Genomic DNA, 55,673 nt, shown 5'->3' with positions numbered 1-55,673 from the left:
ACCTGGGCCTGGGCCGCGCCGATGGCCGCTTTCACCGAATTAACCTGCGCCTGGGCGGCGACCACGGCCGCGTTGCCGGTGTTCTGGCGTGCTTGCTGCTGGTCGATCAACTGGCTGCTGGCAAAGCCGCGCTTATACAGCTCCTGGGTGCGTCTGAGTTCCTGGTTGGCCAGCAATTGCTCGCTTTGACGCAACTGCACGTTGGCCTCGGCGGCGGCGAAGTTTTCCTTGGCGCGCAGCACTTCGGCTTCGGCCTGAGCACGCTGGGCTTCGAGGGTGCGGGTGTCCATGCGTGCGAGCAATTGGCCTTTGAGCACCTTGTCGCCTTCATCCACGCGCACGTCGGCCAAGCGCCCGGGGATCTTGGCGGCGATCTGTACTTCGGTGGATTCCAGGCGGCCATTGCCCATGCTCAAGCCTTCGGGCAGGCGGTCCTGAGTCGATCGCCAATAACCGAACCCGCCTGCACCCAGCAACAAGGTGATCAGCGCAACGGCGAAAAGGCGCGACATAGTGTGATTCGTAGACATGACGGCATCCTGCGGCATTAGCATCCTAGCTTGACCGATACCGCCCGAAGGCTCTTGATACCGGTCAAATGAAGCGCAAGCCTAACCCGCTTGGCGTGAAGATGCTTGCATCACAGGTGTGACCGCAGGGTTCTGCCTTTTCAGCGCAGGGCGAGTACCGCTGCCCATTGTTCGGCCGTTACCGGCATCACCGACAATCGACTGCCTTTTTGCACCAGCGGCAATTCGGCGAGGGCGGTTTGTTGTTTCAGGTAGCCAAGGCCCAGCACCTTTGGAAATGTCTCGACGTGGGCCACGTTGAGTGCCGTCCAGGGGTTTTTCTCCGGTGTGGCTTTGGCATCGAAATAGTGGCTTTCGGGCTCCAGCGCGGTCGGGTCCGGATAGGCCGCCTCGACAATTTTGCCGATACCGGCAATGCCCGGCTCAGGGCAGCTGGAGTGGTAGAAGAAAAACTCATCGCCAACGGCCATGGCTCGTAAAAAGTTGCGCGCCTGATAGTTGCGCACGCCGTCCCAGCGCGTTTCACCGAGCTTTTCCAGGCCTTTGATGGAGAGTTCATCGGGCTCGGATTTCATCAGCCAGTAGGCCATTTTTGGGCTCCTGAAAAAGGCATTGGGTAAGTTGTCAGGCAATTCCATGACAAACCGACAGTCGGTTGGCGTCAAGGTTTGCGTGTTGGGTCACGTTACCGCAGAATGCCCGCTTTTAAGCTTGGCGCAGCTGCAACGGACTACTTTGGAACGTTGTTGTCATCGTGTACGAGGTGCCTGAAGGGGGGCAATCGATGCAACGTAAACCGGATTTACTATGGATTTTGGTTATTTTGTTTGGTCTGGGCGTCGTGACCACCGGATATGCCCAGAGCTTGTGGTCGAACAAGACCGATGCACCGGTTGAACTGGCTCAGCAGCAGCCACAACCGTTCAAGCGTTAACTCTTCTTTTTAAGGCGTCGCTGGTTCCAGCGACGTTTCTGCGACATACCATTTCTTATCGGTGACCGTGCTAGCCAATGGCACATCCCAGCTCGCCTGCGCCAAACGTTCGACCTTCTGGCATTCATGGGCCAGGCCCAGCAACGTGGGCTTGCGCCAGTTTTTGCGCCGAGCCAGGTACGCCAGGCTGCGGTCATAAAACCCACCGCCCATGCCCAGGCGTCCGCCCACATCATCGAAACCCACCAGCGGCAACAGCACCAGATCCAGCGCCCAGACGTTGCGCTGGCGGTTGGCATTGACGTGCGGCTCAAGGATGCGAAAGCGGTTGGGCAATAACTTATCCCCAGGCCGCACGCGCTGGAACACCATCTTGGTGCGCGGCCAGGCACTGAGCACCGGCAGATAAGTGGCCTTGCCCCGGCGCTGGGCAGCGCGCAGCAGCAGGCGCGGATCGATTTCACCGTCCGTGGGTAGATATAAAGAGATATGTTTGGCCCGGCGAAACAGCGGGTGCTGTGCCAGTTGCCGATACAGGCCGTGGGCGGCCTTGCGCTGCTCACTCGGTGTAAGGGCGCGGCGGGCTTTGCGCAACATGCGTCGAAGTTGCGGACGGGAAAGCGGCGCAGGTTCGGTCATGGCTGTTCGGCTCATAAAACAATGCCAGTCCTGAGACTGGCATTGAGTTTGGGAATTCAGGCTCCCCGACAGAGCCGCTGTCGACTTAGCCCTTGAACCCGAAAGTTCAAGGTGGAAGATGCAGTAGGCTTTAAGGCTTTCCGTCTAGCGGACATGCACACCAGCCCAACGTGCAACTTCCAGGGTAGTGCGAATCGGCTCAGGGACATCGCCGACTGGCAAACACGCCAGGGAGTGAGGCGAGTATACCTTAAACAGACGCGTCATTCAGCCCTTGGGTGGCTCTGGGTCGGTAGAAAGTACCAGATCCACGCGTTCGAGCAGGTCACGCACCTGCTCACGTGTCGAGCCGCTGGCCTGCACGTCAGGCCGTTCCTGCTTATGCAGCAGGTCATGGGTAATGTTCAGCGCGGCCATCACAGCGATACGGTCGGCGCCGATGACTTTGCCGCTGCTGCGGATTTCACGCATCTTGCCGTCCAGATAGCGGGCAGCACTCACCAGATTGCTGCGTTCCTCCTGGGGGCAGATGATCGAATATTCTTTGTCGAGGATCTGCACGGTAACGCTATTGCTTGAACTCATGAGTCTTGCTCCAGGGCCTTCAGGCGCGAAATCATCGATTCGACCTTACGCCGGGCGATTTCGTTTTTTTCAATGAGGTGAGCGCGTTCCTCGCGCCAGGTCTTTTCCTGAGCTAATAGGAGTCCGTTTTGACTCTTAAGTTGCTCGACCCGATCAATTAGCAGTTCGAGTCTGGCCATCAGCGCTTGCAGGTCGGTGTCTTCCATTGGGTTCCACTGGATTTGTCTGATGAATGGCAACTTCAGGATAAACGATCTGACGCCCTCGATAGTCTTGGTACGTCTGCCGGTGCTAGGATACAGCGCTTCATTCTAGACATTGCGCCGTCTGGCGCCTAGCTCACCATGCCTATTCAAAACTCCCCGTACGACGCTTTTTCCAAACTGCTGAGCTCCAGCGGTCATCCTTGCTCGCCTGCCGAACTGCACGGCGTGTTGTTGGGCCGCAGCTGCACGGGTGTTGGCTTCGATGCCGACAACTGGCTGGCCGATGTGGCCGAGCTGCTGGAAACCGAACCTACCGAGAACGTGCGTAACGCGCTGATCGGCCTGCAAGAGATGGTCAAGGGCGAGCTGACCGGTGATGACGTCACCGTGGTCCTGCTGCTGCCGACCGACGACGCGCCGCTCACCGAGCGCGCCGCCGCACTGGGCCAATGGTGCCAGGGCTTCTTGCACGGCTTCGGCGTAAACGCCGGCGGCCTGGAACTGAGCACCGACGCCAAGGAAGTGTTGCAAGACCTGGCGGCCATCTCCCAGGTGCAAGATGCCCTGGAAGAATCCGAAGACGGCGAAGGCGACTATATGGAAGTGATGGAATACCTGCGTGTCGCGCCGCTGCTGCTGTTCACCGAGACCAAAAAATCCGCTGAGCCAGCCGCACCCAAGCCGTCGCTGCACTAAGCAAGGAAACCCATCTGCCCATGATTCATATCCCGAAAGCGGAATACACCCGTCGCCGCAAGGCGCTCATGGCGCAGATGGAACCCAACAGCATCGCGATCCTGCCGGCCGCCGCCGTGGCCATCCGCAACCGTGATGTCGAGCACGTCTACCGCCAGGACAGCGACTTCCAGTACCTGAGCGGCTTCCCTGAACCTGAAGCGGTGATCGTGCTGATGCCCGGTCGCCAGCATGGCGAGTACGTGCTGTTCTGCCGCGAACGCAACGCCGAACGCGAATTGTGGGACGGCCTGCGCGCCGGCACCGAAGGCGCCATTCGCGACTTTGGCGCTGACGATGCGTTCCCCATCACCGATATCGACGACATCCTGCCCGGCCTGATCGAAGGCCGCGACCGGGTGTATTCGGCCATGGGCAGCAACGCCGAATTCGACCGGCATGTGATGGAGTGGATCAACGTGATCCGTTCCAAAGCGCACTTGGGCGCCCAGCCACCGAACGAATTTGTTGCCCTGGATCATCTGCTTCACGACATGCGCCTGTATAAATCGGCGGCAGAAGTGAAGGTGATGCGCGAGGCCGCGCGTATTTCCTGCGCGGCCCACGTCAAGGCGATGCAGGCCAGCCGCGCCGGGCTGTATGAATACAGCCTCGAAGCCGAGCTGGATTACGAGTTCCGCAAGGGCGGCGCGAAGATGCCGGCCTACGGCTCCATCGTCGCCGCCGGGCGCAACAGCTGCATCCTGCACTACCAGCAGAATGACGCGCTGCTCAAGGACGGCGACCTGGTGCTGATCGACGCCGGTTGCGAGATTGACTGCTACGCCAGCGATATCACGCGCACGTGGCCGGTCAGCGGCAAGTTTTCGCCCGAACAAAAGGCGATCTACGAGATTGTGCTGGCCTCCCAGGAAGCCGCCTTCGCCCAGATTGCGCCGAACAAACATTGGAACCAGGCCCACGAGGCGACCGTGCAGGTCATCACCGCCGGGCTGGTGAGGTTGGGGTTGTTGCAAGGTGACGTCGACGAGATGATCGCCAGTGAAGCCTACCGTGCCTTTTATATGCACCGCGCCGGCCACTGGCTGGGCATGGATGTGCACGATGTGGGCGAATACAAGGTGGGCGGTGAATGGCGTGTGCTGGAAGTCGGCATGGCGTTGACCGTGGAGCCGGGGATTTATATTTCGCCGGACAACCAGAACGTGGCAAAGAAATGGCGTGGCATTGGCGTACGCATCGAGGACGACGTGATAGTGACCAAGCAAGGCTGTGAGATTCTGACCGGCGGCGTCCCCAAAACCGTCGCCGAGATCGAAGCGCTGATGGCGGCTGCCCGATGAGCCGGGTCAACCTGGCGATTATCGGCGGCGGCCTGGTCGGCGCCAGCCTGGCGTTGGCCTTGCAGGCCGGTGCCAAGGCGCGGGGTTGGAAGATCGTGCTGATCGAGCCGTTCGCGCCGGGTGACACTTACCAACCGAGCTACGATGCACGTTCTTCGGCGTTGTCTTACGGTGCCCGTCAGATCTATCAGCGCCTGGGTGTGTGGCAGGACATCTCCCGCCGCGCCGAGCCGATCAAGCAGATTCATGTGTCGGACCGGGGGCGTTTCTCCACTGCGCGCTTGTCCGCCATGGAAGAAGGCGTGCCGGCCCTCGGCTATGTGGTGGAAAACGCCTGGCTCGGCCAGTGCCTGTGGCAAGGCCTGGACAAAGAGGTGGTGAGCTGGCGCTGCCCGGCGGAAGTCACACGTATGGAGCCGCTGCCTGACGGCTATCGCCTGACCCTCAACGATGAAACCGTGCTGGAATGCGACCTGGCGGTATTGGCCGATGGCGGCCGCTCCGGTTTGCGCGAGCAGTTAGGTATTGGCGTGAAAACCCGCCCTTACAACCAGAGCGCGCTGATCGCCAACATCACCCCAAGCGAAGCCCACAACGGCGAGGCCTTCGAGCGTTTTACCGATGAAGGCCCGATGGCCCTGTTGCCGTTGCCGGACAACCGCTGCGCGCTGGTGTGGACGCGCATCGGCATGGACGCCCAGCGTTTGGCCAGCCTCGATGAGCGCAGTTTCTTGAGCGAACTGCAGGGCGTGTTCGGCTACCGCCTGGGCACCCTCAAGCAAGTCGGCGCGCGGCACCTGTACCCGCTGACGCTGGTGGAAGCCGAAGAACAAGTGCGCTCGCACCTGGCGATCCTCGGCAATGCCGCCCACAGCCTGCACCCGATTGCCGGGCAGGGGTTCAACCTGTCCCTGCGCGATGCCAATGCCTTGGCCGAAGCCTTGTTGGCCGGGCCGCAGGTGCCGGGCGACTTGGCGACCTTGCAGCGCTACCGCGAAAGCCAGCATCTGGACCAGAAGCTCACAGTGGGCTTCTCCGATCAAGTCACACGCCTGTTTGGCAGTGCCCAGCCGTTAGTGGCTTTGGGCCGCAACATGGGCCTGCTTGGCCTGGACCTGCTACCGCCGGCCAAACGCTGGTTCGCCCGTCAGGCCATGGGCTTGGGTACGCGCCCCGATGCGTAAGTGGTTGATCCAACGTTTGGGTAAAGCGCGGCTGTTGCGTTGGGTCATGACCCTTTATCCGCCTTATCTCGGGGCGGGGATAAGCGTGCAGCACATGAGCGCTGACTTTCGTCATGTCAAAGTGCGCATGGGCTTGGGCTGGTACAACCGTAATTACGTCGGCACGCAATTTGGCGGCAGCCTGTATTCGATGGTTGACCCGTTCTACATGTTGCTGTTGATGGAGAACCTGGGCCGCGACTACATCGTGTGGGACAAGGCCGCGAGCATCGACTTTGTGTCGCCGGGCAAAGGCCCGGTGTACGCCGAGTTCTCCATCGACGACGCCTTGCTGGACGAGATTCGCCGGCAAACCGAAGGTGGCGAGAAGTACCTGCCCCACCTCAAGGTCGAGATTCATGACGGCTCCGGCACCCTGGTGGCGCGGGTCGACAAAACCCTTTACGTGCGGCGCAAGCCGCCAGCAAAGCAGGCTTAAAGCATGGACATGCGCGCAGATGTGCTGATTGTCGGGGCCGGAATGGTCGGAAGCGCCCTGGCGCTCGCGTTGCAGGGCAGTGGCCTGCAGGTGCTGCTGCTCGACGGCAGCCCGCTGAGCGTCAAGCCATTTGACCGTGAGGCTGCCTTCGAGCCACGGGTGAGCGCCTTGTCGGCCGCGAGCCAGCGCATCCTTGAGCGCCTCGGCGTGTGGGACGGCATTGTGTCGCGGCGCGCCAGCCCTTATGGCGAGATGCAAGTGTGGGACGGCAGCGGCACCGGGCAGATCCACTTCTCGGCGGCCAGTGTGCACGCCGAAGTGCTTGGGCATATCGTCGAGAACCGCGTGGTTCAGGACGCTTTGCTCGACCGCCTGCATGACTGCGACCTGGGCCTGCTGGCCAATGCCCGCCTGGAACAGATGCGCCGCTCCGGCGATGACTGGCTGCTCACTCTTGCTGACGGTCGTAAACTGCGTGCGCCGCTGGTGGTCGCCGCCGATGGCGCCAACTCCGCCGTACGCCGCCTGACCGGCACAGCGACCCGCGAGTGGGACTACCTGCATACCGCCATCGTCACCAGCGTGCGCAGCAGCCAACCCCATCAGCGCACGGCGTGGCAGCGGTTTACCGACACTGGCCCGCTGGCGTTTTTGCCACTGGTGCGCGATGGGCAGGAAGACTGGTGCTCGATCGTCTGGTCGACCACACCGGCTGAGTCCGAGCGCCTGATGGCGCTGGACGACGAAAACTTCTGCCGAGAGCTGGAGCGCGCCTTTGAGGGGCGGCTCGGCACGGTGCTCAGCGCCGATCCACGTGTGTGCGTGCCATTGCGCCAACGACACGCCAAACGCTACGTGGCAGAAGGCCTGGCGTTGATCGGCGACGCGGCCCACGTGATCCACCCGCTGGCGGGGCAGGGCGTGAACCTGGGTTTCCTCGATGCGGCGGTGCTGGCCGAGGTGCTGCTGGCAGCCACCGAACGCGGTGAGCGCCTGGCTGATGTGAAGGTACTGAGCCGCTACGAACGTCGGCGCATGCCGCATAACCTGGCGCTGATGGCGGCCATGGAAGGCTTTGAGCGCCTGTTCCAGGCCGACCAGCTGCCATTGCGCTGGCTGCGCAACGCCGGGCTGAAAATGGTCGATCAGATGCCCGAAGCCAAGGCCGTCTTCGTCCGCCAGGCCCTCGGCCTGACCGGCGACCTCCCGGAACTGGCCAAACCCTGAATTGCAATGCGTCCCCCTGTGGGAGCGGGCTTGCTCGCGAAAGCGGTGTATCAGTTACACATGTATCGACTGACAAGACGCCTTCGCGAGCAAGCCCGCTCCCACAAGGGAAAACGCTGCGCAACATCTGGTAACGCCTCCAGCAAGCGCTACCAAATGTGAGTCCTTATCATTTGCCCTCTTTTTGCAAATGAGAGACCGCACCCATGTTGGCACCCAAGCGCCTCCTGACTGCCCTGGCACTCACCCTTATCGGCAGCACCAACGTGCAGGCAGCCGACGAAGTCGTGGTCTACTCCTCGCGCATCGACGAACTGATCAAGCCGGTGTTCGATGCCTACACCCAAAAGACCGGCGTGCAGGTGAAGTTCATCACCGACAAGGAAGCCCCGCTGATGCAGCGCATCAAGGCCGAAGGCGAGAACGCCACCGCCGACCTGTTGCTCACCGTCGACGCCGGCAACCTTTGGCAGGCTGAGCAAATGGGCATCCTGCAGCCATTCACCTCGGCGGTGATCGACAAGAATATTCCGCTGCAATACCGCTCCTCAAACCACGCCTGGACCGGCTTGAGCCTGCGTGCGCGGACCATCGCCTATTCCACTGCCCGTGTTAAGCCGGGTGACCTGACCACTTACGAAGCCCTGGCCGACAAGCAATGGGAAGGCCGCCTGTGCCTGCGCACGGCGAAAAAGGTCTACAACCAGTCGCTGACCGCCACCCTGATCGAAACCCATGGTGCGGCGAAGACCGAAGAAATCGTCAAAGGCTGGGTCAACAACCTGTCCACCGACGTGTTCTCCGACGATATCGCCGTGCTGGAGGCGATCAACGCCGGGCAATGCGACGTGGGCATCGTCAACACCTACTACTACGGTCGCCTGCACAAGCAGAAGCCGGACCTGGCGGTAAAACTGTTCTGGCCGAACCAGGGCGACCGTGGCGTGCACGTTAACCTGTCGGGCATTGGCCTGACCAAACACGCACCGCACCCGGAAGCGGCCAAGGCCTTGGTGGAGTGGATGACCACGCCTGAAGCGCAACAGATCTTCGCCGACGTGAATCAGGAATTCCCGGCCAACCCGGCGGTGCCGCCATCGGCGGAAGTGGCGACCTGGGGCAAGTTCGTGGCCGATACCTTGCCGGTGGAAGTGGCCGGCAAGCGCCAGGCTGAGGCTATCCGCCTGATGGATCGCGCCGGCTGGAACTAACTACAATTTGCAGGCAAGCGCCGAACCAAATGTGGGAGCGGGCTTGTGTGGGAGCTGGCTTGCCTGCGATAGCATCACCCAGGTGTAACTGACACACCGAGATGATGCTATCGCAGGCAAGCCAGCTCCCACATTGCGTTGTATTCAACTTGAATTTTTTACCACCCTGAGAGCTAGCCCTTGGCCCACCCCGCCCAACGCCGCTGGTACCTGCCGGTCTTCAGCGTCGCCGCCCTGGTGCTGCTGCCGCTGAGCGTGCTGTTGCTGTCCTGGCAGAGTATCGACGCGCAAATCTGGTCGCACCTGTGGGACACCCAGATGCCACGCCTGCTGGGCAATACCCTCACCCTGGTGTTGGGCGTGGGAGTGGGGGTGACGCTGCTGGGCGTAAGCCTGGCCTGGCTGACCAGCCTCTGCGAGTTTCCTGGGCGGCGCTGGCTCGATTGGGCCTTGATGCTGCCTTTTGCCATTCCCGCCTACGTACTGGCCTTTGTGTTTGTCGGCCTGCTGGATTTCGCCGGCCCGGTGCAAAGCCTGCTGCGCGAATGGTTCGGCACCGGCCTGCGGCTGCCGCGCGTGCGCTCCACCAGCGGCGTAATTATTGTGTTGGTGCTGGTGTTCTACCCCTACGTCTACCTGCTGGCACGCACGGCGTTTCTGGCCCAGGGCAAAGGCCTGATGGAAGCGGCGCGAGTGCTGGGGCAATCGCCCTGGCAGGCGTTCTGGCGCGTCGCGCTGCCCATGGCGCGGCCGGCGATTGGAGCCGGCGTGGCCCTGGCCTTGATGGAAACCCTGGCGGATTTCGGCGCGGTTTCGGTGTTCAACTTCGACACCTTCACCACCGCCATCTACAAGACCTGGTACGGCTTTTTCAGCCTTTCCAGCGCCGCCCAACTCGCCAGCCTGTTGCTGCTGGTGGTGATGCTGGTGCTGTACGGCGAGCGGCGTGCCCGCGGTGCCAGCCGCCCGAGCAATGAGCGGCCACGGGGCCAGGCGCTGTATCACCTGCATGGGTTCAAGGCGGCGGCGGCCAGCACGTGGTGCGGTGTGGTGTTCGCCTGCGCCTTTGTCATCCCCCTGCTGCAACTGGTCGCCTGGTTTTGGCAGCGCGGCCGCTTTGACCTGGATGAGCGCTACACCGGCCTGATCGTCCACACCCTTTACCTGGGCGGCATTGCGGCGCTGATCACGGTCAGCGTGGCGCTGATACTGGCCTTTGCCAACCGGCTGGCGCCGACCCGGGCGATTCGCTCCGGTATCAGCCTGGCCAATGTCGGCTATGCGCTGCCGGGTTCGGTGCTGGCAGTGTCGATCATGTTGGCGTTCAGCTACCTGGACCGAGAGCTGGTGGTGCCGCTGTCGGGCTGGCTCGGCGGCGCGGGTAAACCCTTGCTGCTTGGCAGCCTGTCGGCACTGGTGCTGGCGTATCTGGTGCGCTTTCTGGCGGTGGCTTACGGGCCGTTGGAAAACAGCCTGGCGCGAATCCGCCCGTCGTTGCCCGAAGCGGCACGCAGTCTCGGGGTGAGCGGGCCACGACTGTTTTGCAAAGTGTATCTGCCGTTATTGCTGCCGGGCACGTTGAGCGCGGCGTTGCTGGTGTTCGTCGATGTGCTCAAGGAAATGCCCGCAACCTTGCTGATGCGCCCATTTGGCTGGGACACCCTGGCAGTTCGCATCTTTGAAATGACCAGTGAGGGAGAATGGGCGCGAGCCTCGTTGCCGGCGCTGACCCTTGTGCTGGTGGGGCTGCTGCCGGTCATCGGCTTGATCCGACGCTCTGCGCGGCAAATCGGTTAGGTGCCAGTCCTACGGCTTGCGGCTACAATGCGCGGCATTCGGTGCGCTTCGTCTTTCGGAGCGAGTCGCTGGGCGTGGCTGCAGGCCTTGTAATTCAAGGCGTTCAGCGCAAACAGCAGCTCCGCGCACCTTCGCCAAGCCCGGAAGGAGAAACCCATGGGACAGCGTACGCCTCTGTATGACCTGCATCTCGCCCTCGGCGCGAAAATGGTCGATTTTGGCGGTTGGGATATGCCTCTGCACTACGGCTCGCAAGTTGAAGAACACCATCAGGTGCGACGCGACTGCGGGGTGTTCGATGTATCTCATATGACCGTGATCGATGTCACCGGCCCTCAGGCCAAGGAATGGCTCCAGCACCTGCTGGCCAATGATGTCGACCGTTTGCATGGCTGCGGCCGTGCGCTCTACAGCGCCATGCTCAACGAGCAGGGCGGCGTGGTGGACGACATGATCGTCTACCGCACCGAAGCCGGTTATCGGCTGGTGGTCAATGCAGCCACCCGCGACCAGGACATGGCCTGGATGCAGGCGCAACTGGGCAGCTATTCGGTGCAACTGCAGGAGCGGCCCGAGTTGGCCATGCTTGCCATTCAGGGGCCCCACGCCCGGCAGAAAATCGCCGAGCTGGTCACCCAGTCGCGCGGCACCCTGATTCATCAGCTCAAACCCTTTGAAGGCCACGCTGACGGCGACTGGTTTATCGCCCGTACCGGCTATACCGGCGAAGACGGCCTGGAGATTGTGCTGCCTGCCGATCAGGCACCGGGCTTTTTCAACGATCTGGTGGGCGCGGGTATTTCACCCATTGGCCTTGGCGCTCGCGATACCCTGCGCCTGGAAGCCGGCATGAACCTGTATGGCCAGGATATCCACCAGCAGGTTTCGCCCTTGGCGGCGAACATGGCCTGGAGCATTGCCTGGGAACCTGCCGGTCGCAACTTCATTGGCCGCAGCGCGCTGCAAGCAGAGCTGGCGGCGGGTGTGCAGTACAAATTGGTCGGGCTGGTACTGGAGGAGCGTGGAGTTTTGCGCGCTCACCAAGTGGTTCGTATCGCCAATGTTGGCGAAGGGGAGATCACCAGTGGTAGTTTCTCTCCTACGCTGAGCAAATCCATTGCCCTGGCGCGCGTACCGACGGCCACCGCCGATCGGGCCGAAGTGGAAATCCGCGGCAAGTGGTACCCGGTTCGAGTGGTCAAACCGACCTTCGTACGCCATGGCAAAACCTTGATCTAACTATTTCCGGCAGGCCGAAGGCCGCTGACATTTCTTCTTGAGGACACAGATTATGAGCGATATCCCAGCTGACCTGCGTTTTGCCGAAAGTCACGAATGGGCCCGTCTGGAAGCTGACGGCACTGTGACCGTCGGGATTTCCGACCATGCACAGGAAGCGTTGGGTGATGTGGTGTTTGTTGAGTTGACTGAAGTGGGCAACGTATTTGCTGCCGAAGACCAGGCGGGTGTAGTGGAGTCGGTAAAAGCCGCTTCGGATATCTACTCGCCGATCGCTGGCGAAGTGATTGCAGTGAACGACGCCCTGAGCGCCGAGCCTGAGCTGTTGAACACCGACCCTTACGGCGCCTGGATCTTCAAGCTCAAGCCAAGCAACCCGGCCGATCTGGAAAAACTGCTGGATGCTGCGGGTTACAAAGCTGCCATCGGCGAGTAAACCCGGCACAAATCAATGTGGGAGCTGGCTTGCCAGCTCCCACATTGATTGTGGCAAGCAGCGTTTTTTTGTTTAACCCGCTTTCAATACCGCTTTAACCGCCGCAACCGACCGCTCTACGTCCGCCTCCGTCATCGCCGTGAACATCGGCAACGACACGATCAAACGCCCAACACGTTCCGACACCGGGAACATGCCTTCCTTGAAACCCTGTGCCCGATACAGGCTCAGCAGGTGGATCGGCGGGTAGTGATAGCCAATACCGACGCCATGCGCCTGCATCTGTTCCATGAAGGTGGCGCGTGCCGGCTTGCCATCCTGACGTTCCGGCAATACCAGTTGGAACAGGTGCCAGTTGCTGTTTTCGAAGTCTGCCGGTGGCAGTTGTGCGCCGTACTGTGCTTCGAAATCACTGCCGAAGCATTTGAAGTAGTGGCGCGCCAGGTTCTGGCGGTGGGCGGTGATCTTCTCGATATGAGCGAACTGGCCCAGGCCGATGGCTGCGGCGATGTCGGTCATGTTGAACTTACCGCCCAACACATCCACGTCCAGGCCGTCGAAACCCGTGCGGGTAACGCCCTGCAGGCGATATTTCTCGGCCAGGCGGGCTTCTTCGGCATTGTTCAATACCAGGCAACCGCCCTCGGAAGAGGTGATGTTCTTGTTGGCCTGGAAGCTGAAGGATACAAAATCGCCGGTTGCGCCGATACGTTCGCCATCCCAGCTGGAACCCAGTGCCTGGGCGGCGTCTTCGACGATACGCAGGTTGTACTTGTTGGCCAGTGCATACAGCATCGGCATGTCCAGGGGCAGGCCCGCCAGGTACACAGGAATGATCGCCTTGGTCCGTGGGGTGATTGCAGCTTCCACCTGGGCCAGGTCGATATTGCGGGTAACCGGGTCGATATCGGCAAATACCGGCGTGGCGCCGACTTCCAGAATCACGTTGGCAGTGGCGACCCAGGAGATCGGCGTGGTGATGACTTCGTCCCCTGGGCCAATCCCGGCGATGCGCAGGGCAATTTCCATGGTGCAGGTGCCGGAGTTGAACGTCCGCACCGGGCGGCCGCCAAAGTATTCCGACAGCTGTGCTTCGAACGCCTGCACTTTTGGCCCGCTGGTGATCCAGCCCGAGCGCAGTACGTCGCCCACCGCCGAGATGGTGGCTTCATCAATGGTAGGTTTGGAAAACGGCAGAAAGGGCTGTTGGCTCATAACGACGAAGGCATCCGTTTCAGATAGGCGATGAGTAATAAACGTGTCAGTACCGCATGGTTGCACGGTTCGACTGAATATAGCCTGTCACACGTGAATGAATCGTCATGTTACGAGCAAAAAAATGCCGCTGCACAAAGCGGCATTTTCGTGGGTGCATCAGAAGGACAAGCGGGCTTCAAGGAACACATTCTGCTCTTTGAGTTTGCCTTTGAGCTGCTCATCCTTGGCATTCGCCCGGTTGACGAAGGTGTTGTAGCCGGTCTCAACCTGGCCCATGTCCACATAACGCCAGCCGGTGCCCAGGGTGAGGTTTTGACTGACTTTGGCGTCCAGGCCCAGGCCCACGCTGTAGGCGAAGTTGTACTGACGGTTGGTGGCGAACTGACGGTTGGGGTTGCCCTGGTAACCCTCGGCATCAATTTGCGCCACACCGACACCGGCCATGCCGTAGAAGGACAGCCAATCGTTGATCGGGATGTTCTTGTAGCCGTTGAGCATCCAGCGCTGGCTATCGACCTCCAGTCGATTGACGTTGGCATTGAAGGGCGCCCAATAGGAATCGAACGTCGAGCTGCTACGCGTGGTGTATTCACCCTCCAGTCGCCATCCGTCGGCAAAGGCGTAACCTGCGGCGAACGAGCCGGTGAAGGCTTTGCTGCTGTCCGGCGCTTCGATCTGATTCGTCACGCGCGGGCTGGTCAGCAACGAGCTGGAAAGATTCTGACGAGCACTGTTGAGCTTGGCCGAGCCATACCAGCCTTCTGCCTGGGCATAAGGTGCTGCGATAGCGGCGAGCAGTAGAAGGGAAGACAGCTTTTGCATGGTGGTCGATTCGCTTGGTAAAGAAGGAATCGATAGATTGTTGTTGGGCGGGCGAAGTGGTCGACAGGACTTATCCTGTTCAGTCACCCGCTCTTGCAGCGGCGCCGTAGGAAAAAGCGGCGCAAAAAAATGCCGCTCTCAATGAGCGGCATTTTAATAAGCGCTTTACTCGGTCACAGCATTTTTGGCGAGGATAGCGTTGGCCAATTCCATGTCCGTGGCCTTGAGGCCTGGGTTGTCAGCGCGGACTTTCTGCATGGCGGCTTCCAGGTATGGACCGCGGATGCCGCCGTCGCTGGCAACAAAGCTGCCTGCGTCGTCCTGGGCGGCGACCACCAGCTTGTGGTCCTTGAAGGTCAGGTACGTCGAGCCGGTAGTGGCGCCCGATGAAATGACATTACGCCAAAAGCTGTCGGCCATGGCTGAACCGACAGGAAGGGAAAGCACAGCGAGGGTTGCGACAGCATATTTGAGACGCATGATGGGTGACTCCGACTGGGTTATCTGAACAGTTTGATTGTAGATAGCTCAGTCGAGTTCCATCACTGACTAAACAGTTTCGACCTGTAAAATCACGCCGTCCTGACCAATGACACGGACTTGAGCGCCTGCGGGGCTGTCCGGGCCGGTCGCCATCCACACGCCATCACCGACTTTTATCTTGCCCCGGCCATCGACGATGGCCTGATGCACTACAAACGTGCGGCCAACCAGCTCCGAGCCACGCATGTTCAGCCCCGGCTGGTCACTGACCTTGGCGCTGCTGCGCTGGCGTTTCCACCAATAGACGGCGGTCAAAATCGACAGCACGGCGAACAACAGCAGTTGCCATTCCAGCCCGAGCGGCGGCACCAGGAACTTGATCACGCCTACAGCGGCAGCGGCGATGCCCATCCACAGCAGGTAACCGCCGGCGCCGAACACTTCCAGAATCAGTAACACCGTACCCAGCGCCAGCCAATCCCAGAACGACAGATGCTGCAGGAAATCCCACATGGCAGTTGCCTCAGCCTTTCTTGTTGTCGAAGGTTGCCTTGACGATTTCGCCGATGCCACCGACGGCGCCAATCACCTGACTGGCTTCCAGCGGCATCAGAATGACTTTGCTGTTGTTGGCCGATGCCAGCTTGCCCAAGGCATCGATGTATTTTTGCGCGACGAAGTAGTTAACCGCCTGCACGTTGCCCGACGCGATGGCCTCGGAGACCACTTGGGTGGCACGGGCTTCGGCCTCGGCCTGACGCTCACGGGCTTCGGATTCCAGGAAAGCCGCCTGGCGACTGCCCTCGGCCTCAAGGATCTGCGCCTGTTTTTTACCTTCGGCCGTCAGGATCGCCGATGCCCGCAGGCCTTCGGCTTCCAGGATTTGCGCGCGTTTGATCCGCTCGGCTTTCATCTGGCCGGACATGGCGGCCATCAGGTCGGCAGGCGGGCTGATGTCTTTGATCTCGATGCGGGTGATCTTGATGCCCCACGGCGCTGTGGCTTCATCCACGGTGCGCAGCAGTTTTTCGTTGATGCCATCGCGCTGGCTCAGCATGGCATCCAGTTCCATGGAGCCAAGCACGGTGCGGATGTTGGTTTGCAGCAGGTTGCGGATGGCGTGCTCGAGGTTATTGACCTCGTAGGCGGCCTGGGCGGTGTTGACCACCTGGAAGAAGCACACGGCGTCGATTTGCACGGTGGCGTTGTCGGCAGTGATCACTTCCTGCGGTGGAATATCCAGCACGCTTTCCATCACGTTCATCTTGCGACCGATGCGGTCCATGATCGGAATAATGATGTTCAGGCCAGGCTTGAGGGTGTTGGTGTAGCGGCCGAAACGCTCGACAGTCCACTGGTAGCCCTGGGGCACCACTTTAAAACCCATGAACAGGATGGCAACGGCCAAACCCACGAAAAGAAGCAGTACGGTTCCGATCTGCATAGCGATTCCCTATCTGATGGTGTCAGTGATACGACGTATGGCCGATTGTAACGGCCCAGTCACGGATAAGGACGGTTTCACGGGCCAACAATCAAATCATTTGTTTCTGAATCCCCAGGATCCCCAGGCGTTACCCGTAACACCTCTGCCAGGGTGGTCAGCCCGGCGTTCACTTTGTCGACACCGGCCATGCGCAGGCTGCGCATGCCTTGCTCCACTGAGGCCCGGCGCAGAGCCTGCACGTCGGCGCCTGGCGTGATCAGCGCCTTGAGCGCCTCGCTCATCGGCATGATTTCGTAGAGCCCGGCGCGGCCTCGATAACCACTGTCGCGGCATTCTGCGCAGCCGACAGCTTCATGCGCGGTGCCCGGCGCGCCCACCGGGCGTTTGCAATGCGGGCATAAAAGCCGCACCAAACGCTGCGCCATCACCCCTATAAGGGTAGCTTTGATCAAATAATGAGCAATGCCCAGCTCCTGCAACCGGCTGATGGCACTGGGCGCATCATTGGTGTGCAGCGTCGACAGCACCAGATGCCCGGTCAACGCGGCCTGAATCGCCATTTCTGCGGTTTCCCGGTCACGGATCTCACCGATCATGATGATGTCCGGGTCCTGGCGCAGCAGGGCGCGGACGCCGCTGGCGAACGTCAGGTCGATGTTGTGCTGCACCTGCATCTGATTGAAGGCCGGTTCAATCATTTCGATTGGGTCCTCCACCGTGCACAGGTTGACCTCGCGAGTCGCCAGTTGCTTGAGCGTGGCGTAGAGGGTGCTGGTCTTGCCGGAGCCGGTTGGCCCGGTGACCAGGATGATGCCGTTGGCCTGACCGGTCATGGCGTGCCAGCGCTGTTGGTCGTCGTGTGATAAACCCAACTGATCGAAATCCTTGAGCAGCACCTGTGGGTCGAAAATCCGCATCACCAGTTTTTCACCAAACGCCGTGGGCAAGGTCGAAAGGCGCAGTTCCACCTCAATGCCCGCCGGGCTTTTGGTCTTGACCCGGCCGTCCTGGGGTTTGCGTTTTTCCGCGACATTCATCCGGCCCAGGCTCTTGAGGCGGCTGACCACCGCCATCGTGACCTGAGGCGGAAACTGATACACATCGTGCAGCAGTCCGTCGATGCGAAAACGCACACGGCCCTGGTCGCGGCAGGGTTCGACATGAATATCACTGGCCCGCTGCTCGAAGGCGTACTGCAACAGCCAGTCGACGATAGTGACGATATGCGCGTCATTGGCATCCGGCTCCTGATCGCTGGCGCCGAGGCTGAGCAGTTCGACGTTGCCGGCCACCGTCGCTTTTTGATCGGCGCCGCTGACGGATTTGGCCAACCGGTAGAACTCGCCGATGCAGCGTTCAATAGCCGTGGGGTTGGCGACCACGCGCTTGATCGAGCGCTTGAGCACCTGCGCCAACCCGGCTTCCCAGTCGCGGACATGGGGCTGGGCGCTGGCGACGGTGACGGTCTGCGCATCCACCGCCACCGCCAGGATCCCATGGCGCTGCGCAAAGGCATGGGACATCAACGGCACCACGGTGGCCACGTCGATCTTGAGCGGGTCTATACGCAGATAAGGCTGCCCGACGTGCGTGGCCAGCCATTGCGTCAGGGTTTCCAGGCATAGCCCCTGTGCTGCGATGCATTCCAGAGGGTGCTGCCGGGTGGCGGGCAGCGTGGCTAATGAATGCGCCACCTCTGCAGTTATCAGCCCTTGCTCGACCAGCGCCGGCAGCAACTGATGCAGTTCCAATCGGTGAGTGCGCAAGGCGGTAGGCATGGGTATTTCCTGGTGGGCTTGGGGTGTAAACCCAGGCTAGCCTGCCCCTGAGTATCCGCCTCCCAGTGAGTATTGCCGGCTTTTACAGGCTGGCCGCCGTCACGGCTGCAGGCCGCAGGGAATCGGCCCGCCACACGTCCAGCGAGCAGACGCTGATCAGGTTTCTAATCTTTTCACCGATCACTTGGGCGCGGTGCCAGCTTAAACCGTCCATCACGATATCAATGTTCAACAGGTCGTCTTCACGGCTCACATTCACCTGTTGCGGGGTCAGGAACTGCAAAGCGAAATAGTTGAGCACCCGGCACAGCACGTCCGGCTCGGCCTCGGCGACGATCTGATAATGCGCCTGGCAATGGGCGCTGTTGACGGCCCATGCATCGACGCGTGCGCAGGTGTGAGTGGTTTCGACGGCGTGCATGCTGACTCTCCAAATTCGACTGGAGAAATTTTTACATTCGACACGGGAGATTTCTTATCTAAGATTGGCTCTATCTGCGATTTATTGAATAGATCAATTCAGGATAAGAACATTCAAAGGTATTTTTATGCACAGTGAGTTGGACGCTTATGACCGCCGCATTCTGGCCCTGCTACAAGAGGATGCTTCGCTGTCCAGTGCGCAGATCGCCGAACAGGTGGGCCTGTCCCAGTCGCCGTGCTGGCGGCGTATCCAGCGGCTCAAGGAGGAAGGGGTGATTCGCGGCCAGGTAACGCTGCTGGACCGCAAGAAGATCGGCCTCAATACGCAGATTTTTGCCGAGGTCAAACTCAACGCCCACGGCCGTTCCAACTTCACCGAGTTCACCGAGGCGATTCGCGGGTTTCCGGAAGTGCTGGAGTGTTATGTGCTGATGGGCGCGGTGGATTTTCTGCTGCGGATTGTTACGGCGGACATCGAGGCGTATGAGCGGTTTTTCTTCGAGAAGCTGTCGATGGTGCCGGGGATTCAGGAGGTGAACTCGATCGTAGCCTTGTCGGAGATCAAGTCCACCACCAGCCTGCCAGTCTTGCGCTGACAGGGCCTGCCTCATCGCGGGCAAGCCCGGCTCCCACATTGGAATGCATTCCCCTGTGGGAGCTGGGCGATAGCGATCTTACAGGCGCAGCAGAGTCTTCCAGGCGCGGTTCTGATACACCGCAATTGCCTGATGCATACGCGCATCCAGCGATTCATCGGTGATCGGCTGGTTGGCCAGCAGCGCCAACTTGTTCAGCTCGCCGTACAAGCGGTCCAGTTCCGGGATGTCCACCACCTGGCGTGCGTGGTGCAGCCAGGCCTGTATGCGTTCGATGCGCGGCAGTTGCTCGGCCAGGTCTTCCGGTTGCTGCTGGTAGCGCTGCAGTTGCAGGGCGACGGCGTCGTCGGCCAGCAGGCGTGGCAGCCAGTTGGTGATCTGCGCGGCGCCCTGGCGGTTGCCACGCACGTTGCGGTCGGCGGTCCAGGTGCGGGCCAGCAGCCAGCGCGAGGTGTTCAGCGAGAACAGGCCCCAGCGCACGTCTTCGAGTTCTTCGGCGAACTGTTCCGGCGCGGCTTTGCGGATGTCTTCATCGTCGTCACCGGCCTGCACCAGTGGACGCCAGTCTTCCAGCAGTGCGTCCAGTGCACTGCGCAGTTCGCTGGTGGATTGACGCGGCGCGGCCTGGCCGAGGCTGCCGATCAGGGCGCGCAGCTCGCCGAGGTTGTCGACCCAGTCCTGCAACAGGCGCCAGTGGCCATTGAAACGGTATTGCTCCGCCAGACGCTGGCTGCTGCCGAGCAGATGCCACATGATCGCGGCGAAGGCGTCGTCCAACGGCATTTCGGCGTGGATCTGCGGGGCCGGCAGGCTCAGCGAGTAGCTGCTGGCGTCGTACAGGCGGTAGCCGCGCTCGGCCTTGCTGATATCGCACGGCATCAGCGCCAGGGTCGCGGCCAGTTCGGCGGCCAGTTCCAGCAGGGCAGCCGGTTCGCCTTCGCGCAGTTCCAGTTCCAGCTCGCAGATTTCTTCTTTCTGCTTGCCGACCACCACATGGCCCAGGTCCAGGGCGGCTTCGATCACCACCTTGGCCTTGCCACGGCCCCAAGCGATTTCGGCGCGCTCACGCACGAAATCGGTGGTGAAAATCGGCTTGAGGGTCTTTTTGTCCAGCTCGGCCAATTGCTCGGGCCAGCACTCGCCGTCGAGTTTCTTCACATCGAGCTTGGCTTTGGGCAGGTCCCAGTTGTATTCATTGCGTTCCGACAAGCCGGCGACGCTTTGGCCACGGGTCTTGAGGGTTTGGATGATTTCTTCACCGTCTTTGCGCAGGCGCAGGGCGACTTTGGCCTGGGCCAGGTCGCGCTCGGGGGTGTCGAAATACTGGTTCATCAACTCACGGCGTTCCCAGCCACTTTTGTTGCGTTTTTTCAGTAGCGGGTGCTCACGCAGCGCGGCGAGGGTTTCGCGGCTGACGCGGAGCTTGATTTCGGTTTCTTTCTGCATGGCCGGAAAATCCAGGATCGGGAGCGCAGCCGGGGAAATGTGTGGCTGCCAAGGTCGTGCAGTGTACAGGACTGAGCCCGGCAACGCGCCGCAACGGTTTATTGTGTCGTGCAGATGGTTCTATAGTGGGGCTCATCCGGGAAGTTGAGAGGCTGCGCATGCCGTTACCGTCCATGAAAGAGCAATTCGCCGCGTTGATTGCCGCGCCGTCGGTCAGTTGCACCCAAGCGTCTCTCGACCAGACCAACCGCCCGGTCATCGACCTGCTCGCCAGTTGGTTGGGCGACCTGGGTTTTGCCATCGATATCCAGCAAGTCAGCCCCGGCAAGTTCAACCTGCTGGCCAGTTTCGGCACTGGCCCCGGCGGGCTGGTGCTGGCCGGGCATAGCGATACCGTGCCGTATGACGCCGCGCTGTGGAAGACCGACCCGCTCAAGCTGACGGAAGTCGACGGCCGCTGGGTAGGCTTGGGCAGCTGCGACATGAAGGGTTTTTTTGCCCTGGCCATCGAAGCCGTGCTGCCCTTGCTGGATCAGCCGTTCAAGCAACCTTTGCTGATCCTCGCCACCTGCGATGAAGAAAGCTCAATGTCCGGCGCTCGTGCACTGGCCGAGGCCGGGCGCCCGTTGGGCCGTGCGGCGGTGATTGGTGAGCCGACGGGGCTCAAGCCGATCCGCCTGCACAAAGGCGTGATGATGGAGCGCATCGATATTCTGGGCCAAAGCGGCCATTCGTCGGACCCAAGCCTGGGCCACAGCGCCCTTGAAGCCATGCACGACGCCATCGGCGAACTGCGCGGCCTGCGCCTGGCCTGGCAGCGTGAGTACCGCAACCCGCAATTCAGCGTGCCTCAACCGACCATGAACTTCGGTTGCATTCACGGCGGCGACAACCCCAATCGCATCTGCGGCCAATGCTCGCTGGAATTTGACCTGCGGCCGTTGCCGGGCATGGACCCACAGGTGCTGCGCGCCGCCATCCGCCAGAAGCTCGAACCCTTGGCCGAGCGCCATAAAGTCAAGATCGACTACGCGCCGCTGTTCCCCGAAGTGCCGCCGTTCGAGCAGGCCGAAGACGCCGAGCTGGTGCGGGTGGCGGAACGATTGACCGGTCATCGTGCGCAAGCAGTAGCGTTCGGCACCGAAGCGCCTTATCTTCAGCGCCTTGGTTGTGAAACCCTGGTGCTTGGCCCCGGCGATATCGCCTGCGCCCACCAGCCGGGCGAATACCTCGAAATGTCACGCTTGACGCCTACAGTGCGTCTATTGCGGGAACTGATCGAACATTACTGCCTGAAACCTGCATAAATTAACCCCTGCCTATTCGTACATAGAAGGAGAGCGAGCGTGTCGCCAAGCCTGTTCCGACGATAACCATCAGCCCGCTGTGCGCTTTCACGATTCATCCTTTTTTGGCTGCTTTTTATTACAGGCCCAGGTTTTATGCCCGAATACGTTAATTGGCTTCGTCACGCTTCGCCTTACATCAACGCTCACCGCGACTGCACCTTCGTGGTCATGTTGCCCGGCGATGGCGTGGAACACCCCAACTTCGGCAATATCGTCCACGACCTGGTGCTGCTCCACAGCCTGGGCGTGCGGCTGGTGCTGGTGCATGGTTCGCGCCCGCAGATCGAAACCCGCCTTGAAGCACGCGGCCTCACCCCGGCTTACCACGAAGGCTTGCGCATCACCGATGCGGCAACCCTGGAATGTGTGATCGACGCGGTCGGGCATCTGCGCATTGCTATCGAGGCGCGCCTGTCCATGGACATGGCCTCGTCGCCGATGCAGGGCTCGCGCTTGCGCGTGGCCAGCGGCAATCTGGTAACAGCGCGCCCGATCGGCGTGCTCGAAGGCGTGGACTACCACCACACCGGCGAAGTGCGCCGGGTGGACCGCAAAGGCATCAATCGCCTGCTGGACGAGCGCTCCATCGTGCTGCTGTCGCCATTGGGTTATTCGCCCACTGGCGAGATCTTCAACCTGGCCTGCGAAGACGTCGCCACCCGCGCCGCCATCGACCTGGGCGCCGACAAGCTGCTGCTGTTTGGCGCCGACCTCGGTTTGATCGATGAGCATGGTCGCCTGGTGCGTGAGTTGCGCCCGCAACAAGTGCCGGCGCACCTGCAACGGTTGGGCAACAACTATCAGGCTGAATTGCTGGATGCCGCCGCCGAGGCTTGCCGTGGCGGAGTAGGGCGCAGCCATATCGTCAGTTATGCCGAAGACGGCGCGCTGCTCACCGAGCTGTTCACCCGCGACGGCGGCGGCACCTTGGTGGCCCAGGAGCAATTCGAACTGGTGCGCGAAGCGGCGATTGAAGACGTCGGTGGCTTGCTCGACCTGATCAGCCCGCTGGAAGAGCAGGGCATTCTGGTGCGGCGTTCGCGTGAGGTGTTGGAGCGCGAGATCGAGCAGTTCAGCGTGGTCGAGCGCGAAGGCATGATCATCGCCTGTGCGGCGCTGTATCAGATCGCCGATTCGGATGCCGGTGAGCTGGCGTGCCTGGCGGTCAATCCGGAGTACCGTCACGGCGCACGCGGTGATGTGTTGCTGGAGCGCATCCAGACCCGCGCGCGGGCCCAGGGTTTGAAGACTTTGTTTGTCCTCACCACGCGCACCGCCCACTGGTTCCGCGAGCGCGGGTTTGTGCCGAGCAGCGTGGACCGCCTGCCGTCGGCGCGGGCCTCGCTGTACAACTATCAGCGTAATTCGAAGATTTTCGAGAAGGCCCTCTAGCTAAGAGCATGGGCTGGCTTATGTGGGAGCTGGCTTGCCTGCGATTGCATCACTTCGGTTCAACTGAAAGACCGAGGTGCCTGCATCGCAGGCAAGCCAGCTCCCACAGGGGACTGCATTTATTCTTTGATGAATTTGTCGGTGACGAACGCAGAGTAGTCCGGCAGCACCATCTCAACCTTTCCTTGCTCCTTCAAAAACTTCGCCGTTTCCCCAATCGCCTTGGCCGTGCCCCCTTTAAGCAGCGCGTCGGTTTGCTGTGCCTGGGCATCCGGGAACGTGGTGCCAGCTAGCAGCTCGGGAATGTCTGCAGCATTGGAACCTGTCAGTTTAGCGATTTTCTGCACGGGCTCCGAATCCACCGTCCAACTGTCTTTATGGGCGGCATAGTCAGCAAACGAATCCAGCGTAACCTTGGCAAACTTGGCCACTACGTCAGGATGTTTTTGCGCGAAATCCTTGCGCGCCACCCACACTTCGAACGTCGGCGCGCCCCACTGACCCACTTGGGCTGCGTCAGTCAGGGTTTTGCCGGTCTTGCGGATTTCCCCCAGCGCCGGCGACCACACGAACGCGCCGTCGATATCGCCACGTTTCCACGCGGCAGCAATTTCTGCCGGTTGCAGGTTCACCACTTTGACTTTTTGCGTGTCCAGGCCCCAGTGCTTCAGCGCCCCGAGCAGGCTGTAATGGGAGGTCGAGACGAACGGGGTGGCGATGGTTTTACCCACCAGGTCTGCGGGTTTGTCGATGCCGCTGCCATTACGTACCACCAGGGCTTCAGAAGTGTTGATCTGCGCCGATACGATAAACACCACGATCGGTAGATTGCGTGAAGCCGCTGCTGCCAGAGGGCTGGAACCGAGATTGCCGATCTGCACATCGCCGGAAGCGATAGCGGTGACCACTTCAGGGCCGCTGTTGAAACGGCGCCAGGCGATTTTCTCGCCGATGGCCTTTTCATAGAGGCCGTCAGCCTGGGGGACTTTGCTGGGGTCGATGCCGGTTTGATAGCCGATGGTCAAATCGGCGGCTTTGACACCAAAAGAAAGTATTAGTGACACAAAAACTGTAACAAATTGACGGGAGGATGTGCGTTTGGCCATGATGGCGTCGCCTTTTTGATCGTGAGTGACGTATGCAACCGTACGGCCACACTAATCGATCTAAAAAAAGGCTGGTAAATACCCTTTAGGAATTAGCTTATGGAGCGGTTGATCTATGCTGATCAGCTCGCTGCCTGCCGAGGCTTATTCCTGAATCGTATGAAAAAGAATGAAACAATTCTTTTTGGGTGTATGAAAAACTCATTACCCTGCAGGGACCAAATCAACTGCGATTAGACGAAGGTAGTAGACACACAAGGTTACGATTGACTTGGTAGTCACTATCTGGCGCTAATCGCGCATCTGTGGATCGAGGGCGTCAGACCCGAGACCAAAGAAATACAAAAATTAGAAATGAGAGGAGCGGTACATGAAGAAGTCCACCTTGGCGTTGGCTGTGACCCTGGGCGCAATCGCTCAGCAAGCAGGCGCTGCCGGTTTCATCGAAGACAGTAAGGCCACACTGGGCCTGCGTAACTTCTACATCAACACGGATAACCGTGATGGTGCTGCAGACCCGTCCAGGAACGAAGAATGGGGCCAAGGCTTCGATCTGCGGTTCATTTCGGGCTATACCCAAGGCACGGTTCAGTTCGGCGTTGACGCAATCGGCTTGTACGGCGTGCGCCTCGATTCTGGCCGCGGCACCAGCGGTAACATCACCGGTACTTCGTCCGGCGGTACTGTGTTCCCAAGCGACGGCAATCGCGCGGTAAACGATTTCGCCAGCCTCGGTGTGACCGGTAAGGTGAAGATCTCCCAAACCGAACTGAAACTGGGTACGTTGCAGCCTAAGCTGCCGGTTATCGTGACCAACGATGGTCGTATGCTGCCGCAAACCTTCCAGGGTGGCCAGATCACTACCAACGACATCAAGGATTTGACCCTGGTTGCCGGTCAGATTGAGCATGCCAAAGGCCGTAACTCCAGCAACAACGAAGGTTTGTCGCTGGGTGGTGCCAACGGTGGCTCGAACTACACCGCAGGCAAGTTCGTCAACAAGTTCTACTATGCCGGTGGTGACTACAAACTCACCAAAGATCTGACCGCACAGTACTACTACGGCAACCTGGAAGACTTCTACAAGCAGCACTTCCTGGGTCTGACCCATAACTGGTCGATCGGCCCGGGCGTATTGAAGTCTGACCTGCGTTATTTCAACAGTTCTGACGACGGCCTGAACGGTAACACGTCTTCCTACTACACCAGCGGTAACTACAACGGTTTCCGTGCCGGTAAGGGTAAAGTCGACAACAACCTGTACAGCGGCCTTTTCCTGTACTCCGTGGCCGGCCACACCTTTGGTGGCGGTTACCAGGTCAGCAATGGCAGCAGCGACTTCCCTTGGTTGAACCAGGGTGACGGCTCGTCGGCTTACATCACTACCGACATGCAGATCCAGAAGTTCGCCCGTGCTGGCGAGCGCACCTGGCAAGCACGTTACGCTTATGACTTCGCCAAGGTTGGCGTACCTGGCCTGACGGCTGGCGTTGTGTACCTCAAAGGTAGCAACATCGACACCATCGCGAACACTAACGCGCGTACTGAAACCACCGGCCAGTCCGAGTGGGAACGCGACATCACGGTTGCCTACGTGATTCCAGAAGGCCCGCTGAAAAACCTCGGCGTTGCCTGGAAAAACGCGATGTGGCGTACCGACCTGGCGAACACCCGTTCCCAGGACGAAAACCGTCTGATCGTCAGCTACTCGCTGCCACTGTTCTAGTCGTGTGAAGCTGTTGTAAGACTGTAAACCTTGCCCGGCGCAACGCCGGGCAAGGTGTCTTGCTTTTCAAGTCGGGCTCAACCCCCGCAAGCCCTTCCTGAAACCCCTCTTTTTACAGCGTCTCAAGGCCTTCTCGAACCTTGAAACCGATGTTGATCCTCGCCCGTTCCCAAGTCCAATGAACAGATTTTTAATATTCCTTTATCGTCTAGATAAATCGATATTTATTCTTTTTAAATAATCGCCAACCCATGCACAGTGGGCTCCATAAGCACTCATCAGGAGCCACACCATGAGCCTACGATTGGGCGACATCGCCCCCGACTTTGAACAGGATTCCAGCGCCGGCAAGATTCGTTTCCACGAATGGCTGGGCGATAGCTGGGGTGTGTTGTTTTCCCATCCGGCGGACTTCACTCCGGTGTGCACCACGGAGCTGGGCTTTACCGCCAAGCTCAAGGACGAATTCGCCCAGCGTGGCGTCAAGGCCATTGCCCTGTCGGTCGACCCGGTGGACTCGCACCACAAGTGGATCGAAGACATCAACGAAACCCAGAACACCGTCGTCAACTTCCCGATCCTGGCCGATGCCGATCGCAAGGTGTCGGACCTCTACGACCTGATCCACCCGAATGCCAGTGACACGCTCACCGTGCGTTCCTTGTTCGTGATCGACCCGAACAAGAAGATCCGCCTGACCATCACATACCCGGCCAGTACCGGTCGCAACTTCCACGAAATCCTGCGGGTCATCGACTCGTTGCAGCTGACCGACAACCACAAGGTCGCCACGCCCGCCAACTGGCAGGACGGCGATGAAGTGGTGATTGTGCCGTCGCTCAAGGACGAGGAAGAGATCAAGAAGCGCTTTCCGAAGGGCTACCGTGCGGTGAAACCGTACCTGCGCCTCACCCCACAGCCTAATCGCTAACACAATCCAATGTGGGAGCGGGCTTGCTCGCGAATGCGAAGTGTCAGCCAATGCATCAGGTGACTGATACACCGCATTCGCGAGCAAGCCCGCTCCCACAGTTGATCGCATTTCCAGTCTCACATAGCAGGGGTTTTCAGGCCGTTTCGACGGCCTTTTTTTCGCCTTGAGATTAATCGACGGCATATGCATTTATAGAATAAACAAATGAAAAAATAAGATTTAAAGATATATAAATATGCTGATAGGGTCTGTTCCATCTTGGCGACATCGCCACCCAGCGAACCGCCGACACTTGCCCAAGGAATACCTGCATGCTGGTCGTAACACTTGGAGGCAGCCCCAGCCAGCGTTCGCGCTCCGGGGTCTTGCTGGAAAAAACCCGTCAGTGGCTGCAAGACAAAGGCGTGGAAGTGGTGAGTTATCAGATACGGGACTTCCCGGCCGAAGACTTGCTGCACGCCCGCTTCGACAGCCCCAAAGTCATCGACCTGTTGCAGCAAATCGCCAATGCCGACGGCCTGGTCATCGCCACGCCGGTGTACAAGGCCTCGTTTTCCGGCGCGCTGAAAACCGTGCTCGACCTGCTGCCCGAGCGTGCCCTGGCCCACAAGATCGTGTTGCCGATGGCCACCGGCGGCAGCATCGCCCACATGCTGGCGGTGGACTACGCCTTGAAGCCGGTGCTCTCGGCGCTCAAGGCCCAGGAATTGCTCCACGGCATCTTTGCCGAAGACAGCCAGATCGCTTACGCCGAAGGCAGCGCCCAGGCGCAACTGGTGCCGGTGCTTGAACAGCGTTTGCACGAGGCCCTCGAGACGCTCTACGGCGCCATGGCCCGTCGCCCCAAACCGCTGGACCCCAATGTGTTGAATGAACGTTTGTTGAGTGCTCGCTGGAGCATTTAAGCCGTATCGAAATTTGTAGTACTCACCTTACTCAGCCGCCAACGGCCAAGCAGGTGCAGCCAACCCCCTCATCGCATTATTTGGAGAGAGCGCCATGCGCACTGTCATCTTGCGTCGTGGTCTGGTCGCACTGTTTGCTGCGGCTGTGTCCTTCGGCGCCATTGTTCAAGCCCAGGCCGCCGAGACGCTGCGGATCGGTTATCAGAAGTACGGCACGCTGGTGCTGCTCAAAGCCAAGGGCTCGCTGGAAAAGCGCCTGGCCGCCCAGGGCGTGCAGGTGCAATGGACCGAATTCCCCGGTGGCCCGCAGTTGCTCGAAGGCCTGAACGTCGGCGCGATCGACTTTGGCGTCACCGGCGAAACGCCGCCGGTGTTCGCCCAGGCGGCGGGTGCAGATTTGCTCTACGTCGCGTACGAGCCGCCAGCGCCGACCAGTGAAGCGATCCTGGTGCCCAAGGATTCGACGATCAAATCGGTGGCCGAACTCAAGGGCAAGAAAATCGTGCTCAATAAAGGCTCCAACGTGCATTACCTGTTGGTACGTGCCCTGGAAGATGCCGGCCTCAAATACACCGACGTGCAAACCATCTTCCTGCCACCCGCCGATGCCCGCGCCGCGTTCGAACGTGGCAGCGTTGACGCCTGGGTGATCTGGGACCCGTACCAGGCCGCCGCCGAGAAACAGCTGCAAGCCCGCACCCTGCGTGACGGCACCGGCATTGCCGACAACCACCAGTTCTACCTGGCCACCAAGTCTTACGCCACGCAGCACCCGGATGTGATCAAGGCGCTGGTGGAAGAAGTGCGCGCCGTGGGCGAGTGGTCCAAGGCCAACCCTACGGAGGTGACCGAACAAGTCGCACCACTACTCGGCTTGCCGGCGGACATCACCCTGACCTCGGTCAAGCGCCAAGGCTACGGCGCGCTGTTCCTGACCCCGGAAGTGGTCGCCGCCCAGCAGAAAATCGCCGACACCTTCTACCAGCTCAAATTGATCCCCAAACCCTTGAGCATCAAGGACGTGATCTGGACTCCATCCGCCGCCGTCGCCACAGCGCCGTAATCCGACTTCTTCAGGAGACAACTCCATGAGCCTCAATATTTTCTGGTTTCTGCCTACCCACGGCGACGGCCATTACCTTGGCACCGCCGAAGGCGCCCGCGCCGTCGACCATGGTTACCTGCAGCAAGTGGCCCAGGCGGCTGACCGCCTGGGGTTCGGCGGGGTGCTGATTCCTACCGGCCGCTCCTGCGAAGACTCGTGGCTGGTGGCTGCCTCGCTGATCCCGGTGACCCAGCGACTGAAATTCCTTGTCGCGCTGCGCCCCGGCATCATCTCCCCGACGGTGGCGGCGCGTCAGGCCGCGACCCTGGACCGGTTGTCCGGCGGGCGCGCTTTGTTCAATCTGGTCACCGGCGGTGATCCGGAAGAGCTGGCTGGCGATGGCTTGTTCCTCAGCCACGAAGAGCGCTACCAGGCTTCGGTGGAGTTCACCCGCATCTGGCGCCGCGTGCTCGAAGGCGAAACCGTGGATTACGACGGCGAACACATTAGCGTCAAAGGCGCCAAATTGCTCTATCCGCCGATCCAGCAGCCACGTCCGCCGCTGTACTTCGGTGGCTCCTCTGAAGCCGCCCAGGACCTGGCAGCCGAACAGGTGGAAATGGTGTTGACCTGGGGCGAACCCCCGGCCGCCGTCGCGGAAAAAATCGAACAGGTTCGCGCCAAGGCGGCAAAACTTGGACGCACTGTGCGCTTCGGTATTCGCCTGCATGTCATCGTGCGCGAAACCAACGATGAAGCGTGGAAAGCCGCCGACAAACTGATTTCCCATCTGGATGACGAAACCATCGCCCGCGCCCAGGCATCCCTGGCGCGTTTCGACTCGGTTGGCCAGCAGCGTATGGCCGCTTTGCACGGTGGCAACCGCGACAACCTCGAAGTCAGCCCCAACCTGTGGGCCGGTGTCGGCCTGGTGCGCGGCGGTGCCGGCACCGCACTGGTGGGTGACGGCCCAACCGTTGCGGCGCGGGTCAAGGAATACGCGGCGCTGGGCATCGACACTTTTATCTTCTCCGGTTACCCACACCTGGAAGAGTCGTATCGGGTTGCCGAACTGCTGTTCCCGCACCTGGATATCGAGCGTCCCGAGCAGCCGAAAAGCGCCGGTTACGTCAGCCCGTTCGGCGAAATGGTCGCCAACGACATCCTTCCCAAAGCTGCGTCGCAGAGCTGAGGCGTAGTCATGAACTATGAAAAATTAAGCCATCGCGTTGCGCCTTGGGTGCTGCCGATCCTGTTGTTGGCGGTGTGGCAGCTGTCGGTGTCGGCGGGCTGGTTGTCGACGCGCATTTTGCCGGCGCCCAGTGCGGTGATCGAAGCGGGCGTCAACCTGGTACGCAGCGGCGAAATCTGGACGCACCTGGCCATCAGCGGCTGGCGTGCGGGCCTGGGCTTTGTGATCGGTGGCAGCATCGGTTTGGCCCTGGGCTTTATCACCGGCCTGTCGAAGTGGGGCGAGCGCCTGCTGGACAGCTCGGTGCAGATGATCCGCAACGTGCCGCACCTGGCGCTGATTCCGCTGGTGATTTTGTGGTTCGGCATTGATGAGACGGCGAAGATTTTCCTGGTCGCCCTCGGCACGCTGTTCCCGATCTACCTGAACACCTACCACGGCATCCGCAACGTCGACCCGGCGCTGGTGGAAATGTCGCGCAGCTATGGCCTGTCCGGTTTCAGCCTGTTCTGGCAAGTGATCCTGCCGGGCGCCTTGCCTTCGATTCTGGTGGGCGTGCGCTTCGCCCTGGGCTTTATGTGGTTGACGTTGATCGTGGCGGAAACCATCTCCGCCAGCTCGGGCATCGGTTACCTGGCGATGAACGCCCGCGAATTCCTGCAAACCGACGTGGTGGTGCTGGCAATTGTGCTCTACGCCATCCTCGGCAAGCTCGCCGACCTCGCGGCGCGTGGCCTGGAACGTGTGTGGCTGCGCTGGCATCCGGCTTACCAAGTGAATAAAGGAGGTGCGGCATGACCGCTCAACAACCTCCGCGCCTGCTCAAGGGCATCCCGCTGGCGGTGCGCAAGTTGCGCAAGGCCTTTGGTGCGCGGGAAGTACTCAAAGAGATTGATCTGCACATTCCGGCCGGTCAGTTCGTGGCCGTGGTCGGCCGCAGCGGCTGCGGCAAAAGTACCTTGCTGCGTCTGCTCGCAGGCCTGGACAAAGCCAGTGGCGGCGAGCTGCTGGCCGGCTCCGCGCCGCTGAACGAGGCGATTGAAGACACGCGGCTGATGTTCCAGGAAGCGCGTCTGCTGCCGTGGAAAAAGATCATCGACAACGTGGGCCTTGGCCTCAAGGGCAACTGGCGCCCCAAGGCGTTGGAAGCGCTGGAAGCGGTGGGTTTGGCCGAGCGTGCCAATGAATGGCCGGCGGCCTTGTCCGGCGGCCAGAAGCAGCGTGTGGCCCTGGCTCGCGCGTTGATTCACCAGCCGCGCCTGCTATTGCTCGACGAACCTTTGGGCGCGCTGGACGCACTGACCCGCATCGAGATGCAGCAACTGATCGAAAACCTCTGGCAGAAGCACGGCTTCACCGTGTTGCTGGTCACCCACGACGTCAGCGAAGCCGTGGCGATTGCCGACCGCGTGATCCTGATCGAAGACGGCGAAATCGGCCTCGACCTGATCGTCGATCTGCCGCGCCCACGCGCCAGGGGCTCACATCGCCTGGCCGCGCTGGAAGCCGAAGTGCTTAACCGGGTGCTGTCGCTGCCAGGCTCGCCGCCGGAACCTGAACCTGTTTCACCGCTGCCTACGCAATTGCGTTGGGCTCAATAACTCATAGAGGTAAACCATCATGACTATCAAAGCCATCAACGTACGTAACCAGTTCAAAGGCACCATCAAGGAAATCGTCGAAGGCGACGTGCTGTCGGAAATCGACGTGCAGACCGCGTCCGGCATCGTGACTTCGGTGATCACTACCCGCTCGGTCAAAGAGCTGGAACTGGTGATCGGCAGCGAAGTGATTGCCTTTGTGAAGTCCACCGAGGTGTCGATCGCCAAGTTGTGATCACTCCACTGATCGTTCCCACGCAGAGCGTGGGAACGATCAGCGCTTAGGCAAATACGCCGGCAAATAAAGCCCCACATACGCATCAAACACCCGCATCCCTTCCTCGGCCATGCGCGGCGTAATCTGCCCATGCTGATGCACCGAACGCGCGTACACGCGGTCGCTCAATTCCAGCGCCAGCGCGAACACGTCCACGTCGGTGGGCAAGGTCGGCACTTCGAAGTGGCGGTTGAACACTTCAAGCATCAAATCCCCCAACTCCAAGTCATGTTGACGGTCCGCCTGGGTCACTTCGGCAAGCCCGTGTTGCGCCAGGATCAACTGACGTGCAGCCGCGTCGTTGCTGTAGATGCTGAGCATGCGCTGCTCGACGATAGAGGACAGGTCGCGCCACACCTTGAGTGAATCATGCTCGATAGGCGCCTGGATCGCGGCGCGAAAAGCCGCATGTACATCGGCAGTCAGCGCTTCCAGCAACGCCGGCACGCTGGCGAAAAAGTGATACACCGACGACGGCGGGATCTGCGCCCGTTCGGCCACGCTGTAGATCGACAAGCTCGCCACGCCTTCGCTCGCCAGCAAGGTGCGAGCGGCGTCGAGGATCGCATCGATCCGGGCCTGGCTGCGGGCGCGGGGTTTGCGAGGGGCGGCGGGGCGGGTGGGCATGGAAGTCTCCTACAAGGCAGAGCGCATTGTATGAGCAGGAGGGTGTGTTGTCTGCCAGGGCCTCATCGCAGGCAAGCCAGCTCCCACACTTTGATCTGTGAACGCATTCAAGTGTGGGAGCTGGCTTGCCTGCGATGAATACAACGCGGTCTACCGGAATAAACTCAAAAAAAAGCCGCAGGCCATAAAGCCTGCGGCATTCTTTTAAAGCTGCAACTGCTTACACAGTATGCAGGTACCAGTTGTACTCAAGGTCGGAGATGGAGTGTTCAAACTCTTCCAGCTCACTTTCCTTGCAGGCGACGAAGATATCGATGTACTTGGGATCGATGTACTTGGCCATCACCTCGCTGTCGTCCAACTCACGCAATGCGTCGCGCAGGTTGTTCGGCAGGCTCTGTTCGTTCTGCTCGTAGCTGTTGCCTTCCACCGGTGCGCCAGGCTCGATCTTGTTGGTCAGACCGTGGTGCACGCCCGCCAGGACCGAAGCCATCAACAGGTAAGGGTTGGCGTCGGCACCGGCCACGCGGTGTTCGATACGCACGGCATCGGATGAGCCGGTGGGTACGCGAATCGCCACAGTGCGGTTATCCAGGCCCCAGCACGGCGAGTTCGGCACGTAGAACTGTGCGCCGAAACGACGGTAGGAATTGACGTTGGGGCACAGGAACGCCATTTGGGCGGGCAGGGTCTCGAGCACACCGCCGATCGCGTGACGCAGTGCGGCGTTCTGCTCGGGATCCTCGCTGGCAAAAATATTCTTGCCGTCCTTGTCCAAAATGGAGATGTGTACGTGTAAACCGTTGCCTGCCTGGCCTGGGTAAGGCTTGGCCATGAAGGTGGTGTCCATCTCATGGTCGTAGGCGATGTTCTTGATCAGGCGCTTGAGCAGTACCGCGTAGTCGCAAGCCTTGATCGGGTCGGCGACGTGGTGCAGGTTCACTTCGAACTGCGCCGGGGCACTTTCCTTGACGATGGCGTCAGCCGGGATGCCTTGCTCTTTGGCACCTTCCAGAATGTCCTGGAGGCAGTCGACGTATTCGTCGAGGTCGTCGATCAGGTAGACCTGTGTCGAGTGCGGGCGTTTGCCGGAGATCGGCGAGCGGGGCGGTTGTGGGCGGCCGTTCACGTTCTCCTGGTCGATCAGGTAGAACTCAAGCTCGAAGGCGGCGCAGATGGTCAGGCCGAGGTCGTCAAATTTGCTTACAACCTGGCGGAGCACTTCGCGAGGATCGGCGAAGAAAGGTTCACCTTCAAGTTCGTGCATGGTCATCAGCAGTTGCGCGGTGGGGCGCTTTTGCCAGGGTTCATTGCACAGGGTGTCGGGGATTGGATAACAGATTCGGTCAGCATCACCGATGTCCAGACCCAGGCCGGTGCTTTCCACCGTCGAGCCGTTGATATCCAGGGCAAATAAAGAGGCAGGCAGGTTAATGCCCTTCTCGTAAACCTTGTGGAGGCTGGTGCGTTCGATGCGCTTACCGCGCACCACACCATTCATATCCGCAATTAGAAGGTCTACGTACAGAACCTCAGGATGATCCTTAAGGAACGCGTTCGCTTCGTTAAGCTGAACGGCACGCGGGGGTACCGACATGATGCAACACCTTTGTTGTTAAAAATATCAATCATTGATCTTTTCTGGTTTCAGTCAACCCGAACGGCATGCCGAAGTCAAGCAAGGCCTTTTTTGCCCTAAAAAAGCGCCCTGAGGCCTTTTTTGGGGCTTTTTGGGGCGGTTTTTTGGGTTTGAAGGGCTTGGGACTAGCAGGCTAAAGCGGGCCGTGTTGTATTTTTTACGGGGGTGTTGTGTAAAAAAATGAACAAGGCTAAGCTCGATTCAAACCCATAACAGCAATAATACCGGGGTGCTTCATGTCTCGCCTGCCGTTAATCGGCGTCACCGCCTGCTCCAAACAGGTCGGTTTGCATGCTTATCACATCAGTGGCGACAAGTATGTCCGTGCAGTCGCAGTCGCTGCCAAGGGCTTGCCATTGATCATTCCATCCTTGGGCGATCTGCTCGACCCGGCCAATATTCTTGACGGCCTGGATGGCATTCTCTTTACCGGCTCCCCCTCCAATATCGAACCCTTTCACTACGACGGTCCGGCCAGTGCGCCCGGGACTGCTCATGATTCTGCACGCGACCAGACCACATTGCCGCTGCTGCGTGCCGCGATTGCGGCCGGCGTGCCGGTGCTGGGCATCTGCCGTGGCTTTCAGGAAATGAACGTGGCCTTTGGCGGCAGCCTGCACCAGAAGGTTCATGAAGTGCCGGGCATGATGGATCACCGCGAAGACGACACCCAGCCGCTGGACGTCCAGTACGGCACGGCGCACGCCGTGGCGATTACCCCCAATGGGGTATTGGCAGGCCTGGGTTTGCCGCCGACGATTCAGGTCAACTCGATTCATAGCCAGGGCGTTGACCGCCTGGCGCCGGGTATGCAGGTGGAAGCGACCGCACCCGATGGGTTGATCGAAGCTTTTTCTTACACGTCGGGCAAGGCTTTTGCTTTAGGAGTGCAATGGCACCCCGAATGGCAGGTAAGCTCTAACCCGCACTACCTCGCGATCTTCCAGGCCTTTGGCTCGGCTTGTCGAAAGCGGGCGATGCAACGCGACGCGGATGCTGCGTCAACCAACGCCTGACCTTTAATGGATGTCAGGAAACACAGCCCAGAGGCATTTATGAGTAACAACCTCGACCAGCTCACCGATTGGTTGAAAGACCACAAGATCACAGAAGTCGAATGCATGATTGGCGACCTCACGGGCATCACCCGGGGCAAGATCTCGCCGACCAACAAGTTCATCGCCGAAAAAGGCATGCGCCTGCCCGAGAGCGTTCTGTTGCAGACCGTGACCGGCGACTATGTCGAAGACGACATCTATTACGAATTGCTCGACCCGGCCGACATCGACATGATCTGCCGCCCCGACCAGAACGCGGTATTCCTGGTGCCTTGGGCCATCGAGCCGACCGCCCAGGTGATCCACGACACCTACGACAAGCAAGGCAACCCCATCGAGCTGTCGCCGCGCAACGTGCTCAAGAAGGTACTCAAGCTCTATTCCGACCGGGGCTGGCAGCCGATCGTGGCGCCGGAGATGGAGTTCTACCTGACCAAGCGCTGCGAAGACCCGGACTTCCCGCTGCAACCGCCGATTGGCCGTTCCGGTCGCCCGGAAACCGGTCGCCAGTCCTTCTCTATAGAAGCCGCCAACGAATTCGACCCGTTGTTCGAAGACGTCTACGACTGGTGCGAACTGCAGGAACTGGACCTCGACACGCTGATTCACGAGGACGGCACGGCGCAGATGGAAATCAACTTCCGTCACGGCGATGCCCTGTCCCTGGCCGACCAGATTCTGGTGTTCAAGCGCACCATGCGTGAAGCCGCGCTCAAGCACAACGTGGCCGCCACCTTTATGGCCAAGCCGATGACCGGCGAGCCGGGCAGCGCGATGCACTTGCACCAGAGCATCATCGACATCGCCACCGGCAAGAACGTCTTCTCCAATGAAGACGGGACCATGAGCCAGCTGTTCCTTAACCACATTGGCGGCCTGCAGAAATTCATTCCTGAATTGCTGCCGCTGTTTGCCCCCAACGTGAACTCGTTCCGCCGCTTCCTGCCCGACACCTCGGCGCCGGTGAACGTGGAATGGGGTGAAGAAAACCGCACCGTCGGCCTGCGCGTACCGGATGCCGGGCCGCAGAACCGCCGCGTCGAAAACCGCCTGCCAGGCGCCGATGCCAACCCGTACCTGGCGATTGCCGCCAGCTTGCTGTGTGGCTACATCGGCATGGTCGAAGGCCATAACCCCAGCGCACCCGTGGTGGGCCGTGGTTACGAGCGCCGCAACCTGCGCCTGCCGTTGACCATCGAAGACGCCCTGGAGCGTATGGAAAACAGCAAGACCATCGAGAAGTACCTGGGGCAGAAATTCATCACAGGCTACGTCGCGGTCAAGCGGGCCGAGCATGAAAACTTCAAGCGCGTGATCAGTTCGTGGGAGCGGGAATTCCTGCTCTTCGCCGTCTGATGCGCCGGGCGCGCGGGGCAACCTGCGCGCCCTTCACCGAAAAAGTCTAGGAGACCGGTATGTCCAGCAACAACCCGCAAACCCGTGAATGGCAAGCCTTGAGCAATGATCACCACCTGGCGCCGTTCAGCGACTTCAAGCAATTGAAAGAGAAAGGCCCACGGATCATCACCAAAGCCCACGGCGTTTACCTGTGGGACAGCGAAGGCAACAAGATCCTCGACGGCATGGCCGGCCTGTGGTGCGTGGCGATCGGTTACGGTCGCGACGAGCTGGCTGAAGCCGCCGCCAAACAGATGAAAGAACTGCCGTACTACAACCTGTTCTTCCAGACCGCGCACCCGCCGGTGCTGGAGTTGGCCAAAGTCATCGCCGATGTCGCACCTGTCGGCATGAACCACGTGTTCTTCACCGGCTCCGGCTCCGAAGGCAACGACACCATGCTGCGTATGGTCCGCCATTACTGGGCGATCAAGGGCCAGCCGAACAAGAAAACCATCATCAGCCGCAAGAACGGCTACCACGGCTCCACCGTGGCCGGCGCCAGCCTGGGCGGCATGACTTATATGCACGAACAGGGCGACTTGCCGATCCCGGGCATCACCCACATCGCCCAGCCTTACTGGTATGGCGAAGGCGGCGACATGAGCCCGGAAGAGTTCGGGGTCTGGGCCGCCAACCAGCTCGAAGAAAAGATTCTGGAGCTGGGCGTGGACAACGTCGGGGCCTTTATTGCCGAGCCGATCCAGGGTGCCGGTGGCGTGATCGTGCCGCCTGAGACCTACTGGCCGCGCATCAAGGAAATCCTCGACAAGTACGACATCCTGTTCGTCGCCGACGAAGTGATCTGCGGTTTCGGCCGTACCGGCGAATGGTTCGGCAGCGATTTCTACGACCTCAAGCCGCACATGATGACCATCGCCAAAGGCCTGACCTCGGGTTACATCCCCATGGGCGGCCTGATCGTGCACGACGACGTGGTTGCCGTGCTCAACGAAGGCGGCGATTTCAACCACGGCTTCACGTATTCCGGTCACCCGGTGGCCGCCGCCGTGGCCCTGGAAAACATCCGCATCATGCGTGATGAAAAAATCATTAAGCGTGTGCACGAAGAAGCGGCACCGTATTTGCAGAAACGTCTGAGGGAACTGGCTGACCACCCGCTGGTGGGTGAAGTGCGCGGTGTGGGCATGCTCGGGGCGATTGAGCTGGTGCAGGACAAGGCCACGCGCAAACGTTACGAAGGCCGTGGTGTGGGCATGATCTGCCGCACGTTCTGCTTCGAGAATGGCCTGATCATGCGCGCCGTAGGCGACACCATGATCATTTCGCCGCCGCTGGTGATCAGCAATGCGGAAATCGACGAGCTGGTGACCAAGGCTCGCCATTGCCTGGACCTGACTTTGGCGGCATTGCAGGGCTAAGTGCTAGGCTCAGAACGCAGCGGCTTTCGGGCGCTGCATTCTGAGCAGCTATAAATGAGGCTTTGGTTGAAAGCCGGCCTCGGAACTTGCCAGACTGTCGCCCTGTTTTGTTGCCCTTTAACGGGCCGCTTAACACTGTAAGAACGTGGCCCAAAAAAGAAAAATTGGAGCATCACCAAATGAAGGCATTAGGTTTGAAGAACGCTGGCAAGACCCTCCTCGCCTTGTCCCTGTTGGGCGCAATGGCGGGCGCGGCCCAGGCAGACGATAAAGTCCTGCACGTGTACAACTGGTCCGACTACATTGCACCGGACACCATCGCCAACTTTGAAAAAGAGTCCGGCATCAAGGTGGTGTACGACGTTTTTGACAGCAACGAGACCCTCGAAGCCAAGTTGCTGGCAGGCAAGTCCGGTTACGACATCGTCGTGCCGTCGAACAACTTCCTCGCCAAGCAGATCAAGGCCGGTGTCTATCAGGAGCTGGACAAGTCCAAGCTGACTAACTACGACAACCTGAACAAATCCCTGCTTAAAGCCGTGTCCATCAGCGACCCGGACAACAAGCACGCTTTCCCGTACATGTGGGGCTCGATCGGCATCGGCTACAACCCGGAGAAGGTCAAGGCTGCACTGGGTATCGACAAGATCGACTCGTGGGACGTGCTGCTCAAGCCTGAGAACATCGCCAAGCTCAAAAGCTGCGGTGTGAGCTTCCTTGATTCGCCAACCGAAATGCTGCCGGTGGCACTGCACTACCTGGGCCTGCCGACCGACACCCAAAAGAAAGCTGACCTCAAGCAAGCTGAAGACCTGTTCCTCAAGCTGCGTCAATCGATCGGCTACTTCCACTCGTCCAAGTACATCTCGGACCTGGCCAACGGCAACATCTGCGTAGCCGTGGGTTACTCGGGTGACATCCAGCAGGCCAAGTCCCGCGCGGCTGAAGCCGGTGGCAAGGTCAAAGTGGCCTACGACATTCCGAAAGAAGGTGCCGGCAGCTTCTTCGACATGGTCGCCATCCCTAAAGATGCCGAAAACGTCGACGCCGCCTACAAGTTCATGAACTACCTGCTCAAGCCGGAAGTCATGGCCTCGATCACCAACAGCGTGCGTTTCCCGAACGGTAACGAGAAGGCTACCGCACTGGTCGACAAAGACATCACCAGCGACCCGGGCATCTACCCGCCAGCCGATGTGCAGGCCAAGCTCTACGCCATTGCTGACTTGCCGGCTGCAACCCAGCGTGAAATGACACGCAGCTGGACCAAGATCAAGTCTGGTAAGTAAGCCTTAAAAGCTGTGGGAGTGGCTTGTGTGGGGGCGGGCTTGCTCGCGAAGACGGTGTGTCAGCCAGCGGATGTATCAACTGATACTCCGCTTTCGCGAGCAAGCCCGCTCCCACATAGCCCGCCCCCACAAATTAAATGACAGAAAGTTTTGCCGGATCGGTTTATCGAGGGTAAGTTGCGCGCCGGTTTTGTTGCCGGGCAACAACTTCAAGGCCCAACTATTTAAGAGGACCTCCACTTGCCAATTTCTTTATTTCGCAAAGCCATGCTGGTGGGTGCAGGTATTACGCTGGCTGTGAGCGTGCAGGCCGCACCGACGGTGCATATTTATAACTGGTCGGACTACATTGGCCCGGACACCCTGGCCAACTTTGAAAAGGCGACTGGCATCAAGCCCGTGTATGACGTGTTTGATTCCAACGAAACCCTGGAAGGCAAGTTGCTCGCCGGTCGTACCGGTTACGACGTGGTGGTGCCGTCCAACCATTTCCTCGGCAAGCAGATCAAGGCCGGGGCGTTCCAGAAGCTCGACAAGTCATTGCTGACGAACTATGCAAACCTCGACCCGGCGCTGCTTAAGCGCCTGGAAAAGAACGATCCGGGTAACCAGTACGCCGTACCGTACCTGTGGGGCACCAACGGCATCGGTTACAACGTCGACAAAGTCAAAGAAGTGCTGGGCGTCGACCATATCGATTCCTGGGCCGTGCTGTTCGAACCGGAGAACATGAAGAAGCTCGCCACCTGTGGCGTATCGTTCATGGACTCGGCCGATGAAATGCTGCCGGCGGTGCTCAACTACATGGGCCTGAACCCCAACAGCACCAACCCCGAAGACTACAAGAAGGCCGAAGAGAAGCTGCTCAAAGTGCGGCCCTACGTGACCTATTTCCATTCTTCCAAATACATCTCGGACCTGGCCAACGGCAACATTTGCGTGGCGGCCGGTTTCTCCGGGGATGTGTTCCAGGCCAAGGCCCGTGCGGCTGAAGCTGGCAAAGGCGTGAAGATCGCCTACACGATTCCCAAAGAAGGCGGCAATTTGTGGTTTGACGTGCTGGCGATCCCGGCGGATGCCACCAACGTCAAAGAGGCCCACGCCTTCATCAACTATTTACTGCAACCTGAGGTGATCGCTCAGGTCAGTGATCAAGTCGGTTATGCCAACCCTAACCCAGGGGCGGACAAACTGATGGAGCAATCGATACGCACTGACGCAGCGGTTTACCCACCGCAGGCGGTTCTCGACCGGACGTTCGTCAACTTCGAGCTACCCCCGAAAGTGCAGCGCTTAATGACCCGTAGCTGGACCAAGGTCAAGACGGGCAAGTAAAGCTCAAACTATCCAAGGTTTCGCCCGTCTTGGGCGAACCTCAAATTTTGTTGGGAGTTTCGTAAATGGCAGTTGCCTCCGGCGCCTATAAGAAAGCCCTCGAGGGCGACCAGACACCGAAAAAGGTGTTGGTCAAAATCGACCGGGTCACGAAGAAGTTCGACGAGACGATTGCCGTGGACGATGTGTCCCTGGAAATCAAAAAAGGCGAGATCTTCGCCTTGCTCGGCGGATCGGGTTCGGGCAAATCCACCCTGCTGCGCATGCTCGCAGGCTTCGAGCGCCCAACGGAAGGTCGCATCTACCTCGACGGTGTGGACATCACCGACATGCCGCCGTACGAGCGGCCGATCAACATGATGTTCCAGTCCTACGCCTTGTTCCCGCACATGACTGTGGCGCAGAACATCGCCTTCGGCCTGCAACAGGACAAGATCCCCAAGGCTGAAGTCGACGCCCGCGTGGCCGAGATGCTCAAGCTGGTGCAGATGAGCCAGTACGCCAAGCGCAAGCCGCACCAGCTGTCCGGTGGCCAGCGCCAGCGTGTGGCGTTGGCACGTTCCCTGGCCAAGCGCCCGAAACTGCTGCTGCTCGATGAGCCGATGGGCGCATTGGACAAAAAACTGCGTTCGCAGATGCAGCTGGAACTGGTGGAAATCATCGAGCGCGTGGGCGTGACCTGCGTGATGGTGACCCACGACCAGGAAGAGGCCATGACCATGGCCGAGCGCATCGCGATCATGCACCTGGGCTGGATCGCGCAGATCGGCAGCCCGATCGACATCTACGAAACCCCCACCAGCCGCCTGGTGTGCGAGTTCATCGGCAACGTCAACATCTTCGACACCCAAGTGGTGGACGACGCCGAAGGCCACGCGGTGCTCAAGTGCCCGGACCTGGACCGCGACATCTACGTGGGCTACGGCATCGCCACCTCGGTGGAAGACAAGTCGGTGACCTACGCGATCCGCCCGGAAAAACTGCTGGTCACCACCGAAATGCCGACCTGCGAACACAACTGGTCCAGCGGCAAGGTGCACGACATCGCCTACCTGGGCGGCCATTCGGTGTTCTACGTGGAACTGCCGAGCGGCAAGCTGGTGCAGTCCTTCGTGGCCAACGCCGAACGCCGTGGCCAGCGCCCAACCTGGGGTGACCAGGTGTACGTGTGGTGGGAAGACGACAGCGGCGTGGTACTTCGCTCATGAATATGAAGAAGTTCAAGCGGCGCTTGGATCGCATAATCCCCAATGGCAAGCAGGTGGTCATCGGGATTCCATTCCTCTGGCTGTTTCTGTTTTTCGCACTGCCGTTTTTCATCGTATTGAAAATCAGCTTTGCCGAAGCCGACGTGGCGATCCCGCCTTACACCGAGATCTACACCTACGTTGAGCAAAAGCTGCAAGTGGTGCTGAACCTGGCCAACTACAGCCTGCTGGCGGGCGACGAGTTGTACATCGCCGCCTACCTGGGCTCGCTGAAGATGGCGTTTTTCAGCACGCTGCTGTGCCTGCTGATTGGCTACCCGATGGCCTACGCCATCGCCACCGCGCGCAAAGAGATGCAGACCGTGCTGGTGCTGCTGATCATGATGCCTACCTGGACTGCGATCCTGATCCGTGTGTATGCGTGGATGGGCATCCTCAGCAACAACGGGTTGCTCAACGGCTTCCTGATGTCCATCGGGCTGATCAACGAGCCGCTGCAGATCCTCAACACCAACATTGCGGTGTATATCGGCGTGGTCTATTCGTACCTGCCGTTCATGATCCTGCCGCTGTACGCCAACCTGGTCAAACACGACCAAAGCCTGCTGGAAGCCGCATCGGACCTCGGTTCGAGTACCTTCAACAGCTTCTGGAAAATCACCGTGCCGCTGTCCAAGAACGGCATCATCGCCGGTTGCATGCTGGTGTTTATCCCGGTGGTGGGCGAGTTCGTGATTCCTGAACTGCTCGGCGGCCCGGAAACCCTGATGATCGGTAAAGTGCTGTGGCAAGAATTCTTCAACAACCGTGACTGGCCGGTGGCGTCTGCCCTGGCGGTGGTGATGCTGGCGATCCTGATCGTGCCGATCATCCTGTTTAACCGCAGCCAAGCCAAAGAGATGGAGGGCAAGATATGAAGCGCTTCAGTTTCTCGAGTTTCATGCTGGTGGCGGGGTTGCTGTTTATCTACCTGCCGATGCTGATCCTGGTGATCTACTCGTTCAACGAATCCAAACTGGTAACAGTGTGGGGCGGTTGGTCGATCAAGTGGTACGTGGGCCTGCTGGACAACACCCAGTTGATGGGCTCGGTGGCGCGCTCGCTGGAAATTGCCTGCTACACGGCTGTGGCCGCGGTGGCACTGGGAACGCTGGCGGCGTTCGTGCTGACCCGTATCAGCCACTTCAAGGGTCGCACGCTGTTCGGCGGCCTGGTGACTGCGCCATTGGTGATGCCCGAAGTGATCACTGGTCTGTCGCTGTTGCTGCTGTTCGTGGCGATGGCGCAGATGATCGGCTGGCCCCAGGAACGTGGCATCGTCACCATCTGGATCGCTCACACCACGTTCTGCGCGGCGTATGTGGCGGTCGTGGTGTCGGCGCGCTTGCGTGAGCTGGACCTGTCGATCGAAGAAGCGGCGATGGACTTGGGTGCACGGCCCTGGAAGGTGTTCTTCCTGATCACCATCCCGATGATCGCGCCGTCGCTGGCGGCGGGTGGCATGATGTCGTTCGCGCTGTCGCTGGACGACCTGGTATTGGCCAGCTTCGTGTCGGGGCCGGGTTCGACGACGTTGCCGATGGAAGTGTTCTCGGCGGTGCGTCTGGGGGTTAAACCCGAGATCAACGCCGTGGCCAGTTTGATTCTGCTGGCGGTGTCGTTGGTGACCTTCCTGGTGTGGTTCTTCAGCCGTCGGGCCGAAGAGATGCGCAAGAAGGCGATCCAACAAGCCATCGAAGAAGCGGCGGCGGACGGTTGGCAGCAACCGGACAAGCGCCGGGCGCCTGCGCCGGTCTAACCTGATAAAGATCGTTCCCACGCTCCGCGTGGGAACGCCTCCTGTGACGCTCTGCGTCACGCTCCCAAGAGCGGACGCGGAGCGTCCATGGCTGCATTCCCACGCAGAGCGTTGGAACGATCTGGTCAGGCAGCCCACGGCGACTTGCGAATCACCTCGACAAAATTCATCGGCTTGAACCCCGGCTCCTGATCCACCAGCACATCGGTCTTCACGTTGCCAAACGTGGTCTGCGGGCGATGACGCAAGCCGTCGGCAAACGCGCAGATGATGCATTCCTTGAACCCTTCGCCGCGTGGATGCGCATGCACCACGGCTTCGCGCTGCACGCTGGAAAAGGCGGCGTAGTCCATGCCCAGCACGTCCATCTCAACGCCTGCGGTCACCAGTGCCACGGTCGGGCGTAAGTGCTGCGGCACGCCCGGCGTGGTGTGCAGGGCGATCGACAACCACACTTGTTCGATATCGTCATCGCTCAGCCCGTAAGGCTTGAGGAACGCGGCCGCTGCATTGGCGCCGTCCACTTCGAAACGCTCGTTGTCACTGCGATGGCCTTCGACCAGGCCCAGGTCATGGAACATCGCGCCGACGTAAAGCAGTTCGGGGTTGTAGGCCAGTTGCTTGCGCTCACCGCTCAACGCACCGAACAGAAACACCCGGCGGGAGTGGTGGTAAAGCAAGTCGGACTCGACGTCGCGGATGTATTCGGTAGTGGCCTTGGCCAGGGCGCTGTCCGGGATCTGGATGCCGGCGATGGCGTTGCTCATGGTCGTTCTCCTCAACAAAGCGCCGGGGGTGGCGCCGATGAGTGAAGTCTGGTCGCGTGCCCGCGATGCGGCTAGCGCGGCGAGGGTGCGATGTCGGCCAATGTGGCTCGATATCAAGCCACATGCAGTCAAATGTGGGAGCTGGCTTGCCTGCGATGCTGGCGACTCGGTCTGTCAGTTAGACTGAGGGGATGCCATCGCAGGCAAGCCAGCTCCCACAGGGGTTTATGTTCCTCCAGTAGAAGGTGTGTTGTTCATGGGCAAAACCGTCGCCATCCTGATCTTCCCCGGCGTCCAGTCACTGGACGTGACCGGCCCCATGGATGTGTTCTGCGAGGCCAACCGTTTTCTGCCGCCCGAAGACCATTATCAGCTTGAAGTGATCGGCTTGGGCCACGGCACCATGGCAGCCTCCAACGGCCTGGCATTGCAGGCCCACAAACATTACTTCGACGCCCTGCAAGCCTATGACCTGCTACTGGTCGCCGGCGGCCCGCAGCTGCCCTTCGAGGATTTCGGCGCCCAGTTTGATGATTGGCTACGCGGCGCCGCCGCCCGCGCACAGCGTTTCGGCTCGATCTGCAATGGCGCCTTCATGCTGGCGCGCGCCGGGTTGCTGGATGGCAAAACCGTCACCACCCATTGGAACGACGCCGCCGACCTGGCGCGCCTGTGCCCCTCGGCCCAGGTGGATGCCGACCGCCTCTACGTGCAGGACGGCAATCTCTACACCTCGGCGGGCGTCACGGCCGGCATCGACCTGTCGCTGTACCTGCTGGCCCAGGACCATGGCCCGGAAGTCGCGTTGAGCGTGGCCAAGCGCCTGGTGGTGTTCACTCAGCGCTCGGGCGGGCAGTCGCAGTTCAGCCCGTTCCTCACGCCCCACGCCGAAAGCACCTCGGCGGTGGCGTTGGTGCAGTTGTACGTGCTGGCGAACCTGACCGGGGATTTGGGCATTGCCGACCTGGCCAGGGCCGCCAATATGAGTGCGCGTAATTTTTCCCGGGTGTTTGCCCGTGAGGCGCGCATAACGCCTGCCGAGTTTGTCGAGCGAGCGCGAGTGGATGCAGCGCGGGTGATGCTCGAAAGCAGCCCCGCACCGCTGAAAACCGTGGCCTACCAATGCGGCTTTCGTGACGCCCAGCACATGCGCAGTGTGTTCAACCGCCGACTGGGCGTGACGCCGCAACAGTTCCGGCTTAACTTTGCGGCGCCGGTGTGAGCGTGTCGTAGGCTTCCAGCGCGCGCAGCGAATAGATGTACGCAGCACCGGCATTCAGCGAGATGGCGGTGGCGAGCGTGGCGGCGACTTCTTCGCGGGTCGCGCCAGCCTTGATTGCCGCATCCGCGTGGGCGGCGATACAGCCGTCGCAGCGTGTGGTGATGGCCACGGCGATGGAAATCAGCTCACGGGTCTTGGCGTCGAGTACATTGTTTTCCTCGGCAGCCTCGTCCAGCGCCATGTAGGCTTTGACCATCTTCGGGTTGCTCTTGCCCAGCGCGCCAAAGGTTTTAGTCACGTTAGCAAGCAAGTTGGACCAGTTATTGAACATTGCGGTAACTCCTGAACGGGTTGGGTGTGAAGCCAGTGTGCGCGGTTCAGGTTTGGCGCTTTTGTTCGATCCACTCACCTTTTTGACCGATGCTCGCAAATGAACTCCATCGACACCCTGATTGCGTTGGCCAACCTGCGCGGCAGCCTGGACCTGCGCTGCCAGTTCCAGGGCGCGTGGGCCATGGACCACGCGCCTGAGCCGCTGGGCGTAGCGCCGTATCACATTGTGCTGGCGGGCACCTGCCATGCCGAGTTGTCGGGTGGCCAGCAGGTGACGCTGGAGGAGGGCGACATTCTGTTGATGCCCGGTGGCGCGACGCACCTGGTGCGCAGCCAGGGCGCGCGGGTAAAACCGGTGGCGCAGACCGTCATTGAGGGCGGCCTGTTGCCGATCCACCGCCTGGGAGGTGAGCAACCGGACGTGGACATGCTCTGCGGCAGCTTTCGCTACAACCGCCAGTCGTTGTTGTTCAGCGCGTTGCCGGATTACCTGGTGGTGTCCAGCCGTGAGTGGCAGGGCGATGGGCAATTGGCAGCGCTGATTGCCTTGTTGCGCAGCGAAGCGGACGGCCAGCAACTGGGCGCACGCTCGTTTATCGACGCGCTGTCGCAGGCCTTGTTCACCCTGATCCTGCGCACCTGGCTGATCCGCCAGGCGCCAGTGGCGGGCACCTTCGCCTTGCTCGCCGACAAACGCCTGAGCAAAGCCTGGCAGGCGATGCTGGCCGAGCCCGGCCATGAGTGGACCATCGACAGCCTGGCGGCGGCAGCCACCATGTCGCGGGCCACCTTCATGCGGGCGTTTGTGAAAGTCGCGGGCGTGTCGCCGTGGGTGCTGCTGACCCAACTGCGCATGGAGCTGGCGTTCAACCTGCTGTGCCAATCACGCCTGAGCCTGCTGGATATCGCGGCGCAGGTGGGTTACCAGTCCCAGGCGGCGTTCAGCAAGAAGTTCAAGGAAACCTACGGCGAGGCGCCGGGGCGCATGCGGGCGAACACAGACTAACTGCGATAGCATCAACTCGGTCTGCCTGATGGACCGAGTTGATGCTATCGCAGGCAAGCCAGCTCCCACACAAGCCAGCTCCCACATTGATCGGGTTTACAGGCTGTTATCGGGCAGGCAACAGCTTCAGCGTGCCACGGGTATTCGCCGTCACCTCTTCCTCACTGAAATGCGCCTGCTCGTACCCGCCCTCGATATAGGTTTCTGCCTGATCGCCATAGTGCGAGTCAAACGGCACCCCGCTTTGCCCCACGGGGTTGATGGTCAACGCATGGGCCGGGTCGGCGAAGTCGATCAGGCGCCGGGTCGACGGGCCATAGGTCACGGGCCACGGCGCAGGGCCGATCATGGCCGATTGGTTATTCGGCACCTCGTGGGTGCCCGGCGCCGGGAATGGGCCGACGTTGAAAATCTTGTCCAGCGGCTTCTGCATGCCCAGCGGGTGCCCGTGGGTCAGGGTGTGGGCCTTGCCCCACTGCCATTGCGACGGGTCATCGCCAAAGGTGGCCTTGAGGTGCGCCAGGCTGTTGTCCCAGGCGAGTTTTACCGTGTCGGCACGCTTGCCGTTCCACCACGGCGAATCCGCCGAGGCGGCCAGGCGTGGCAGTGCGGCGTCGATCACCCGCGTGGTGATCAGGGTTTTGAACATCGCGTCGCCCAGTTTCGGGTGGAAGGCCGCGTCGGTGAGGTTGAACAGGAACTGGTTGAACAGCGTGGCACTGGTGGAGTCCAGCGGGTAGTCGCCTTTCCAGCTTGCGAGCTGCTCCACCAGTTTCAACTGCGCCGGGTCCTTGACCACTTCACGCAGCACTGGCAACAGCGGCGCCAATAAGCGTGGGCCGTAGGCGGTGGTGGTACCCAATTGCAAGGCCTGGCTGTTGTTCACGTCCCATTTCACGCTTTTGTCGCTCAACTGCGTGTTCAACTGCTGGCCGCGGTCGGCGAGGTTGTAGTAACCGGGGATTTCCACGCCGGTGGGTGAGGCCGGCTGGGCGTTGGCCGACACCACATAGCCACGGGCCGGGTTTTCTTCCTGTGGGTTGGCGCTGAAGGGGTAGAAGCCCAGCTTGTCGGCCTGGGCGGTGCTGCCGTCGAGAATGAATGCCGGGTTGACGCCGGCCGGGCGGATCGGCAACTGCGCCGCCGCCCACCAGCCGATATCGCCCTTGGCATTCGCCCACACGATATTCAGGCCCGGCGCCGAAACCTTCGCGGCGGCGGCGCGCACCTTGGCCAGGGTGTCGGCGCGGTTGAGTTCGTAGAAGCCTTCGAGGATAGGGTTTTCGGTGTCGAGGAACGCCCACCACATGGCAATCGGCGTGCTGCCGGCATTCTCGCCCAGCGCGTCATTGATGATCGGGCCGTGGGGCGACTGACGCAGGGTGAGCGTCACCGGCGCCTGGCCCTTGACTGCAATCTGCTGTTCGCTGCTGGTCATATTGACCCATTGGCCGTGGTACCAGACCTGGTTGGGGTTGTCCGGGTTGACCTTTTCGGCGATCAGGTCGAGGTCATCGTTCTGGAACATGGTCAGGCTCCAGCCGAAATCCAGGTTGTGCCCCAAAAACGCCACCGGTACCAGTGCGTTGTGATAGCCGTACAGCTCAAAGCCTGGCGCCGACAACTGCGCCTCGTACCACACCGACGGCACCGAGAAACGGATATGCGGGTCGCCGGCCAGCAACGGCTTGCCACTTTTAGTGCGGCTGCCGCTGATGGCCCAGGCGTTGCTGCCTTCGAATTGCGGCAAGCCATTATCGGCCAGGGCCTTGTCGCTCAAGGCGGCGAGGGCGCCGAGGGATTTCCAGTCGCCGGCAGCCAGGTTGAGGGCGCCCTTGGGTTGCCAGTCGAGGTCGAAGACTTTCAGGTAGTCGCTGCCGAGCTGGTCGCGCACGTAAGTCAGCAGCGGCTCGGTTCGAAACGCGGCCGCAAAGCTGTAGGCCATATACCCGGCGACGCTGATGGTGTCCTCGGCGGTAAAACGTCGTTTGGGGATGCCCAGCACGTCAAACTCCATGGGGCTGGCGTGGCTGTCCTGATATTGGTTGATGCCGTCCAGGTAGGCTTGCAAGGCCTTCCAGGCTGCCGAGTCGTGGTCCATGTGCTCGACGTAACTCAAGGCGCGCTCGCGAATGCGCAGGCTGCGAAACAGTTTGTCGGTCTCCAGCACCTTCGGCCCCAGCACCTCGGCCAGCTCGCCACGGGCCAGGCGCCGCATGATCTCCATCTGGAACAGCCGGTCCTGGGCATGCACGTAGCCCAGGGCGCGATACAGGTCGGTCTCGTTCTCGGCGCGAATGTGCGGCACGCCACGGTCGTCATAACGCACCGTGACGGCGCCTTGCAGGTTGGCCAGTGTCTCGGTGCCCTGGCGGGTCGGTTGCTTGCTGTAGACATACCAGCCAGCGCCGGCCAAGAGGGCGGCAATCAGGATAGCGAGCACGGTCAGGCTGCGTTTCATGGACGGTCCTTGAGTCAGTCACCTTGAAGGTCAACGGAGTCTAATCGGTTTGGCGAGGGCTGCGGGAAATGCTGATATGCCGCAGCGACAGCCGAGGTTCAAGTGCAGAATGTGTCGAGTCGCTACTATTGCGCCGGTCATCTTTGAGCTTTTTTCCATGACTTGCGCCACGCCACCTATCCCAGACTCCAGCCGCCCAGAAGTTGCCTACGCGTGCTGCCTGGAAGCGCCCTCGTTGATCGGCCGGTTTTTGCAGCACCCGCCACAGGGCTTTGACGCGCGGCTGTCCGCCCAGGGCTTGCCGTACTTCTTCACGCCCTTCGACCTGCTGACGACGGCTGAAGACGCGTTCGTGAACCGTGTGCGCGGCTGGCCCGGGTTTGGTCTTTGGAATGCGTGGCTGCGCATCGACAGCTGCTTTGTCGGCACCACGGTCAGCGAATATTCGCCATTGCCCCGCAACGTACCGCCCCAGGACCTCGCGCAGTGGCTGCAAGAAGAATGCGCGCCGCAGCGCAAACTCACGGTGGTCAAAGATGTGCCCTGCGACTCGCCGCTGCTGAGCGAGGCGGATAACCGCTACGCCCAGGCCTTGATCGAGGACTGCACCCGGCGCGGCTTTATCAGCCTGGAAGGCCAGGCGCTGGCCTATGTGCCGATCAACTTCAGCAACATCGACGAGTACCTGGCGCGTTTGTCCCACAGCCGTCGGCGCAATATCCGACGCAAACTGCGCAGCCGCAAAGCGTTGCGGGTGGAAGTCCTCGACACTGGCGATGCGCGCTTCAACGATGAGGCCTGGCTTGCGCAGTTGTACGGCCTGTACAAGGCGGTGTACGACCAGAGCGAGATCCACTTTGACCTGCTCACCGCGGAATTTTTCAGCAGCCTGCTACGCGATGCGGGCAGCAGCGGGCGGGTGTTCTGCTACTGGCACTGTGACGAACTGATCGGCTACAACCTGTGCTACGTAGAGGGCGACAAGCTGCTCGACAAGTACATCGGGCTCAACTATCCGCAGGCGTTGGAGTTCAACCTGTACTTCGTCAGCTGGTTTGTGAACCTGGAGTACGCCGTGGCCAATGGGCTGAAATTTTATGTGGCGGGCTGGACCGACCCGCAGGTCAAGGCCAGCCTCGGCGCCGATTTCACGTTCACCCGCCACTTGGTCTGGATCCGCAACCCGCTGCTGCGCAAGCTCGGCAACCGTTTCCGCCATTACTTTGAAAGCGATGCGCAGTGGCAGCAGGAGAAACCCGAATGAGCCAGGACCGCGCACCGCTGATCCTCGATTTCGACAGTGCCGTGAGTGACATTCCCGGCGCGATCACCTTGCCCCTGCAGGCCTGGCAGGAAAAAATCCGCTTCGGTTGCCGCTGGGCGCAGTTCAAGGAACTGGAAACCGCCCTGCACACGCAGATGCCCAGGGATTACGGCTGTGTGTTCACCGGCAGCGGCGATTATCACCACCTCAGCCAGCTGCTGCTGAACCGCCTGCCGACGCAGCAGAAATTTCAGCTGATCATTTGCGACAACCACCCCGATAACATGCGCTACCCGTTCGGCATCCATTGCGGCTCATGGGTTTACTGGGCCAGCCGTTTGCCCCAGGTCGAGCATGTGCATGTGCTGGGCATTGGTTCGCAGGATATCGGCCTGGGCCACGCCTGGGAGAATCACTGGTCGCCGCTGCTCAAGCGCAAGCTGACCTACTGGAACGTCAACGTCGACACGCGCTGGATGAACTGGATCGGCGCCGGGCGCAGCAACCGTGCGTTCAGCAATGCCGACGAGCTGATGCGTGCGTTCCTGGCGCAGTTGGACCGTACGCTGCCGGTTTACCTGTCCATCGACAAAGACGTGCTGAGCCCCGAAGTGGTCAACACCAATTGGGACCAGGGCGAGTTTCTGGAGCAGCATTTGAACGACCTGATCGACGCTTGTCAGGGCCGGATCATCGGAGCGGACATCACCGGCGATGTCTCGGCTTACCACTATGAGAGCAAGTTCAAACGCTGGTTGAGTGCCTCCGATGGCCAGGAAGAACTGCCGCCGGCGCAGGTGCAGATCTGGCAAGCACAGCAGAACGAGCTGAATGGCCGTTTAGTCGCCCGGATCAATCAGGGGTGGCGACAATAACTTTTAGCTGGGCGAATACGCGTTCGAAGTGTTCGTCCGTCAGCCAATGGCTGTTGCTGATCGACAGTGTGCGGCTGGCAAACGCCTGGGCCTGGCTAATGTCGCCGCCCGGTTGCAGCAAAGGGGCGACGGCGGGGTAGTCCGGCAAGGTGTGGATAAACAGACGCGTCACGCCCAGCCCAGCCGTCCACAGTTTCGCCATGGCGGCATCACGCGCCCGTGCGGTCGGCATCAGCACCATCAAAAACGGCCAGGTGCCTTGCTGCCCCAGCCGGTCCATGATCACCGAGACGCCGGGCAAGTCATTCAAACGTGCTGCCCGGCGCAAGGCGCGGTTACGGCCTTGCTGCAAGTAGTCGGGCAAGCGCGCCAGTGCGGCGGCGCCGACCTTCTGCCGATAACCGCCGAGGCGGTGCAATGGGATATCGTTGACCGAAAAGTCATCGCCCACGGCGCCTACTTCGTCGCCCTGTGCCAGCGCCGTGCGCAAGGCGTTGCCATACACATAGTGCAGGCCGCGCGGTTGGTAAAGCAACGCGTAACCCCAGAGTTCGGCGCTGCGTTGCAGCTCCCAGCGCAGGCTGAAGGGCAGGTCCTGCGCGCACTGGCGGTGCAATGCCTGGTGCAGCACCGGGTCGCGGCTGAACAGCACGCCGCCTTCGGCCGTGGTCAGGCCTTTGCCGAATGCCAGGCTGAAAAAACCCACGTCGCCTTTAAGCCCGACGCTGCGGCCATCGTCGAGGGCGCCCAGGGCTTGGGCGGCGTCTTCGATAACCAGGGCGCCGACTGACTCGGCAATACGCTTGGCGGCGTCTACATCGGCCACGCGCCCGGCCAGGTGGGTGACCACCACGGCCAGGGTGCTGTCGTCGCACAGCTGCTTGAGGTGTTGCTCGTCGAGGTCAATGCTGGCGGGCTGCAAATCACAGGGCACCACTCGCAACGGCGGGCAGTAATGCGCGGCCAAGGCCACCAGCGGGCAGGTGTACGCCGGCACAATCAGCCGGGTGCGGCCGGGCATGCGCTGCTGCAACACGCGCAGGGCGATGATCAGTGCGGCGGTGCCGGAGCAGGGCAGTGCAGGCAGTGGAATCGAAAACTGGCGGGCCAGCGACTGGGCGAGGTCGCCCGATAAACTGAGCAAATCCCGCCCGCGCAAGGGCAGGCCGGCGGTGGGCGGGATTTCCTTGTTCATGACACCAGTGGCTGCGAAGGCTCGGCCTCGACGGTTTTGCTCTCTTTGTCTTCACTGCGCGCCAGGCACAGGATGCCCGCGATGATCAGCGCGCCGCCGATGATTTTCGGCCAGGTCAGGGTGTCATCGAACAGCCAGACCGAGATCAGCGTCACGCTGATCAGCTCCAGGTGCGAGGCCGCAAACGCCGGGCCTACCGGCGCGTATTTGAGCAAGGTCATCCAGGTGAAAAAAGCGCCGATATAGCCGACAAAGGCGCCGTAGATCCACGGCGCGCCAAACACCCGGGCCAGCCACGCGACGTCCATGGTCAAGGGTTCGGCATGCACCGAGGCGAATTTGAAACTGACCTGCGCCAAGGTGTCGAAAATGATCAGCGCGAGAAAACCCAGGATATAAAAACGTTTCATCATTCAAACCCTACGACGGTCACGCCACAGGCGATCAGCATGATGCCGATCAACCGCCATTTGCTCAGGCTTTCCTTGAACAGGAAACGCCCGGCAATCATGATCACCACGATGTTGATCGAACCCAGCATCACGCCGACCGACAACGGCACCAGCGTGAGAAACGCCAGCCACAACACGAATTCGAAGACATAGCAGATCACCCCCAGCCAGATCCACGGGCGCTTGAGCATGTGTTTCCAGTGGGCGAGGCCGTCATGCTCGGCGCTGGCCGAGGCGGCGGCTTTGAACGCCAGTTGGCCGGACGTATCGACGATAACGTTGAGCATCCAGAGGATGATGGTTAACTGGCTCATGGAGTCTCGTGTCTGCTTGCAATGTCACTGGACGCTTACAATACAGGAGCCTGCCGGCCAGGTTATCGGAGTTTGCCGGTCGAACAGCCGGCGTTCAGTTTGACGTCTTGCTCCACTGGCAATAGCAGCCCACCGCCAGGGTGTGGGTGGCATCGACTTCGCGCCCGGCCGCAAGGGCTTTGAGGATAGGCTCGATAAAACTGTTGCTCGAATTGCACGTCAGCCCTTCGCTGTATGGCCCGAAATACGCGAGTTTGCCGCTGCGATCCCAAATGCCTACGGCCGGAGTTGCCGGCACTTGGTCGGCGCCGAGCAGGGCATCGAGCGGTTTCATTTTGCGCAAATTGTCGGGCAGTTGGCCGTGGCTGCCGGCCTTTTGCAGGGCATAGAACTCGACGCCCTGGGGCGCGTATTGCTCGATCAGTTCGCCCAGGTGCTGCTGGTTGCCGACGTTGCAGGGGCAGGCCGGGTCCCAGAAGTGCACCAGGCGAATCGGGCCTGGGCCTGCCAGTTCGGCGGGCAGGCGCAGGGCATCACCGGAAAACACCGCAGTGTGTTCGCTGAATGCGCGTAAATAGCGGCCCTGGAACCAGTCATAAGCCGCCCACAGCACGCCGGCGCAGATGACCAACAGCAGGCCGGCAAACAAGGCAGAGCGGTAGGGTTGTCGCATTCGGAACTATCCTCGAAGGTCGCGTAGCTTGCCATGCTTGCCCTGACAGATGAATATCGCAGCTCGATATTCATCTTCACCGTCAGTCTGGAAGCCTTTATGCCTGTGAGTTTTGACCCCGATCATCTGCGCGAGAGCTTGCGGCCACTGGTGGATGCGCAACCGCTCAGCGCCGAGGCGCGGGTCTACCAGCGTTTCTATGGGCTGGACCTGGCGGCGCGCAAAGTACCCGTCGTCAGCTGTTTGGGCCGTTTTGAAGTGGATGGCTTCCAGGTGGTGGCGCAGGTGTGGTGGCCGGCGGTGCCGGTGGCGACGATGTTCCTTTACCACGGCTTCTACGACCATATGGGCCTGTACCGGCATGTGGTGGACTGGGCGCTGGACCAGGGGTTTGTAGTGATCGCCTGCGACTTGCCGGGCCACGGGCTTTCCAGTGGCGCGCGCGCCAGCATCGACGATTTTGCGGTGTACCAGGACGTGGTGCAGGCGCTGTTTGCGCAGGCCCATTTGCTGCAACTGCCGCAACCCTGGCACCTGTTCGGGCAAAGCACCGGCGGTGCGGTGGTGGTGGACCATCTGCTCAACCACGGCGCCGACAGCCCGGCCCAGGGCAAGACCTTCCTGCTCTCGCCCCTGGTACGGCCGCGTGCGTGGGGTTGGTCGCAGGTCAGCTATTACCTGCTGCGCCCGTTCGTCAAAGGTATTGCACGGCGGTTCAGCGAGAACACCCACGATCCCAAATTCAAACCCTTTCTGGAAGCTGACCCGTTACAGCCGCGCCAACTGCCGACCGCCTGGGTGGGTGCGCTGGCGCGTTGGATCAAACGCATCGAAGCTGCGCCGCGCAGCACTCGGCGGCCGGTGATCGTGCAGGGTGAGGAAGATATGACGGTGGACTGGCAGCACAATTTGCAGGTGCTGCGGGGCAAGTTCGACCAGCCGCAGGTGTTGATGCTGCCGCGTGGTCGGCATCACTTGGCCAATGAGATTCCTGAGATTCGCGAAGAGTACTTCAGGTATTTGACGGACCATCTGAAGTAACACAGTTTAAATGTGGGAGCGGGCTTGCTCGCGAATGCGGTGGGTCAGTGACAGATGAATTGACTGACCCACCGCATTCGCGAGCAAGCCC

General features: G+C 60.5%; 57 protein-coding genes and 1 other RNA gene (1 of these 58 running past the window's edge). 34 read left to right on the top strand and 24 right to left on the bottom strand.

All coding sequences use genetic code 11. The features are described 5' to 3' along the window. Positions 1–530: the 5' portion of an HlyD family secretion protein gene (locus ASE80_RS21785; RefSeq protein WP_056861043.1), read on the bottom strand. The gene continues 436 nt to the left of window position 1, outside the view; 530 of the gene's 966 nt are visible here — the first part of the coding sequence; the start codon lies at positions 528–530; its stop codon lies off the left edge, out of view. A gap of 140 nt (positions 531–670) precedes the next feature. After that, complete coding sequence (locus tag ASE80_RS21780) at positions 671–1,120, bottom strand: EVE domain-containing protein (protein ID WP_056860757.1); 450 nt, start codon at positions 1,118–1,120, stop codon at positions 671–673. 194 nt (positions 1,121–1,314) lie between these two features. Here ASE80_RS21780 and ASE80_RS31155 point away from each other — a divergent pair, with 194 nt between their 5' ends. Continuing rightward, complete coding sequence (locus tag ASE80_RS31155; RefSeq protein ID WP_010207387.1) at positions 1,315–1,464, top strand: hypothetical protein; 150 nt, start codon at positions 1,315–1,317, stop codon at positions 1,462–1,464. 9 nt (positions 1,465–1,473) lie between these two features. Here ASE80_RS31155 and ASE80_RS21775 read toward each other — a convergent pair whose 3' ends face one another. From ASE80_RS21775 to ASE80_RS21765, 4 genes are all read right to left on the bottom strand, one after another. Then, positions 1,474–2,103, bottom strand: a complete 630-nt coding sequence (locus ASE80_RS21775) for a 5-formyltetrahydrofolate cyclo-ligase (RefSeq protein ID WP_056860756.1) — start codon at positions 2,101–2,103, stop codon at positions 1,474–1,476. Positions 2,104–2,161: 58 nt separating this feature from the next. Beyond that, positions 2,162–2,340, bottom strand: a non-coding RNA gene (gene ssrS, locus ASE80_RS30360) — 6S RNA. 30 nt (positions 2,341–2,370) lie between these two features. After that, positions 2,371–2,688: a cell division protein ZapA gene (locus ASE80_RS21770; RefSeq protein WP_003213956.1), complete on the bottom strand. Its 318-nt coding sequence runs from the start codon at positions 2,686–2,688 to the stop codon at positions 2,371–2,373. After that, positions 2,685–2,894 (bottom strand): TIGR02449 family protein, encoded by a 210-nt coding sequence (locus ASE80_RS21765; RefSeq protein ID WP_003177365.1) that lies wholly within the window; start codon positions 2,892–2,894, stop codon positions 2,685–2,687. Before ASE80_RS21765 ends, ASE80_RS21770 begins: the two co-directional genes overlap by 4 nt. A 138-nt stretch (positions 2,895–3,032) precedes the next feature. On the opposite strand from ASE80_RS21765, the gene ASE80_RS21760 reads away from it, so the two are divergent. From ASE80_RS21760 to gcvH, 9 genes are all read left to right on the top strand, one after another. Further along, positions 3,033–3,590, top strand: coding sequence for a YecA/YgfB family protein (locus ASE80_RS21760; protein ID WP_017135268.1), 558 nt, complete (start codon positions 3,033–3,035; stop codon positions 3,588–3,590). Between the two features lie 20 nt (positions 3,591–3,610). Next, the gene (gene pepP / locus ASE80_RS21755) at positions 3,611–4,933 is read left to right on the top strand and encodes a Xaa-Pro aminopeptidase (protein ID WP_056860755.1); all 1,323 of its coding nucleotides are present in this window, start codon (positions 3,611–3,613) and stop codon (positions 4,931–4,933) included. Then, on the top strand, positions 4,930–6,117 hold the full coding sequence (gene ubiH / locus ASE80_RS21750) for a 2-octaprenyl-6-methoxyphenyl hydroxylase (RefSeq protein WP_056860754.1): 1,188 nt from the start codon (positions 4,930–4,932) through the stop codon (positions 6,115–6,117). The genes pepP and ubiH overlap by 4 nt, the downstream gene beginning before the upstream one ends. Beyond that, positions 6,110–6,595, top strand: a complete 486-nt coding sequence (locus tag ASE80_RS21745; RefSeq protein ID WP_017135271.1) for a DUF4442 domain-containing protein — start codon at positions 6,110–6,112, stop codon at positions 6,593–6,595. Before ubiH ends, ASE80_RS21745 begins: the two co-directional genes overlap by 8 nt. A gap of 9 nt (positions 6,596–6,604) precedes the next feature. Next, complete coding sequence (locus ASE80_RS21740) at positions 6,605–7,822, top strand: 2-octaprenyl-3-methyl-6-methoxy-1,4-benzoquinol hydroxylase (protein ID WP_164488408.1); 1,218 nt, start codon at positions 6,605–6,607, stop codon at positions 7,820–7,822. Between the two features lie 206 nt (positions 7,823–8,028). Then, on the top strand, positions 8,029–9,033 hold the full coding sequence (locus ASE80_RS21735) for an extracellular solute-binding protein (RefSeq protein ID WP_056860752.1): 1,005 nt from the start codon (positions 8,029–8,031) through the stop codon (positions 9,031–9,033). A gap of 180 nt (positions 9,034–9,213) precedes the next feature. After that, positions 9,214–10,830 carry an ABC transporter permease gene (locus ASE80_RS21730; protein ID WP_056860751.1) on the top strand — a complete coding sequence of 539 codons (1,617 nt, stop codon included), beginning with the start codon at positions 9,214–9,216 and terminating at the stop codon, positions 10,828–10,830. Between the two features lie 156 nt (positions 10,831–10,986). Beyond that, positions 10,987–12,069: a glycine cleavage system aminomethyltransferase GcvT gene (gcvT, locus tag ASE80_RS21725; RefSeq protein WP_056860750.1), complete on the top strand. Its 1,083-nt coding sequence runs from the start codon at positions 10,987–10,989 to the stop codon at positions 12,067–12,069. 52 nt (positions 12,070–12,121) lie between these two features. Further along, positions 12,122–12,505: a glycine cleavage system protein GcvH gene (gene gcvH / locus ASE80_RS21720; protein WP_056860749.1), complete on the top strand. Its 384-nt coding sequence runs from the start codon at positions 12,122–12,124 to the stop codon at positions 12,503–12,505. Positions 12,506–12,577: 72 nt separating this feature from the next. On the opposite strand, the gene ASE80_RS21715 is transcribed toward gcvH, so the two are convergent. The 7 genes from ASE80_RS21715 to ASE80_RS21685 all read right to left on the bottom strand — a co-directional run bounded on the left by ASE80_RS21715 (position 12,578) and on the right by ASE80_RS21685 (position 18,674). Continuing rightward, positions 12,578–13,720 (bottom strand): DegT/DnrJ/EryC1/StrS family aminotransferase, encoded by a 1,143-nt coding sequence (locus tag ASE80_RS21715; protein WP_056860748.1) that lies wholly within the window; start codon positions 13,718–13,720, stop codon positions 12,578–12,580. 159 nt (positions 13,721–13,879) lie between these two features. After that, positions 13,880–14,545, bottom strand: a complete 666-nt coding sequence (locus ASE80_RS21710; protein WP_056860747.1) for an outer membrane protein — start codon at positions 14,543–14,545, stop codon at positions 13,880–13,882. Between the two features lie 165 nt (positions 14,546–14,710). Next, the gene (locus ASE80_RS21705; RefSeq protein ID WP_043046966.1) at positions 14,711–15,025 is read right to left on the bottom strand and encodes a DUF2388 domain-containing protein; all 315 of its coding nucleotides are present in this window, start codon (positions 15,023–15,025) and stop codon (positions 14,711–14,713) included. Between the two features lie 69 nt (positions 15,026–15,094). Then, complete coding sequence (locus tag ASE80_RS21700) at positions 15,095–15,541, bottom strand: NfeD family protein (protein WP_056860746.1); 447 nt, start codon at positions 15,539–15,541, stop codon at positions 15,095–15,097. A 10-nt stretch (positions 15,542–15,551) separates the two neighbouring features. Further along, positions 15,552–16,472, bottom strand: coding sequence for an SPFH domain-containing protein (locus ASE80_RS21695; RefSeq protein ID WP_053258568.1), 921 nt, complete (start codon positions 16,470–16,472; stop codon positions 15,552–15,554). 77 nt (positions 16,473–16,549) lie between these two features. Continuing rightward, complete coding sequence (locus tag ASE80_RS21690) at positions 16,550–18,253, bottom strand: GspE/PulE family protein (protein ID WP_056860745.1); 1,704 nt, start codon at positions 18,251–18,253, stop codon at positions 16,550–16,552. An 82-nt stretch (positions 18,254–18,335) separates the two neighbouring features. Beyond that, positions 18,336–18,674: a hypothetical protein gene (locus tag ASE80_RS21685; RefSeq protein ID WP_056860744.1), complete on the bottom strand. Its 339-nt coding sequence runs from the start codon at positions 18,672–18,674 to the stop codon at positions 18,336–18,338. 127 nt (positions 18,675–18,801) lie between these two features. On the opposite strand from ASE80_RS21685, the gene ASE80_RS21680 reads away from it, so the two are divergent. Continuing rightward, on the top strand, positions 18,802–19,272 hold the full coding sequence (locus ASE80_RS21680; RefSeq protein ID WP_007928270.1) for an Lrp/AsnC family transcriptional regulator: 471 nt from the start codon (positions 18,802–18,804) through the stop codon (positions 19,270–19,272). A gap of 78 nt (positions 19,273–19,350) precedes the next feature. Here the strand turns inward: ASE80_RS21680 and ASE80_RS21675 are convergent, their stop codons facing one another. Continuing rightward, positions 19,351–20,718 carry a CYTH domain-containing protein gene (locus ASE80_RS21675; RefSeq protein WP_056860743.1) on the bottom strand — a complete coding sequence of 456 codons (1,368 nt, stop codon included), beginning with the start codon at positions 20,716–20,718 and terminating at the stop codon, positions 19,351–19,353. 158 nt (positions 20,719–20,876) lie between these two features. On the opposite strand from ASE80_RS21675, the gene argE reads away from it, so the two are divergent. Both argE and argA read left to right on the top strand, forming a co-directional pair. After that, positions 20,877–22,025, top strand: a complete 1,149-nt coding sequence (gene argE, locus ASE80_RS21670; protein ID WP_056860742.1) for an acetylornithine deacetylase — start codon at positions 20,877–20,879, stop codon at positions 22,023–22,025. Between the two features lie 135 nt (positions 22,026–22,160). Then, on the top strand, positions 22,161–23,459 hold the full coding sequence (gene argA / locus ASE80_RS21665; protein WP_056860741.1) for an amino-acid N-acetyltransferase: 1,299 nt from the start codon (positions 22,161–22,163) through the stop codon (positions 23,457–23,459). Positions 23,460–23,578: 119 nt separating this feature from the next. Here the strand turns inward: argA and tauA are convergent, their stop codons facing one another. Beyond that, the gene (gene tauA / locus ASE80_RS21660) at positions 23,579–24,565 is read right to left on the bottom strand and encodes a taurine ABC transporter substrate-binding protein (protein WP_056860740.1); all 987 of its coding nucleotides are present in this window, start codon (positions 24,563–24,565) and stop codon (positions 23,579–23,581) included. 370 nt (positions 24,566–24,935) lie between these two features. On the opposite strand from tauA, the gene ASE80_RS21655 reads away from it, so the two are divergent. The 8 genes from ASE80_RS21655 (at position 24,936) to ASE80_RS21620 (ending at position 32,203) form a co-directional block, all read left to right on the top strand. Next, a complete protein-coding gene (locus ASE80_RS21655; RefSeq protein ID WP_056860739.1) occupies positions 24,936–26,291 on the top strand; it encodes an OprD family porin in 1,356 nt (451 codons plus the stop codon). A gap of 292 nt (positions 26,292–26,583) precedes the next feature. After that, positions 26,584–27,222: a peroxiredoxin gene (locus ASE80_RS21650; protein WP_015886425.1), complete on the top strand. Its 639-nt coding sequence runs from the start codon at positions 26,584–26,586 to the stop codon at positions 27,220–27,222. Between the two features lie 314 nt (positions 27,223–27,536). Then, on the top strand, positions 27,537–28,130 hold the full coding sequence (gene ssuE / locus ASE80_RS21645) for an NADPH-dependent FMN reductase (protein WP_056860738.1): 594 nt from the start codon (positions 27,537–27,539) through the stop codon (positions 28,128–28,130). A 94-nt stretch (positions 28,131–28,224) separates the two neighbouring features. Then, positions 28,225–29,193 (top strand): sulfonate ABC transporter substrate-binding protein, encoded by a 969-nt coding sequence (locus ASE80_RS21640; RefSeq protein ID WP_056860737.1) that lies wholly within the window; start codon positions 28,225–28,227, stop codon positions 29,191–29,193. Between the two features lie 25 nt (positions 29,194–29,218). After that, positions 29,219–30,367, top strand: coding sequence for an FMNH2-dependent alkanesulfonate monooxygenase (gene ssuD / locus ASE80_RS21635; protein WP_056860736.1), 1,149 nt, complete (start codon positions 29,219–29,221; stop codon positions 30,365–30,367). Positions 30,368–30,376: 9 nt separating this feature from the next. Further along, positions 30,377–31,165 carry an aliphatic sulfonate ABC transporter permease SsuC gene (gene ssuC / locus ASE80_RS21630; protein ID WP_056860735.1) on the top strand — a complete coding sequence of 263 codons (789 nt, stop codon included), beginning with the start codon at positions 30,377–30,379 and terminating at the stop codon, positions 31,163–31,165. Then, positions 31,162–31,968 (top strand): aliphatic sulfonates ABC transporter ATP-binding protein, encoded by an 807-nt coding sequence (gene ssuB, locus ASE80_RS21625; protein ID WP_056860734.1) that lies wholly within the window; start codon positions 31,162–31,164, stop codon positions 31,966–31,968. The genes ssuC and ssuB overlap by 4 nt, the downstream gene beginning before the upstream one ends. Before the next feature lie 19 nt (positions 31,969–31,987). Then, positions 31,988–32,203, top strand: coding sequence for a TOBE domain-containing protein (locus ASE80_RS21620; protein ID WP_003213899.1), 216 nt, complete (start codon positions 31,988–31,990; stop codon positions 32,201–32,203). Positions 32,204–32,242: 39 nt separating this feature from the next. Here ASE80_RS21620 and ASE80_RS21615 read toward each other — a convergent pair whose 3' ends face one another. Both ASE80_RS21615 and ASE80_RS21610 read right to left on the bottom strand, forming a co-directional pair. Next, positions 32,243–32,872: a TetR/AcrR family transcriptional regulator gene (locus ASE80_RS21615; protein WP_056860733.1), complete on the bottom strand. Its 630-nt coding sequence runs from the start codon at positions 32,870–32,872 to the stop codon at positions 32,243–32,245. A gap of 220 nt (positions 32,873–33,092) precedes the next feature. After that, complete coding sequence (locus ASE80_RS21610; RefSeq protein WP_003213894.1) at positions 33,093–34,469, bottom strand: glutamine synthetase family protein; 1,377 nt, start codon at positions 34,467–34,469, stop codon at positions 33,093–33,095. A gap of 278 nt (positions 34,470–34,747) precedes the next feature. Here ASE80_RS21610 and ASE80_RS21605 point away from each other — a divergent pair, with 278 nt between their 5' ends. The 8 genes from ASE80_RS21605 (at position 34,748) to ASE80_RS21570 (ending at position 43,979) form a co-directional block, all read left to right on the top strand. After that, entirely contained in the window at positions 34,748–35,527 is a 780-nt protein-coding gene (locus ASE80_RS21605) for a gamma-glutamyl-gamma-aminobutyrate hydrolase family protein (protein ID WP_056860732.1), read from the top strand. Positions 35,528–35,566: 39 nt separating this feature from the next. Next, positions 35,567–36,925 carry a glutamine synthetase family protein gene (locus ASE80_RS21600; RefSeq protein ID WP_017139534.1) on the top strand — a complete coding sequence of 453 codons (1,359 nt, stop codon included), beginning with the start codon at positions 35,567–35,569 and terminating at the stop codon, positions 36,923–36,925. 59 nt (positions 36,926–36,984) lie between these two features. Then, positions 36,985–38,349, top strand: coding sequence for an aspartate aminotransferase family protein (locus tag ASE80_RS21595; RefSeq protein WP_056860731.1), 1,365 nt, complete (start codon positions 36,985–36,987; stop codon positions 38,347–38,349). A 194-nt stretch (positions 38,350–38,543) separates the two neighbouring features. Then, the gene (locus tag ASE80_RS21590) at positions 38,544–39,638 is read left to right on the top strand and encodes a polyamine ABC transporter substrate-binding protein (RefSeq protein WP_056861042.1); all 1,095 of its coding nucleotides are present in this window, start codon (positions 38,544–38,546) and stop codon (positions 39,636–39,638) included. A gap of 240 nt (positions 39,639–39,878) precedes the next feature. Beyond that, a complete protein-coding gene (locus tag ASE80_RS21585) occupies positions 39,879–40,973 on the top strand; it encodes a polyamine ABC transporter substrate-binding protein (RefSeq protein WP_056860730.1) in 1,095 nt (364 codons plus the stop codon). A gap of 65 nt (positions 40,974–41,038) precedes the next feature. Beyond that, on the top strand, positions 41,039–42,181 hold the full coding sequence (locus tag ASE80_RS21580; protein ID WP_003195240.1) for an ABC transporter ATP-binding protein: 1,143 nt from the start codon (positions 41,039–41,041) through the stop codon (positions 42,179–42,181). Then, positions 42,178–43,098, top strand: a complete 921-nt coding sequence (locus ASE80_RS21575; RefSeq protein WP_056860729.1) for an ABC transporter permease subunit — start codon at positions 42,178–42,180, stop codon at positions 43,096–43,098. The genes ASE80_RS21580 and ASE80_RS21575 overlap by 4 nt, the downstream gene beginning before the upstream one ends. Then, positions 43,095–43,979 carry an ABC transporter permease subunit gene (locus ASE80_RS21570; RefSeq protein WP_056860728.1) on the top strand — a complete coding sequence of 295 codons (885 nt, stop codon included), beginning with the start codon at positions 43,095–43,097 and terminating at the stop codon, positions 43,977–43,979. Before ASE80_RS21575 ends, ASE80_RS21570 begins: the two co-directional genes overlap by 4 nt. A 125-nt stretch (positions 43,980–44,104) precedes the next feature. On the opposite strand, the gene ASE80_RS21565 is transcribed toward ASE80_RS21570, so the two are convergent. Then, the gene (locus ASE80_RS21565) at positions 44,105–44,746 is read right to left on the bottom strand and encodes an HD domain-containing protein (protein ID WP_056860727.1); all 642 of its coding nucleotides are present in this window, start codon (positions 44,744–44,746) and stop codon (positions 44,105–44,107) included. Between the two features lie 256 nt (positions 44,747–45,002). Between ASE80_RS21565 and ASE80_RS21560 the strand changes: the two genes are divergently transcribed. Then, the gene (locus ASE80_RS21560; protein WP_056860726.1) at positions 45,003–45,968 is read left to right on the top strand and encodes a GlxA family transcriptional regulator; all 966 of its coding nucleotides are present in this window, start codon (positions 45,003–45,005) and stop codon (positions 45,966–45,968) included. Here ASE80_RS21560 and ASE80_RS21555 read toward each other — a convergent pair. After that, positions 45,946–46,299 carry a carboxymuconolactone decarboxylase family protein gene (locus ASE80_RS21555; protein WP_056860725.1) on the bottom strand — a complete coding sequence of 118 codons (354 nt, stop codon included), beginning with the start codon at positions 46,297–46,299 and terminating at the stop codon, positions 45,946–45,948. The genes ASE80_RS21560 and ASE80_RS21555 overlap by 23 nt on opposite strands. A 99-nt stretch (positions 46,300–46,398) precedes the next feature. Here ASE80_RS21555 and ASE80_RS21550 point away from each other — a divergent pair, with 99 nt between their 5' ends. Next, positions 46,399–47,307, top strand: coding sequence for an AraC family transcriptional regulator (locus ASE80_RS21550; protein WP_056860724.1), 909 nt, complete (start codon positions 46,399–46,401; stop codon positions 47,305–47,307). Positions 47,308–47,413: 106 nt separating this feature from the next. Here ASE80_RS21550 and ASE80_RS21545 read toward each other — a convergent pair whose 3' ends face one another. Continuing rightward, a complete protein-coding gene (locus tag ASE80_RS21545) occupies positions 47,414–49,768 on the bottom strand; it encodes a penicillin acylase family protein (RefSeq protein WP_056860723.1) in 2,355 nt (784 codons plus the stop codon). Between the two features lie 157 nt (positions 49,769–49,925). Between ASE80_RS21545 and ASE80_RS21540 the strand changes: the two genes are divergently transcribed. Continuing rightward, positions 49,926–51,032, top strand: a complete 1,107-nt coding sequence (locus tag ASE80_RS21540; RefSeq protein WP_056860722.1) for a GNAT family N-acetyltransferase — start codon at positions 49,926–49,928, stop codon at positions 51,030–51,032. After that, entirely contained in the window at positions 51,029–51,907 is an 879-nt protein-coding gene (locus ASE80_RS21535) for an arginase family protein (protein WP_056860721.1), read from the top strand. The genes ASE80_RS21540 and ASE80_RS21535 overlap by 4 nt, the downstream gene beginning before the upstream one ends. On the opposite strand, the gene ASE80_RS21530 is transcribed toward ASE80_RS21535, so the two are convergent. The 4 genes from ASE80_RS21530 to ASE80_RS21515 form a co-directional block, all read right to left on the bottom strand. Beyond that, the gene (locus ASE80_RS21530) at positions 51,885–53,102 is read right to left on the bottom strand and encodes a DegT/DnrJ/EryC1/StrS family aminotransferase (RefSeq protein WP_056860720.1); all 1,218 of its coding nucleotides are present in this window, start codon (positions 53,100–53,102) and stop codon (positions 51,885–51,887) included. The genes ASE80_RS21535 and ASE80_RS21530 overlap by 23 nt on opposite strands. Then, positions 53,099–53,512, bottom strand: a complete 414-nt coding sequence (locus ASE80_RS21525) for a DMT family transporter (protein WP_017139520.1) — start codon at positions 53,510–53,512, stop codon at positions 53,099–53,101. The genes ASE80_RS21530 and ASE80_RS21525 overlap by 4 nt, the downstream gene beginning before the upstream one ends. Further along, entirely contained in the window at positions 53,512–53,868 is a 357-nt protein-coding gene (locus tag ASE80_RS21520; protein WP_026013873.1) for an EamA family transporter, read from the bottom strand. The genes ASE80_RS21525 and ASE80_RS21520 overlap by 1 nt, the downstream gene beginning before the upstream one ends. 94 nt (positions 53,869–53,962) lie before the next feature. Further along, positions 53,963–54,541: a DUF6436 domain-containing protein gene (locus ASE80_RS21515; protein ID WP_056860719.1), complete on the bottom strand. Its 579-nt coding sequence runs from the start codon at positions 54,539–54,541 to the stop codon at positions 53,963–53,965. Between the two features lie 99 nt (positions 54,542–54,640). On the opposite strand from ASE80_RS21515, the gene ASE80_RS21510 reads away from it, so the two are divergent. Beyond that, positions 54,641–55,582 carry an alpha/beta hydrolase gene (locus ASE80_RS21510; RefSeq protein ID WP_056861041.1) on the top strand — a complete coding sequence of 314 codons (942 nt, stop codon included), beginning with the start codon at positions 54,641–54,643 and terminating at the stop codon, positions 55,580–55,582. Positions 55,583–55,673: the final 91 nt, after the last annotated feature.

The sequence above is a fragment of the Pseudomonas sp. Leaf15 genome, from assembly GCF_001421425.1.
GTDB lineage: Bacteria > Pseudomonadota > Gammaproteobacteria > Pseudomonadales > Pseudomonadaceae > Aquipseudomonas > Aquipseudomonas salomonii.
The sequence above is the reverse complement of the archived record's forward strand: the minus strand, read 5'-3'. Positions and strand labels throughout refer to the sequence as shown.

Coding starts and splice junctions, on each gene's coding strand:
- ASE80_RS21560 (WP_056860726.1), top strand. CDS start 45,003: ATGGGCAAAACCGTCGCCATCCTGATCTTCCCCGGCGTCCAGTCACTG.
- ASE80_RS21565 (WP_056860727.1), bottom strand. CDS start 44,746: ATGAGCAACGCCATCGCCGGCATCCAGATCCCGGACAGCGCCCTGGCC.
- ssuE (WP_056860738.1), top strand. CDS start 27,537: ATGCTGGTCGTAACACTTGGAGGCAGCCCCAGCCAGCGTTCGCGCTCC.
- ASE80_RS21675 (WP_056860743.1), bottom strand. CDS start 20,718: ATGCAGAAAGAAACCGAAATCAAGCTCCGCGTCAGCCGCGAAACCCTC.
- ASE80_RS21740 (WP_164488408.1), top strand. CDS start 6,605: ATGCGCGCAGATGTGCTGATTGTCGGGGCCGGAATGGTCGGAAGCGCC.
- ASE80_RS21520 (WP_026013873.1), bottom strand. CDS start 53,868: ATGAGCCAGTTAACCATCATCCTCTGGATGCTCAACGTTATCGTCGAT.
- ubiH (WP_056860754.1), top strand. CDS start 4,930: ATGAGCCGGGTCAACCTGGCGATTATCGGCGGCGGCCTGGTCGGCGCC.
- ASE80_RS21535 (WP_056860721.1), top strand. CDS start 51,029: ATGAGCCAGGACCGCGCACCGCTGATCCTCGATTTCGACAGTGCCGTG.
- pepP (WP_056860755.1), top strand. CDS start 3,611: ATGATTCATATCCCGAAAGCGGAATACACCCGTCGCCGCAAGGCGCTC.
- ASE80_RS21775 (WP_056860756.1), bottom strand. CDS start 2,103: ATGACCGAACCTGCGCCGCTTTCCCGTCCGCAACTTCGACGCATGTTG.
- ASE80_RS21605 (WP_056860732.1), top strand. CDS start 34,748: ATGTCTCGCCTGCCGTTAATCGGCGTCACCGCCTGCTCCAAACAGGTC.
- ASE80_RS21530 (WP_056860720.1), bottom strand. CDS start 53,102: ATGAACAAGGAAATCCCGCCCACCGCCGGCCTGCCCTTGCGCGGGCGG.
- tauA (WP_056860740.1), bottom strand. CDS start 24,565: ATGGCCAAACGCACATCCTCCCGTCAATTTGTTACAGTTTTTGTGTCA.
- ASE80_RS21655 (WP_056860739.1), top strand. CDS start 24,936: ATGAAGAAGTCCACCTTGGCGTTGGCTGTGACCCTGGGCGCAATCGCT.
- ASE80_RS21615 (WP_056860733.1), bottom strand. CDS start 32,872: ATGCCCACCCGCCCCGCCGCCCCTCGCAAACCCCGCGCCCGCAGCCAG.
- ASE80_RS21735 (WP_056860752.1), top strand. CDS start 8,029: ATGTTGGCACCCAAGCGCCTCCTGACTGCCCTGGCACTCACCCTTATC.
- ASE80_RS21700 (WP_056860746.1), bottom strand. CDS start 15,541: ATGTGGGATTTCCTGCAGCATCTGTCGTTCTGGGATTGGCTGGCGCTG.
- ASE80_RS21595 (WP_056860731.1), top strand. CDS start 36,985: ATGTCCAGCAACAACCCGCAAACCCGTGAATGGCAAGCCTTGAGCAAT.
- ASE80_RS31155 (WP_010207387.1), top strand. CDS start 1,315: ATGCAACGTAAACCGGATTTACTATGGATTTTGGTTATTTTGTTTGGT.
- ASE80_RS21650 (WP_015886425.1), top strand. CDS start 26,584: ATGAGCCTACGATTGGGCGACATCGCCCCCGACTTTGAACAGGATTCC.
- ASE80_RS21765 (WP_003177365.1), bottom strand. CDS start 2,894: ATGGAAGACACCGACCTGCAAGCGCTGATGGCCAGACTCGAACTGCTA.
- ASE80_RS21745 (WP_017135271.1), top strand. CDS start 6,110: ATGCGTAAGTGGTTGATCCAACGTTTGGGTAAAGCGCGGCTGTTGCGT.
- ASE80_RS21550 (WP_056860724.1), top strand. CDS start 46,399: ATGAACTCCATCGACACCCTGATTGCGTTGGCCAACCTGCGCGGCAGC.
- ASE80_RS21510 (WP_056861041.1), top strand. CDS start 54,641: ATGCCTGTGAGTTTTGACCCCGATCATCTGCGCGAGAGCTTGCGGCCA.
- ASE80_RS21760 (WP_017135268.1), top strand. CDS start 3,033: ATGCCTATTCAAAACTCCCCGTACGACGCTTTTTCCAAACTGCTGAGC.
- ASE80_RS21715 (WP_056860748.1), bottom strand. CDS start 13,720: ATGAGCCAACAGCCCTTTCTGCCGTTTTCCAAACCTACCATTGATGAA.
- ASE80_RS21600 (WP_017139534.1), top strand. CDS start 35,567: ATGAGTAACAACCTCGACCAGCTCACCGATTGGTTGAAAGACCACAAG.
- ASE80_RS21705 (WP_043046966.1), bottom strand. CDS start 15,025: ATGCGTCTCAAATATGCTGTCGCAACCCTCGCTGTGCTTTCCCTTCCT.
- ASE80_RS21620 (WP_003213899.1), top strand. CDS start 31,988: ATGACTATCAAAGCCATCAACGTACGTAACCAGTTCAAAGGCACCATC.
- ASE80_RS21515 (WP_056860719.1), bottom strand. CDS start 54,541: ATGCGACAACCCTACCGCTCTGCCTTGTTTGCCGGCCTGCTGTTGGTC.
- ASE80_RS21685 (WP_056860744.1), bottom strand. CDS start 18,674: ATGCACGCCGTCGAAACCACTCACACCTGCGCACGCGTCGATGCATGG.
- gcvH (WP_056860749.1), top strand. CDS start 12,122: ATGAGCGATATCCCAGCTGACCTGCGTTTTGCCGAAAGTCACGAATGG.
- ASE80_RS21525 (WP_017139520.1), bottom strand. CDS start 53,512: ATGAAACGTTTTTATATCCTGGGTTTTCTCGCGCTGATCATTTTCGAC.
- argE (WP_056860742.1), top strand. CDS start 20,877: ATGCCGTTACCGTCCATGAAAGAGCAATTCGCCGCGTTGATTGCCGCG.
- ssuB (WP_056860734.1), top strand. CDS start 31,162: ATGACCGCTCAACAACCTCCGCGCCTGCTCAAGGGCATCCCGCTGGCG.
- ASE80_RS21680 (WP_007928270.1), top strand. CDS start 18,802: ATGCACAGTGAGTTGGACGCTTATGACCGCCGCATTCTGGCCCTGCTA.
- ASE80_RS21640 (WP_056860737.1), top strand. CDS start 28,225: ATGCGCACTGTCATCTTGCGTCGTGGTCTGGTCGCACTGTTTGCTGCG.
- ssuC (WP_056860735.1), top strand. CDS start 30,377: ATGAACTATGAAAAATTAAGCCATCGCGTTGCGCCTTGGGTGCTGCCG.
- ASE80_RS21695 (WP_053258568.1), bottom strand. CDS start 16,472: ATGCAGATCGGAACCGTACTGCTTCTTTTCGTGGGTTTGGCCGTTGCC.
- ASE80_RS21575 (WP_056860729.1), top strand. CDS start 42,178: ATGAATATGAAGAAGTTCAAGCGGCGCTTGGATCGCATAATCCCCAAT.
- ASE80_RS21555 (WP_056860725.1), bottom strand. CDS start 46,299: ATGTTCAATAACTGGTCCAACTTGCTTGCTAACGTGACTAAAACCTTT.
- ASE80_RS21780 (WP_056860757.1), bottom strand. CDS start 1,120: ATGGCCTACTGGCTGATGAAATCCGAGCCCGATGAACTCTCCATCAAA.
- ASE80_RS21570 (WP_056860728.1), top strand. CDS start 43,095: ATGAAGCGCTTCAGTTTCTCGAGTTTCATGCTGGTGGCGGGGTTGCTG.
- ASE80_RS21545 (WP_056860723.1), bottom strand. CDS start 49,768: ATGAAACGCAGCCTGACCGTGCTCGCTATCCTGATTGCCGCCCTCTTG.
- ASE80_RS21690 (WP_056860745.1), bottom strand. CDS start 18,253: ATGCCTACCGCCTTGCGCACTCACCGATTGGAACTGCATCAGTTGCTG.
- argA (WP_056860741.1), top strand. CDS start 22,161: ATGCCCGAATACGTTAATTGGCTTCGTCACGCTTCGCCTTACATCAAC.
- ASE80_RS21770 (WP_003213956.1), bottom strand. CDS start 2,688: ATGAGTTCAAGCAATAGCGTTACCGTGCAGATCCTCGACAAAGAATAT.
- ssuD (WP_056860736.1), top strand. CDS start 29,219: ATGAGCCTCAATATTTTCTGGTTTCTGCCTACCCACGGCGACGGCCAT.
- ASE80_RS21540 (WP_056860722.1), top strand. CDS start 49,926: ATGACTTGCGCCACGCCACCTATCCCAGACTCCAGCCGCCCAGAAGTT.
- ASE80_RS21610 (WP_003213894.1), bottom strand. CDS start 34,469: ATGTCGGTACCCCCGCGTGCCGTTCAGCTTAACGAAGCGAACGCGTTC.
- ASE80_RS21710 (WP_056860747.1), bottom strand. CDS start 14,545: ATGCAAAAGCTGTCTTCCCTTCTACTGCTCGCCGCTATCGCAGCACCT.
- ASE80_RS21580 (WP_003195240.1), top strand. CDS start 41,039: ATGGCAGTTGCCTCCGGCGCCTATAAGAAAGCCCTCGAGGGCGACCAG.
- gcvT (WP_056860750.1), top strand. CDS start 10,987: ATGGGACAGCGTACGCCTCTGTATGACCTGCATCTCGCCCTCGGCGCG.